Genomic DNA, 57671 nt, shown 5'->3' with positions numbered 1-57671 from the left:
CTCTGTGGGCACAGAACTGAGCGCAGGCCAGTGCTCTAGTTCGATTTTACTGCTTACTTGAATTGGCGTGAACACATGCGCGCGTAAGCCCTTGCATACTGCTTCCCATAGATCGGGGGTATATTTGGGGGTATACAAAAGGAAATATAAGTAAAAAAATTATAAAATACATATTGTTAGATGATTTATTTGAAGCCGCCCCCGGCACCACTTCCTCAGGTAAACCCTTGGTTTAAATCGAGCTTCAAACGGCAGGGTGGAGCCGTGGACCATGTCAGAGATCCTTTCATCCAAGTACAAATTCGTAAAAGATGGTGTGTTTTACTATAGTGCCGCGTTCCCAAAGAGTATTGCCGCTACTATTCGTCTTCTCGAATTGCATTTTCTTTGCGTACTCATTTGGCGAACATCGTGGCGGCGAAGGCAAGAAAGGCTGCTGATCAACTGGATGAGTATTGGTTTCATCTGAGGTCGCAGGACACGAAATTGCTCAGTAAGCATATATTGGCGCTTGGAGCGTAGGACGACGCCATCCTTCCACCGAATTGCCCGAACCGGTGAATCACGCTCAACCAGGTTTTGGGTATCGAGTGAGTAGAAACCGCTCCTACCTTGATAACCTACCAAAACAGACTGTCGTCCAGCTCCAAAACCCGGGTCTATCCTAACTGTTCTTGCGAGAATCTCTTCGGTGTATTGCGTTTCAACTTCGAATGCTCCGCGACCAATTCAGCCAACTCTGGCCGGCATGAACCGCAGTTTGTTCCAGCTTGAAGGGCATCTCCGATATTGTTCACATCAATCAAACGTTTGTCGCGAATGGCGTCGATGATGGTTTTTAGTCCGACCCCAAAACACGAACAGATAATTGGTCCACAATCTTCAGAAGCAGCAGATGACCGGCCAGACAGTATCTGGATGAGCGAAACCTCAGGCAAACTTGCCAAATAGTCTCGCATCAGAGTGATAGGTTGGCGGGAGACGAAAAGCGCTGCCAAGAGGCGCTGTCCGTCTGACAGCGCGATCCTATGCGAGCCGCGCTTGGGGTCTTCGATTGAAGTCACCATGGCATCAGGTAGTCCAAACCACTCGCGGGCTTTGTGTTCCCAATCGTCGATGTCCTGCTTACCTGCCAACTCCATCCTGTAGCCTTTGTCCGTTTTGCTCATTGCCCAGTATTCTGCCGTAGGCAAGGCCGCATCGACGGAAATGGCGAAGCCGTACCAGGAAGCATTCAGACGCCGCACAGAAACAGCCGTCGCCTTGCTTTCAGGCTGTCCAGATATCGGGTCAGTCACACTTGGAACAAGCACATCCACACGGGCTGAAGGTGCCGTTTCACCCGTCCAGTGAATTGGTGCGAACACTTGCCCGGGCGCGACAGCTTCCGAGATTCGAAGGCGAAAGACACCGCTTCCAACTGAGCTGTCGAGTTGTACCAAATCTGCGGCGCTAAGGCCCAACCGATCAACGTCCGTTGGATTCATGTCAACATAAGGTTCGGAAAGGTGGGCTGATAAACGAGGCGACAAACCTGACCGTGTCATGGTATGCCACTGATCCCGGTTTCGCCCTGTGTTTAAAAGAAACGGGAATTGTGCACAGGTTTTCACTTTGGGCGGCTTGTGAGAAACCGGAACAATACGCGCTTTGCCATCAGGATGAAAAAACTGTCCATCGCCAAAGAACCGCTTGTCGGTCGCACCAAGTGTCGTTGGCCATTGTGTGGGGCTCAGCGAATCATAGTCTTCATCCCCAATGTCGGACAACTCGGTAATATCGAAGTCCTTGCCAAAAGACGCCGCAAGTGAGGTCATGCTCGCGTATTCTCTGAAAATCTGCGCCGGAGAGTCGTAGTTAAATGCCTCTTCCCAACCCATCCTACGGCCGACCTCGGCCAAGATATCCCAGTCCGAGCGGGCTTGCCCCGGAGGCCTCAAAACGGCACGTTGTCTGCTTATCGTGCGATCTGAATTGGTTACAGTCCCCGATTTTTCTGCCCATCCCGCCGCTGGCAGCAGCACGTCTGCGATACGCGCGGTATCTGTCCGCGCGGTAAGGTCGCTGACAACTGTAAATGGGCAGTTTTCGATAGCTGCGCTCACTCTGTCCGCGTCCGGCATGGTAGCCGCAGGGTTGGTGTGGATGATCCAGAGCGCCTTGATCTGACCGTCTTCGATGGATCGGAACAGATCGACAGCTTTCAATCCTTGCCTCCGAGGGATGTTGGGCGAATTCCAAAAGTGTTTCACCGCCTGACGATGGTCCTCGTTTTCTATGTCCAGATGGCAAGCGAGCGTATTGGCCAGACCACCCACCTCTCGACCGCCCATGGCGTTAGGCTGACCTGTGACCGAGAACGGCCCCATCCCTTCGCGACCAATTCGACCGGTGGCCAGATGGCAATTCAAGATCGCATTGACCTTGTCGGTACCGCTGGAAGACTGGTTTACACCCTGACTAAAGACCGTAACGACCCGCTCAGTACCGATCCACAAATCGCAAAACGCCTCAATCTCAGATGGGCTGAGCCCCGTCTCGTCAGGATCGTCAAGCTGCGCCAGTTCGAGGGCTTCAGAGAACCCATTGCTTCGTTCCAGGAATTCGGCGGATACATGGCCGGTGTGGTGAATTCTGCAAAGCAATCGGTTGAAAAGCGCTACATCGCTGCCTGGCTGAAGCGCCAGATGAAGGTCCGCCTGATCACAACTCGCTGTGCGGCGTGGGTCAATGACCACGATCTTCGTGCCACGCGCCTGACGCGCCGCCATGACCCGCTGATAGAGAACGGGATGACACCAGGCAAGGTTTGAACCAACCAGCACAACCAAGTCAGCGTGATCCAGATCTTCATAAGTTCCGGGCACTGTATCGGTTCCGAAGGCGCGTTTATGCCCGGCTACAGTTGACGCCATACACAACCGCGAATTGGTGTCGATATTGGCTGAGCCGATGAAGCCTTTCATCAACTTGTTGGCAACATAGTAGTCTTCGGTCAGCAATTGGCCCGAGACGTAAAAAGCTACGCTGTCCGGTCCGAACTCTCTGATCGTGGTCGAAAAGCGATCGGCAACCAATTGCAGTGCTTTATCCCAACTGGTGTCCTGGCCGAACGCGCGTGGGGTCAACAACCGGTGGTCTAGACCCACGGTTTCGTCCAAAGCCAACCCTTTCGAGCATAGACGCCCGTAATTCGCCGGGTGGTCCGGGTCGCCTCGCACTGTCAGACCACCGGCACCATCGGGGCGCAAAAGAACACCGCAGCCGACGCCGCAATAGGCACATGTTGACCGGACCTCTGGCAGGCTAGTTCCGTCCATCAGGCCGCACTCCGCCGGGTGACGGCGCTGTCGTCAAGCAGGATGCGCCCATCTTCCAAACGTACGGGGTAGGTGGTGATGCGACCATCATCTGCGCCCTGAGCCTCGCCCGTATTCAAGTCGAAAACCCAGTTGTGCAGGGGGCAGGTGACCGACTGGCCGTGGACGATGCCTTCAGACAAAGGGCCACCCTTATGGGGGCAGCTATTGGTTGCGGCGTACACTTCAGCCTCAGCAGTACGGAATACGGCGATGCAGCCGATATGGGTTTTCACCAACCGCGCCCCGCGCAAGGGAACCTCGTCGATATGTCCGATGTCGATCCAGCTCATTCCGCTGCCTCCAGTGTGAAATCTGCAATCGGCGCGTAGGTCTGCGCTTTTTCTTTGACGTGTTCGGCCCACGGGTCTTTACGGTAAATGCTTTGCGACAACTCGAACCTGGCGACCAAGCCGGTGCGGTTTTCAAGGTCGTCCACGACCTGAGCTTTGACCCAGTCCATGCCGACCTTACCCAGCCATTTATACAATCGATCCAGATATTTGCCGCCTTCGCGATAGGCTTGCGTGACGGCCATCACCACCTCAATCGCTTCGCCCTCGGTCTGGACCTGACACAGCAATTCGGTCTCTTTCACGTCCATACCGGCGGCCCCTCCGATACTGATCTGATAGCCTGAGTCCACGCAGACAACGCCGATATCCTTGCAAGTCGCCTCAGCGCAGTTGCGAGGACAGCCCGACACGGCCAGCTTCAGCTTATGCGGAGTCCAAGACCCCCACAGGATTTTCTCAAGCTTGATGCCGAGGCCGGTGCTGTCCTGCGTGCCGAACCGGCAATGATCGGTTCCGACGCAGGTTTTGACCGTCCGCAGGCCCTTGGAATAGGCGTGACCCGAGACCAGACCGGCCCTGTTCAGATCCGACCAGATCGCAGGCAGGTCTTCACCCTTCACGCCCAGCAGATCGATGCGTTGGCCGCCGGTGACTTTTACGGTTGGCACGTCGTACTTGTCGGCGGCGTCGGCAATGGCACGCAGTTCTTCGGGTGTGGTGATCCCGCCCCACATGCGCGGCACGACGCTGAACGTACCGTCTTTCTGGATATTCGCGTGTTTGCGTTCGTTAACGAAGCGGCTTTGTGGATCATCCTGATATTCCAGTGGCCAATCCGCCAGAAGGTAATAGTTGATCGCCGGGCGGCAGACATGACAGCCGTTGGGCGTATTCCAGCCGAGTTCCTGCCAGACTGCGGCCTGGCTTTTCAGTTCCTGCCCTTTGATCAGACGGCGTACATCTTCATGCGTCAGGTCGGTGCAACCACAGATCGGTTGTGCCGCTGGCATCTGGAACGCATCGCCTAAAGTGACCTGCAGGACCTGTTCGACCAGACCCGAACATGTTCCGCAGGAAGCGCTGGCCTTGGTACTTGCCCGCACCGCGCCCAGATCGCCGGCCCCTGAATGGATCGCCTCGACAATGTCGCCTTTGCATATGCCGTTGCAGCCGCAAATCTCCGCCTCAGGCGGCAATGCTGCAACGGCTGAGAGAGGGTCCGCGGTGTCGCCCCCCTGGTAGGCCGGGCCGAAGATCAGCGTCTCACGCATGTCTTCGATGCTGGTGCCATCCTTGATCAGGCCGAAAAACCAGCCGCTGTCGGCTGTGTCACCGTACATGACAGCGCCGATCAGACGGTCCTGTTCGATCACAAGACGCTTGTAGACGCCCCGCGATGGGTCGCGGAACACGATATCCTCACGCCCCGGTCCATCTGCGAAATCGCCAGCGCTGAACAGATCGCAGCCGGTGACTTTCAACTTCGTTGAAAGAGTTTTTTGCTCAAACGCGGCCTCTTTATCCAATAAGGCATGCGCCGCCACTTTCGCTTGATCGTAGAGCGGCGCGACAAGACCAAAGACCTCTCCGTTATGCTCGACGCACTCACCCACAGCGTAAATATCCGGATCCGAGGTCAACATTTGGTCGTCCACATGAATGCCACGCCCGGTGGCCAGACCGGCCTCCTGCGCCAGCGCTGTATTGGGACGGATGCCAACGGCCATGACCAGCAGATCACAGGGCAGCTCGGTCCCGTCGTCCAGCAAAAGTGCGCGGACCTTGCCATCTTGCCCAAGGATTTCCTTGGAGTTCGCCTGTAGGCAGATTTTGATTCCTTTGTCTTCCAGCGACTTCTTCAGCAGGTAGCCTGCGGCTTCATCCAACTGACGCTCCATCAGGTGGCCCATGATGTGGACCACGGTGACGTCAACGCCGTGCGCGGCCATGCCCGCCGCAGCTTCAAGCCCCAGCAAGCCGCCGCCGATCACGACGACCTTGTTGTCGGGGCCCATGTCCATCATCTGCTGGGTGTCTTCCAGGTCGCGATAGGCGATGACACCGTCCAGATCATGACCGGGCAGGGGGATGATGAACGGGTTCGACCCAGTCGCGATCACCAGCTTGTCGTAGGGAAGGTGTCCGTGCTCGCCCTCGACAACTTTCATCTCGCGGTCGATCTTTGCAGCTTTCTCACCGAACCGGCAAGCAATCCCCCGCTCGGCGTACCAGGCGTCATCATGTGTGACGATCTCTTCATAAGTCTTCTCACCCGACAGAACCGGGCTCAGCATGATGCGGTTGTAGTTCCCGCGGGGCTCGGCGTTGAACAGGGTGATGTCGAACGCATCCGGCGCGGCGTCAGTCAGGTGTTCCAGCACCCGACCCGAGGCCATGCCTGCGCCGATGACAACAAGTCTTTGTTTCATGGTTTCACTCCGCTGCAATCGCCTTGGGGGCGGGTGTTTTTGGCTTGGCGCCGTGTTCGTATTCTTCGAGGAAATCGAGGACCTCCTGCCGGTAGGCGTAGTAGTCCGGATGCTCCAGCAGCGCTTTGCGGGTGCGCGGGCGCGGCAGGTCGACCTTGGTGATCTTGCCTATGGTCGCTTGTGGGCCATTGGTCATCATCACCACGCGATCGGCCAGCAGGATCGCCTCATCCACGTCATGGGTCACACAGATTGCGGTGACCTTGGTGCGGGACCAGACCTCCATCAGCACTTCCTGCAATTCCCAGCGGGTCAGACTGTCGAGCATCCCGAAGGGTTCATCCAACAACAGCAGTTTGGGCGATAGGGCAAAGGCGCGGGCGATGCCGACGCGTTGTTTCATGCCGTTCGACAGGTCGCTTGCGGATTTGTCCATCGCATCGGCCAGACCGACGCGTTCCAGATAATATTCAACGACATCCTGACGCTCGGCGATGCTGGCCTTGGGATAGACTTTGTCGACCCCGATCGCGACGTTTTCCTTGGCAGTCAGCCATGGGAACAGGTTGGGGGATTGGAACACCACGGCGCGTTCGGGATCAGCCCCCTCGACATGACGACCATCCAGCTTGATCGCGCCCTTCGATATATCGTTTAGCCCGGCGGCCATGGTCAGAACCGTAGATTTTCCGCAACCTGAATGGCCGATCAGCGAGATGAACTCGCCCTTATCGATCTTCAGATCGAAATCCTCAACAACAGTCAGAGGGCCCTTGGGCGTCGGGTAGACTTTATGAAGCTGTGAGAAGTCGAGGAAACGACTCTCGATCATCCCCATTTGTGCCTCGGCCACCGCCGTTGGCACTCCATGGATCGGTGTAACATCGGGCAGGATGCGCGAGCCTTCGACCTTGGCTTCGATCCCCACATCCATCAGGTACTTGGTGACGTCGGCGCGCAGGCGCTTGAACGTCTCGTCGTTGTTCATTGCACCGCGTTCGCGAGGGCGCGGGATCGATACGCGGAATTCCTGGCCCAACGTACCATCGGGGTTCAGGGCGATGATCCGGTCGGCCAGAATGATCGCCTCGTCCACGTCATTGGTGATCAGAACGCAGGTCTTTTTGTCGGCCTCCCAGATATGTTCGATCTCATCCGCCAGATTGGCACGGGTGAGCGCGTCGAGCGCCGACAGAGGCTCATCCAGCAACAAAACCTCGGGGTTCATCGACAAGGCACGCGCCACGTTGACCCGCTGACGCATCCCACCCGACAGTTCCGCCGGGCGGCGCGTGGCAGCGTGGCTGAGACCCACCATCTGCACATAATGCGCGACCTTCTCGGCCTTCTCAGTCTTGCCGAGGCCCGGAAAGACCGTATCGACCGCCAGCCCCACATTGCCGCTGACCGTCAGCCAAGGCATCAGTGAATAATTCTGAAATACTACGCCACGTTCCGGGCCCGGCCCCTTGATCGGAGTGCCTTTGAACGTGACCTCTCCGCCAGTTGGAGTATCCAGACCGGCCATGAGGTTAATCAAGGTCGTTTTTCCGGTGCCGGAAAAGCCGAGGATCACCAGAAACTCGCCCTTCTGCACGTCCAGATCGATGCCTTTCAGCACATCCGTCCGCGCGGCGCCTTCACCGAAGGATTTCGTGGCGTTTTTGAAGCTCAGTATGCTCATCGCGCTCACCGGTTGTTCGTGAATGTGAAGAGGGATTGCAGTGCGTACATCACCCGGTCCAATAAGAAACCGATGATGCCGATGGTGAAGACCGCAACCATGATCTTGGCAAGCGAGCTGGACGAACCGTTCTGGAACTCATCCCAGACAAATTTGCCCAAACCGGGGTTCTGCGCCAGCATTTCAGCCGCGATCAAAACCATCCAGCCGACACCCAGCGACAGGCGCAAACCTGTGAAAATCAGCGGCAACGCCGAAGGCAGCACCAGCTTAGTGACTTTGGTATAGGTGTTCATTTTCAGAACCTTGGAGACGTTCACCAAGTCCTTGTCGATGGTCGCCACACCCAGCGCGGTGTTGATCAGAGTCGGCCAAAGCGAACACAGGGTCACGGTGATGGCCGAGATCAGGAAGGACTTGGCGAACCAACCGTCGTTGGTGACGTAGACGGCCGAGACGATCATGGTCACGATCGGCAGCCATGCCAGAGGTGAGACCGGTTTGAAGATCTGGATCAGCGGGTTCAGCGCCGCATTGGCGGTCGGCGACAGTCCGGCAGCGATCCCAAGGGGAACGGCCACAACGGTCGCGATCAGAAACCCGAAGAACACGGTTTTGATAGAGGTCCAGATTTGCTGGTAGTAAGACGGCGCGCCGGTGTAGGCGACTTGTTTGACCTCGTCCGCGCGGCCCGTATCGATCAGCTTCTGGTTCCGTTTCTCAACCATTGCCTCGAACTTGGCGCGCTTGGCGGCCTTGGCCTGTGCGTCCTCGTTGAGGTTGACCATTTCTGCCCAGACCTGAGCTGGGCCTGGTACGGCGCCCAGGGAAGTTTGCACTTTCGGGGCGAGCGTCCCCCAAAGCAGCAGGAAGGCGCAGATCGACAGCAGGGGGACGACCAGAAGACGCCAGATTTCGGTCATCTGAGCGCGGGGGTTGTCTCCGGCGGCAGCTTTCAGGACCGGGGTAGCCCAACTTAGGCCAAGAACCTGGAACCATTTGTCGGCGGCGTTGATGCGAGTGAACAGGCGGGTGCGACGCGCCTCTTTGGCGGCGTCTGCGTTGAATTCGGGATCGACCGTTGTCATCTGATGTGTCCTTGCGATGGCGGGGCACTTTGGGGTGCGCGCCCGACTGATACCGGGCGCGACGCGTGGGATTAGCCTTGTACGTCCGAGCCGACGATCTTCTGATCGCCCTTCAGACCAATGGACAGGCTTTCGAGATAGGCGTTGGGGGTGCGGCCGTCATAGGTGATGCCGTCGATGATATCCTCGGCCGGGGTGGGCGCTTTATAACCATCACTGTCCCAGGGGAAGTCGGCCTCATTCGCCAGGCCTTCATTGACCAGAAGGCGCGCGGCTTCCAGATAGATCTCGGGTTTGTAGACAGATTTGGCAACCTCGTCATACCAGCTGTCGGGCTTGGAATCAGGGATCTGACCCCAGCGGCGCATCTGTGTCAGATACCAGATCGCGTCCGAATAGAACGGGTATGTCGCGTTGTAGCGGAAGAACACGTTGAAATCAGGAACTTCGCGCTTGTCACCTTTTTCGTATTCAAATGTGCCGGTCATCGAGTTGGCGATCACGTCATAATCTGCGCCCACATATTCCGCGCGGCTGAGGATTTCGACCGCCTCGGGGCGGTTGGCGTTGTCGTTCTCATCCAGCCACATCGCGGCGCGGATCAGGGCCTTGGTCACGGCCAGCGTGGTGTTGGGATACTCTTCTGCGAACTCGGCAGTGATGCCAAAGACCTTCTCAGGGTTGTTCTTCCACAGCTCATAGTCCGTGATGACCGGCACGCCGATACCCTTGAACACAGCCTGTTGGTTCCAAGGCTCGCCCACGCAGTAGCCGTATATCGTGCCGGCCTCCAACGTGGCAGGCATCTGCGGCGGTGGCGTTACTGACAGGAACACATCTGCGCCGATCTGGCCGGTTACGTTGTCAGGGCTGTAGTAGCCGGGGTGCAGTCCACCGGCAGCAAGCCAATAGCGCAGTTCGTAATTATGGGTCGAAACGGGGAAGACCATGCCCATGTTAAAGGGCTTGCCTTCGGATTTGTATTTCTCGACGACCGGAGCAAGCGCCTCAGCGCTGATCGGGTGCTGTGGCCGGCCATCCTCCATTTTGGGGATATTCGGCTTCATTTCTTCCCAAATCTCGTTCGAGACGGTGATGCCGTTGCCGTTCAAGTCCATCGAAAATGGTGTTATGATATGCGCCTCGGTCCCGTATCCGATAGTCGCGGCCAAAGGCTGCCCGGCCAGCATGTGCGCGCCATCCAGCTGCCCGTCGATCACGCCATCCAGCAGCACTTTCCAGTTGGCTTGTGCTTCCAGCGTCACGAACAGACCTTCGTCAAGAAAGTACCCATTCTCATAGGCGACAGCCAGCGGCGCCATGTCAGTCAGTTTGATAAATCCAAAAGTAAGCTCGTCTTTTTCCAGTTCCAGTTCGGCCAGTGCCGGTGACACAAGCGCCGTCGTCGCAGCAAGGCCTAAAAGAAGCTTTTTCATCTCGTTCCCTTTCGGTTCAGCCCAACCCGTTGGGCAAACAAAAAAGCCGCCGACACAGTCCGCCGGGAGGAGGTGGCGGATGGTCGAGCGGCTTTGCTCTTGTGAGGTGCCCTGGACTATGGGCGAATTCCGTCGGTGGGCGTCGTTGCCTTCCGATGTTCCGATTTAGCCAGTCACGCAGCGGCGCGTCATCAATTTTCCGCGTTTTCACCTCGAAAATTCTGCGTCGCAGCAATAGCAGATGCTGCACTGCAAAAATTTTGTGCAGACTTACCCCGCTGGCTCGAAAATGCGTCGGTCGAAAAAGACGTTCCGAGACAGAATCAGGCTGCCATTGGTCGAGGCAACCGCCGTCGACTCGGGTAACGCCCCTTCAAGTTTCTCGGACGCGCCGGGTGTTTCCACACCAAGCCCTTGCAATTCGCGACGATAGAGATCACTGCGAAAGACCTTTGCGGATTGTCGTTCCGCAGTTCCGGCGTCCAGCCCGTTTCGTTTCGCCAATTGATGCGCAACCCATTTCGCCTGACTGCGCCATGGGAAGGTGGCAGCGCCGTCAAAAAACTCGACAAACCCATCGACATGGCGCTGCTCGCCGCGGGCCGATATAGTGAATTCGCCCATCAGCGCTCGGTCAATCAGCTCGGGTGAGACGTTGAGATAGGTTTTACGCGATAGCATCTCGGATGCAGTTGTACGGCTGTCCGTGTTCGAAAGCCAGCGTCCTGCGCGCCAAACGGCCCGCATAAGGCTTCCCAGCAAATGTGGTTCGGTTTCGGCCCAGTCGTTTCTGACCGCCAGCACCTTTTCAGGTGCACAGGACCAGATCGCCTTGCCGGGCAACAGCAGTGCGCCGACATTGTCGTCTACAGCGAATGAGCCCCAGGGCTCACCCACACAGAAGGCATCGATCTCGCCACCTGCGAGCGCCTGCGCCATGAGTGGAGGCGGGACGGTTCGGATTTCGACCTGTTTCGAGGCCAGTTCGGTTCCAGCGACCCAATAACGCAACAATTCAACATGCATCGAAAACGGAAAAGGTACACCGAACACCAAAACGTCGCCGGCGGCCTGTGCCAGTGCAGCCCCAGCTGCAGCAGCATCGGAGAAATCGAAGCCGTAGCCTTGGTCGGTCAACCGCACAGCCAATTGAGTTCCAACACCTATGACATTGCCATTGAGCGACAGGACAGACACGGCGGATAACGGTGTCGCAATGCCTCCAAGACCCAAAGCCATCGCAACGGGGACGGGTGACAGCAGATGTGCCGCGTCCACGTGCCCAAAGGCCAGCATATCACGCAGAGACGACCAAGATGGAGCCGGTCGCAGGTCCAACGAGATGCCTTCGGCGTGGTCAAACCCCATCTCGCGTGCCACGATCAGTGGAGCGGCATCAACCAAAGGCATATAGGCGACAGGCAGGGTTACCGTTCTCATGACAACAAACCTGATGCTGTGACCAAGGCTTCGGACACCTCGGCAACCCGGCGATTCTGATTCATCGCGGTTTTACGGAGCAGGGCATAGGCTTCATCTTCCGAAACGCCCTTGGCCTTCATTAACAAGCCCTTAGCTCGGTCAATCACTTTGCGCTCTTCCAGCGCACGGCGGGTTTCGGCCAGTTCGGTCCGCATCTGACGTAACACCTGAAACCGGGCAATAGCGGTATCGATCACAGGTTTAATGCGCTCGGCTTGCAAACCGTCGACGACATAGGCCGACACCCCGGCCTCAACTGCGGCTTTCGCCAACCCGCCCGCAGCGCTCGAGACAAACATCGCCACGGGACGTTCCAATGGACCTGAAGCAACGGTGAGTTCTTCCAGCATATCCCGCGATGGATTGTCGATGTCGATCAGGACAATGTCTGGGCTATGCGTTGCAATTTTACGTGCCAGACCGGAGACATTGCCAATTACAGAAACGTCTACGTCGCCAGCCTCTTTTAGGGCATCTACGATCGCAAAAGCACGCTCTTGGTTCTGTTCGACTACAACGACAGTCAGATGTTGATTCATAGAGTCTCAACTGAGACCAAGGTTCATTGATCGCAATTCCAAGGCCAATAATATGTTCACCAGGCTGCCGGTTCGCCCATAATATCAGCATATTTTCGCATTTAGCGGAATGTCTGCACAGTTTTTCTACATGGCATCAAAGAAATCTGCGGTGAGCGCTGCAGTGGCGTCTCGCATCGAACCTTGTGTTTTTCACTTGCTCTAACGGTCGTAGGATTTTTCAACAACTCTGATCTGTCCGATCGCATCAAGACGGGGCATGCCTTGCCCCATCAGAAGTTCAAACTGCCGCAACTTCGAATCTACCTCTTCTGGCTTCGGTCGCTTGTTTGCTATTCGTGGTTCTCCGTTTCCTAAACATAACGGTGGACCAGTTCAGTTGGGGAGGCTCAAAGCTGCGCATCCTGCTTTGTTCTGCCAGGACCCCTACCAGTTCCGCTGAGAGATCTTCAGTCAGCAGGGCTCAGGTCTTGAGAGGCGTGGGCGTACACGATTTCTTTCTCCATTCGCTCATAGATCGTGAGAAGCTTGGCGGCTCGTTTCACGGCGTCGAGCGGGAGGTCGGTACGCAGGGAAAGGTACAGAGATGAGTTTGATTGTAAGTTTGATCGCGCCCTGGGAAGGCATTTGCGGAAATGGAATGCCCGACCCATTCGCATGAGGTAAGGGCCGGCGCAGTGTTTTGGCTTCTGATGGGACGAGCCGGAGCGCTTGCGCGCATAGTGCGCAACGGTTAGTGTTGCACCCTCTGTCACAGTTTCGGGCGACTGAGACGCATTGTCTAAGATGAGCTTGGGAAAGCTCTTATTTTCTCGACATTTCATGGAAAGTGGCTGGGGTGGTAGGATTCGAACCTACGATACACGGTACCAAAAACCGCTGCCTTACCACTTGGCTACACCCCAACAGTGAGCGGCTGTCTACGATTGTTGTTGGCAGGGATCAAGAGCGTTTTGTCAAAAAATCTCACGTTGAACAGTTTTTTTTCAGGGCGGTCATTTGGTGTCGATCAACACGGCTCCGGTCCGGTTTCCATCCTGCACCATTGCATGCGCAGACGCGCATTCCTCAAGTGCAAAGACCTTTTGAACAGGGCAGGTCAAAGCGCCATCCGTCAATGCTTTGTGAAGGATCTTCACGGCATTGGTACGAAGATCCGGCGGAAGAAGATAAATCAAAATGGTCTCAAGCGTCATGGCTTTGAACATCATCGGTCCGAACGGAAACACGGGGGTCATGTCTTGGGCAGAGCCATAGGCGTTGATGCGACCGTTCTCGGCGATGACCGTGGCGTTTGTTTGAATATTCCGGCCGAATTCGACGTCGATGATTCGGCCGATTGTCTTTCCTTTATTTGCATCGAGAATTTCGGTGGACAGATCCTCGCTGGCGTAATCAATCACGATATCTGCGCCGGCTTCCCGGACCCGGTCAAAGTTGCGAGGGCTGGCCGTCGCGATCACGCGCGCGCCTGCCCATTTGGTAAGCTGAACGGCCAGAAAGCCGACGGTGCCCGCGCCACCATGTATCAAGATCGTTTGCCCATCGGGACGGCCGCCTGAAAACACCGCGTGGCAGGCGGTAAGACCGGGAATGCCCAGAATCGCGCCGGTCTGCAACGATACTGCATCCGGCAAAGCCACGGCCTGCGCATCGGGAAGGGTGATGTGGCTGGCGGCGGTGCCGAAAGGGCGTTGCCATTGCCCGTTCCAGATCCACACGCGCTGACCGATCCGAGATGCGGAAACTCCGTCGCCAACGGCCGAGATCACGCCAGAGCCATCACTGTGCGGGATGATCAGGGGGAACGGGGGCTCCGTCACGCCCGGTCTGGTCCCGGCGCGGGCTTTGACGTCGGAAGGGTTCACCCCGGAAAAGGACAGCTCTACCGTGACCTCGCCCGGACCCGGCGGGACCGGAGGGAGGTCCTGTATCCGCAGGACATCGGCCGGGTCTCCGAAGGTGGAATATGTAACTGCGCGCATGATCGCCTCCGTTTCGGTCGAGTTTCACAGCATATCGGCGGGAAACTCAAACACCTTGTCGCGTGTCCGCAACGCGGGGGAAGGTCGGCCCTGTGGTTATTCGCGAATCTCGGACGGGTCGACCCCCCATAGATTCGACTTCAAGGTCCACCCCCGATACCCGCCAGCGGTGATCCGGCACCAGTCCAGCGAACAGGTTCCCAGTCGGGCCACGACCCCGGATTCGAAATGCGCATTCACGGGGGAGGTCGGATCGGGTCGGGCATAGACAGGCAGCATTTCAGATTCAATCAGTACTGTCCGAACACCCGACAATAGGGCGTAGTGAACCCAGCCTCCAGCGCCGTCGCGGTCCTGAACCCGTCGCCAGTTGCCGTATTCGGCAGTGACCTGAAGCGGCATTCCGCGCCGTTTGAACACCCAGTCGATTCGATGTGTCAAAGAAGGTCCGCGCCGCACGTTGCCTTCTGCTGCTTTCATCGAGACATAACGGGGCAGGGGGAGGTTGGTGACGGATCCTCGTTTCACGTCGGCATGAGCAGCCCATGCGCCGAACATGATCAGAAATACGGATAGTGCCGCCAGACAGCGGCGATTTACCGGTCGAATACCACTCACTGACTGCCTGCTCTTATGCCTGTTGATCCGGTTCCGAAAAAAGGTCGACTCAATGCCAAAGGGGTTCTTGTGCCCCGCCTTATCCTGCGCCACGATGCCATGGCGCGCGTCCGTTTGCAAAGCAGTGGGAGGGCCGAGGTGCCAAGAGAACGTTTGAGTGTTGTCGTTACGCGACGGTTGCCCGAAGCGGTCGAAACACGTTTGAGCGAGTTGTTTGATGTGCGCTTGCGCGACGATGACACTCCGATGACGCGCGAAGAACTGGTGGCCGCAGTGCAGGAAGCTGATGTCCTGGTGCCTACGGTAACCGATGCGATTGATGGCGGTCTGCTGGGCCAGGCGGGCGAAAGGCTGAAGCTCATCGCCAATTACGGTGCCGGTGTCGACAATATTGACGTGTCCACCGCGCGCCAGCGTGGGATTCTGGTGTCGAACACGCCGGGGGTTCTGACCGATGACACCGCCGATATGACCATGGCCCTGATTCTGGCGGTTACCCGACGCATTCCCGAAGGTTTGAGCGTGATGCAGCAGGGAGATTGGTCCGGCTGGGCGCCCACCGCGTTTCTGGGAGGCCGTATCGGAGGTCGTCGTCTGGGCATTCTGGGCATGGGCCGGATCGGGCAGGCGGTGGCGCGGCGTGCGAACGCGTTTGGAATGCAGGTTCATTATCACAACCGCCGCAGGCTGCGCCCCGAGACCGAGCAGGAGCTGGAGGCAACCTATTGGGAAAGCCTGGATCAGATGGTCGCGCGGATGGATGTGATCTCGGTCAATTGCCCCTCAACGCCGTCGACCTTCCATCTGATGAACGCACGTCGTCTGAAACTGATGAAACCCTCGGCGGTGATCGTCAACACGTCACGTGGTGAAGTCGTGGACGAAAACGCCCTGACCCGGATGATCCGCGCAGGTGAAATTGCGGGGGCGGGGCTGGATGTCTACGAACAGGGCACTGACGTGAACCCGCGCCTACGGCAGCTGCCCAATGTGGTTCTGTTGCCTCATATGGGATCGGCAACGCTCGAGGGCCGGGTGGAGATGGGCGAGAAGGTCATCATCAACATCAAGACCTTTGAAGACGGCCACCGCCCGCCGGATCAGGTTGTACCGGCAATGCTCTAGCGCTCTGGAAAGGAGCAGGAATGGACGTCTATGAAGGAGGGTGCCGTTGTGGAAATCTGCGCATCAGGGCTTCGGGTCGTCCATTGCGGGTCGGAATCTGTCACTGTCTGGACTGCCGCAAGCATCATGGCGCAGTGTTTTATGCGGCGGCCGTTTTCCCGGACGACAGAATAGAGGTATTCGGCGAAGCGCGCAGTTATGCTGACAGGTTCTTTTGCCCCGGCTGCGGCTCTCCGGTCTTTGCGCGCAGCGGAACCGAAGTGGAGGTGCATCTTGGATGCCTTGATGCGCCAGATCAGTTGACGCCAACATATGAAAGCTGGGTCACCCGGCGTGAAGCGTGGTTGCCCGAGTTCCGCGGTATGGCCCGCTATGATCAGGATCGATTGGTAGGCGACGCAAAGGCTTAACGCGTGCTGCGGACGTCGGCCATGTGTTGATGGCGTGCAGCTTGGACTTGTTCAGAGCGTGTTCGGCGCGCAGTTTTGATAGTCAGGGATGTATTGGAGGATTTGATCAGATGAGACGTGTTTCAGTTCTACTGTTTTCTGCATTTTGTTTTGCAGCTCCGGGGTTCGCTCAGGAAGCGGCCGATGCCGTTGCACCCGAAACGGCGACGGAAGGGCAGGTACAGGCCATGACCGACGAGGTCATCGCGGCGCTCGAGGCCAAACTGGATGGCGTTCCGGTCACGTCCCAGAACTGGATGGTTGCCGCGGCCAACCCGCTGGCGGTGGAGGCCGGCGCCAGAGTATTGCGCGCAGGAGGGTCTGCCGCAGACGCCATGGTGGCGGTGCAGGTCGTGCTGGGCCTGGTCGAACCGCAATCCTCGGGCTTGGGCGGCGGTGCGTTTCTGGTCTGGTACGATGCAGCGACCGGTCAGATGACAACTCTGGACGGGCGAGAAACGGCGCCGCTGGCGGCCACACCGACCCTGTTTCAGGACGAAAACGGTGAGCCGCTGAAATTCTTCGATGCGGTTGTCGGTGGGCTGTCCGTGGGGACGCCGGGCACACCTGCCTTGCTGGAAGAGGCGCATCGCCGCTGGGGGCGTTCCTCGTGGCCCGGATTGTTTGCCGATGGTATCCGGTTGGCGGATGAAGGGTTCCTGGTGTCCCCGCGTCTGGCCAGCCTTGTTGAAAACGATGCCGAGCGCCTGTCGCGCTTCCCGGAAACCGCTGAATATTTCCTGCCGGGGGGCGCGCCGCTGCAACAGGGGCAGCGCCTGATGAACCCAGCTTATGCCGAAACGCTGCGTGTGTTGGCCAGTGACGGGGCGGCCGGTTTCTATGGCGGTGAGATTGCGGCAGACATCGTGCGCACGGTTCGCAATGCTCCGGGCAATCCCGGTGTTCTGTCCGGTGCGGATCTTGCGCTGTATCAGGTGATCGAGCGCGAACCGGTTTGCGCGGAATACCGCGCCTATGAAGTCTGCGGCATGGGCCCGCCGTCGTCGGGTGCGCTGACCGTGGGGCAAATTCTGGGGATGCTGAACGGCTATGATCTGGCGGCCATGGGGCCGGAAAGCGCCGAGGCCTGGCGGTTGATCGGGGACGCTTCGCGCCTCGCCTTTGCGGACCGCGGCCGGTACATGGCTGACAACGATTTCGTGCCCATGCCGACCAAAGGGCTGGTTGATCCGGCCTACCTGTCGCAACGAGCAGAATTGCTGAACACCGAAGGCGCGCTGGCAGATGTCGGGCCCGGTCAGCCGGAGTTCGACCACGCGCTGAACTGGGCGGATGATGTGTCGCTGGAGCTGCCTTCGACCTCGCATATCTCGATTGTAGACAGCTATGGCAACGTGTTGTCGATGACCACGACCATCGAAAACGGCTTTGGCTCACGTCTGATGACGAACGGGTTCCTTCTGAACAACGAACTGACGGATTTTTCGTTCAAGACCCACAGCGATGGTGTGCCGATCGCTAACCGGCTGGAACCCGGAAAACGCCCGCGTTCGTCCATGAGCCCGACCATCGTGATGCAGGATGGCGCGCCGGTTCTGGCGATTGGCTCGCCGGGTGGCAGTCGGATCATCGGCTATGTGGCCAAATCGATTATCGCATGGGCCGACTGGGGTATGGATGTGCAACAAGCCGTGTCGCTGCCGCATCTTGTCAATCGTTTCGGGACATATGATGTCGAGGCCGGGACCTCTGCCGAAGGCTTTTCCGACGGGCTGACCCAGTTTGGGTTTGAGGTAAACCCGCGTGACCTGACATCTGGCCTTCACGCCATCGAAATCGGCGACGGGCTGAGCGGTGGTGCCGACCCCCGTCGCGAAGGTATTGCGCTGGGCGAATAGGGCCTTGGTATTTGTGGGGATTGCCCGCACTTGACGAGCCCTTTAGTCATGGACTGAACGGCCCGCAACGTGCCGGGACAGGGGAGGATGACGATGGTGCAAGCGACCGCTTTGCCTCGGAATGAAACAGGTATCGAAACCGTCATAGGCGTTCTGAAACAACGTTTTGGCGACAGGTTGCAAACGGGTGCCGCGATTCGTGAACAGCACGGGCACACCACGACCTGGATCGAAAACCAGAGCCCGGATGCCGTGGTTTTCCCGCATACTACGCAGGATGTGTCGGAAATCGTCAAAACGTGTGCCGCGCACCGGGTGCCGGTGATTCCCTTTGGCACGGGAACGTCGCTGGAAGGGCATGTGAATGCGCCAGCGGGGGGGATCTCGGTCGATCTGATGCAGATGGACAAGGTGCTGGCTGTCCACGCCGAGGATTTGGATTGTGTGGTGCAGCCCGGCGTCACGCGCGAGGCGCTGAATACTCATTTGCGGGATCAGGGTTTGTTCTTTCCGATTGACCCGGGGGCGAATGCGTCGCTGGGCGGTATGGCCGCGACCCGCGCTTCGGGCACCAATGCGGTGCGATACGGAACGATGCGCGACAACGTTCTCAGCCTCGAGGCGGTCATGCCGGACGGCCAGATCATCCGTACCGGTCACCGGGCCAAGAAGTCATCGGCCGGGTATGATCTGGCACGCCTTCTGATTGGGGCGGAAGGCACGTTGGGTATCATCACCGAGCTGACTCTGCGCTTGCAGGGCATCCCCGAAGCGATCAGCTCGGCCAGGTGTTCCTTTCCTTCGGTCGATGCCGCCTGCCGCGCGGTGATGATGACCATTCAGTATGGCATTCCGGTCGCCCGAATAGAGTTGCTGGATGAAATGTCGGTTCAGGCGGCAAACGCCTATTCCGGGCTGAGTCTTCCGGAAACGCCGTTGCTGCTGCTTGAATTCCATGGCTCTGAAAGCGGTGCGGCGGAACAGGCTGAAACCTTTGGTCAGATCGCCGAGGAGTTCGGCGGTACGGATTTTGCTGCGACCTCGACCACCGAAGAACGGAACAAGCTTTGGCAGGCGCGCCATGATATGTATTGGGCGTGTCTGCAACTGCGCCCCGGCGCGCGTGGTATTTCAACGGATGTCTGCGTGCCGATCTCGCGCCTGGCGGAATGTGTGACAAGCACTCAGCAGAAGGCAGCTGATCTTGGCTTGCTCGCGCCAATTGTGGGGCATGTGGGGGATGGGAACTTTCACACGCTTATTTTGATCGATATGCAGAACACCGAAGAAGTTGCCAAAGCCGAAGAGTTTGTCGGATGGTTGAACGACCTGGCAATTTCAATGGAAGGCACCTGCACAGGTGAACACGGAATCGGTCAGGGCAAACGGCCATACCTTATCAAGGAACTGGGCGCCGCCACGCAGTATATGGCCGCAATCAAGGCTGCTTTGGACCCCGAGAACATCATGAATCCCGGCAAGGTATTAACCGGCCAATCCTAGCGGTTTTCGCGTTCTGGCCCGCATTGCGCCTTCAAATCGTCCACATGTTCTGGTCTCACCGACTCGGTTAGGAACAGGTGGTCGAGATGAGCGCAAAATATCTGGCAGGGTTTGCAGCGATCTGTGGGGTCGCCATTGTTGGGCTGGACTATTATCAGCAGGCCAAGGCATCCGAAAACGGGCTGGGCTTAAAAGGTTATGTTGCCTCGGTATCCGCGCGTGTCGGGATTTCGGAAAGTCGGCTTGAAGCGGATGCCCAACCTTCACAGCCCGAGGAACCCGCGGCGAAGGCACCGTCAGAGGAAGTTCGGAAACTTGTCTGCACCACGATCGGGACAAGCAAGCGCTGTCGCTCCAGCGGTTGAGATCACGGGTTTCATGTCCGATCTGCGACCCGCATTCGATGATCGGGTCGTTTTTTTCATATCACTGGTCGGATGAATGTCGCGCGATCCCTCTCAAGTGCGCCATATGGTGTCAACTGATTTCAAGGGGAGACGCCCGGTTATGAAAACCCAAGTCAAAGCACTGGTTGTTGGCGGCGGCGCCGTTGGGACCTCGATTGCCTATCATCTGGCCAAAGCGGGCTGGGACGATGTGATGTTGATCGAACGGGACGAGCTGACGTCCGGGTCCACCTGGCACGCGGCTGGTCTGCTGCCATTGTTCAACATGTCCTATGCGACAACGCACATCCACAAGTACTCGGTCGACTTCTACAAGACGCTGGAAGAAGAAACCGGGCTGAACGCGGGCTTTGCCGTCGTCGGCAACCTGCGCATGGCACAGACGCAGGAGCGCATGGACGAGTACATGCTCTACGCCTCCACCGCCGAAACCTGCGATGTTGCCTATGAGTGGCTGACCCCCGAGCAGATCAAGGAACGCTGGCCGCTGATCGAGACATCGGATCTGAAGGGTGCGATCTACCACACCGAAGACGGTTACATTAACCCCGCTGATGTGACGCAGGCGATGGCCAAGGGGGCCCGTCAGCGTGGCGTCGAGATCGTGCGCAAGATGCAGGCGGATGCCTTCCACTGGAACGGCACCCATTGGGAAGTCACCTGCACCAAGATGGTGGAAAAAGGCGGCAACCTTGTCGAAAGCGACGAAAAGGTCGTGATCACTGCCGAACATGTCGTCACTGCATCGGGCAACCACGCACAGCGCACCGCCAAGATGCTGGGCATCAAGATGCCTGCGATCCCGGTCGAACACACGTTTATCGTCATGGACAAGGACCCTGAACTGGTCAAATGGCGCGAAGCAGGCAACCCGGAACACCCCGTCGTGCGCGACGCCGACAACGAATCCTACGCCCGTGAAGAACGCGGCGGCTGGATTCTGGGTATCTATGAACATGGCGCCCCCGCCCGGTTTGAACACGGTGTGCCGGACAGCTTCCGCGCGGATCTGTTCCCGCTGGATCTGGATCGGATCGCGGATCAGTACATGGCCATGGCCGAGCGCGTGCCGTCCTGCGCTGAATCCGGTCTGAAAGACGACTTCAACGGCCCGATCTGTTATACGCCTGACGGCAACCCGCTGGTCGGCCCTGCGCCGGGCCTGCGCAACATGTGGCTGGCCGAAGGTTTCAGCTTTGGCATCACCGCGGCAGGCGGCACCGGCTACTATCTGGCGCAGATGATGGTCGATGGCGAAGCCGAGATCGACATGGCCTCGCTGGACCCCAAACGGTATTCCAGCAACTGGATGACCACCGAGTTCGCGGCCCGCAAGAACGAAGAGTGCTATGAGCACGTCTACATCCTACACCACCCGGACGAAGAGCGTGAAGCCTGCCGCCCGCTGCGGACCGTTCCGGCATATGATCGACAGAAAGCACGCGGTGCCCAGTTCGGCTGGGTCAACGGCTGGGAACGTCCGAACTATTTCGGCCCCGTCGATGCGCCCGAGAACTTCGACAAGGAAAGCCGCTCGTTCCGTCGTGGCGGCTGGTGGCAATATGCCGTCGAAGAAGCCAAGGCGATCCGCGAAGGCGTTGGCCTGATCGACGCGTCGGCCTTCGCCAAGCACGTCGTCAAAGGCCCCGGTGCCACCCAGTTCCTGGATTGGTTCACCTGCAACAAGCTGCCCAAGGTCGGCCGCATCAATCTGACCTATGCGCTGACCTCGCACGGCACCACCCGCACCGAATACACCATCGTCCGCAATGGCGAGAACAACTATTACCTCGTCTCTGCCGGAGCCTGGACCGAGTACGACGCCGACTATCTGCGCAAGGCGGCCGAGGACAAGATGGAGGAGTTCGGATATATCGAAATCCAGGACGTGACCACGCAATGGGGCGTCTTCGCCATCGCTGGACCCAAGTCGCGTGACGTTCTGAAAGAGGTCATCAAGGACGCCGATCCGGAAACCGCCCTGTCGAACAAGCGCTTCCCGTGGCTGTCGGCGCGCCAGATCGAACTGGGCATGTGCCCTGTCAATGCGATCCGCGTGGCCTATACCGGCGAGCTGGGCTGGGAACTGCACCACCCGATCGAGATGCAGAACTACCTGTTCGACCTGCTTGAAAAAGCCGGCGAGAAGCATGGCATGAAGCTGGTCGGTGCCCGCGCTCAGAACTGGCTGCGGCAGGAGAAATCCTATCGCGCCTTTGGCACCGAACTGGGCCGTGACGCGAGCCCGCTGGAGGCCGATCTGCCGCGCTTTGTCGATCTGTCGAAAGACTTCCACGGCAAGGCCAAGCTGGAAGAGACCGGTGTGCGCGTGAAATGCTGTACCCTGCTGATCGACGGGCCGGAGGATGCCGACCCATGGGGCCGCGAGGCATTGTACACACCGGAAGGTGAACGCGTGGGTCGATTGACCTCGGGCGGGTATTCCGTGGTGTTCGAGAAATCCATCGGCATGGGCTATGTGAAGCCCGAGCTGGCAGTCGAAGGTACAAAGCTGAAGGTCAAGATGCAGGACAAGCTGTGGGATGCGGTCGTGACCTGCGACAGCCCCTACGACCCGAAAAACGAAACCATCCGCAAGGACGGTTGATCGCAGAAAGGCCCCGGAAACCTTCGGGGCCTTTTCTTTTTGTCATCCAGACAGTTCGTCGAAACATTCCAACGCCTTGGCCGCGTACATCATGGCTGGGCCGCCGCCCATCTGGATCGCCATGGCCAACACGTCGGACACTTCTTCCCGTGTCGCACCGGCCTTGATCAAAGCTTCGGTGTGCAGGGTGATGCAGGGTTCGCATCGCAGGGTGACTGACATTCCCAACGCAATGAGTTCCTTGGTCTTGTAGTCGAGCGTCCCGCCCTCTTTGACGGCTTTGCCAAGCGCTCCGAATGCGCGTGTCGTATCGGGAATGGATCCGTTCAGGTTTCGCAAACTCTTTCGTGTTGCCGAGAGTTTTTCTTGCCATGCCATTGCTGAGTGCCCTTCTTCATATCTAGCAACCGGAATATGAAGTGGGTTGCGACTGTTTGACTTTGATCTCGATCAGACGTCAGGGCGTTCGGCAATGAATGCAAGATTGTTGGCAGGCATTTCGACCGGTGCCAGCGTGTGAAGCCCGACGTTTTTGAACAGGTCCAGAATGTCCGCGTCGTTTTTGTAGCCGATTTCCGGGTCTTGCTGGATCAAAGCCTTATGAAAGCGGACATCCCCGTCACTGGTGAGTTGGCCCGAGCGTTTGAACGGACCGTACAAGATGAACCGCCCCTTTGGTGACAGGGATTGGGCGACTTCTGAAACGATGGTTCTGGCTTCCCGCCAACTGATCAAGTGAATCAAGTTTATCAGAACGATCAGATCCTGGTCGCAAAACCGCCTGTGCCAGCCCGAAAGCGTTGCATCCAGTTCTGCGACCTGCGCGACATTGGGCAGGTCGCGGGTATAGGCATCGATACTCACGCGCCGCTCAGGGTCAACTTCCGAAGGCTGCCAGGCCAGCCCGGGCAGCTCTTCGGCGAAGGCCCTGACATGCTGACCAGTCCCGCTTGCGATTTCCAATGCCTGGCCCTGGGAGGGGCCCCATTCTTGCAACACTGCACACAGCGCGTCGGTGTTCCGGGATGCTGCCGGGGCCACCAGCTTGCCATCTTCAGACTCATTGGCGACGCTTGCAGACGAGGGGAGGCTGCGTTTGATCATCGCTTCAGCCTGTCAGGGGTCAGCATATCCACTATGTCAGGTTCCAGTTCAGGTGTGTTTCCGACAACAAGATCGCACAGCAGTTGCGAGGCCGCCGGTGAGGTTTGAAAACCATACCCGCCCTGACCGCCACACCAGACAAACGAAGGGTCCAGCGGGTCGCGCCCAAGCACCAAGGTTCCGTCCGGGGCAAAACTGCGCAAGCCCGCCCAATTCGTTTCAACTCTTGTGACAGGTTCGGTCATCAACTCCTCATACCGTGCCAGACCCTCTGCCAGCACCATATCATCGGCATAAGCATCCTGTGGCGCAACCGGATCGGCTTCGGATGGTGAGACCAGCAGCTTGCCCGCATCCGGTTTGGCGTACCATGTTTCGCCGGCGCCCAGCATCATCGGCCAGACAGATACGTCATGCCCTCCGGGTGCGGGTAGGCGGGCCATCGACCGGCGGCGAGGTGTGATACCGATACCGGGCAGCCCTGCAAGCTGTGCAACCTCATCCACCCAGGCCCCGGCTGCGTTGATCAGAGTGCGGGCTTCAAAGATCTCACCGGCCTCAACCGCCCAGTGTTTTTCTTTTCGAATGCCGGTGACTCTGCTTTTCGTCGAAACCGTTCCCCCGTTTTGCCGGATGGTCCGGGCGAAATCCTGCAACAGGCGATCCGTATCGATGTCAAACGCCGCTTCGCTGATGGCCGCAAACCCGACCTTGTCCGGGTTCAGGATCGGAACGCGCGACATGGCCTGATCCATCGGTATTTTCACCATGTTGAGATCGGCACAATCGGCTTCGAACATGTCGGGCTGGTCAATTGCTCCGACCAGCATCAATCCGCGCGGGGTCAGGTAACCGCCATTCTGCGTATGAAGAAAGGCAGCCCCCGCTTTGTTCAGGGCGACGACCGAAGGCGGTCCATAGCTTTCTTCGAACAAGGCCGCTGACCGGCCCGACGCGTGATAGCCCAGGGCGTCTTCCGCTTCCAGAACCATCACGGTTCCGTGCTGCGACAGGCGCGCACCGGCGCTCAGCCCGGCGATGCCGCCTCCGATTATCAGAAAATCAATCATGACTTGCGATCCATCCTGTACAGAGACGCAACAGGTTTCTTGAGTTTCATGCTGGCGCCAGAGCTCCTCATTCGCCACGCGTTTGGGTTCCCGGACTATAAGCAGCCTTGAAATTGTGCTTCAACCCGGTCAAAGAAGTATCAAATTATACAGGAGGGTAAGGTGACCGCAGCAGACCTTCATCCAATGGCCGCAGGGCATATTCCAGGGTATGTTGTCGCAGCTGACGGAAGCGATTACCTTTTCTCCGCCATGGTCGTTTTTTTCGTCGTTCTGGTGGTGCTGATCGGTGTCGGATACCTGACGCTGCATTCGGTTCCCGAAAAAATGGCCCACGAAAACAATCACCCGCAATTTCAGTTGGTGGGCATTCTGGCACTGCTGGCGCTGTTTACACATAATGGGCTTTTCTGGGTTGCTGCTATATTGGTCGCAGGGTTTCAGTTCCCGGATTTTGCCACCCCGCTTCGAAACATTGCCGATGCCATTCGTTCTCTCGGTCGGTCACCTGTTCCGGAACCAGTGCCTGAAACAACGGTGCCGGCTGCGCCAGATCCTGGACCCAGCGATGCGCAGGAGCAATCCACATGATCGAGACCATGCTCTGCGCCCTGATAACGGTGCTGCCCGACTATCTGTTCCGCCGTTTTGTACAGGGCAAGCGGATCGGTCACGAGATTACCTTGTTCACCATGTGGTACGAACTGCGCTGGGGTTTGACCACCTGTGCCATTCTGGCGCTGACCGTGATCACCACGCTGTTTTACTTTCATCCGGCCAGCAAAACCGCGGCATCCTATTTCCGGACGGTGACCATTCTGCCGCAATTGGGCGGTCGTGTTTCCGAGGTTTTCGTCAAGAACAACGAACTGGTAACCGCGGGTCAACCGATTTTCCGGATCGAGGATTTCAGCCAGACTGCCCAGGTCCAGGCGGCAAATGCGCAGATTGCACAGGTGCAGGCCTCGCTTAAGGTTGCGGAAACCGACTTGGCCGAGGCGGAAGCTGGAATTGCAGGTGCCAAGGCAGCCCTTGCGCAGTCTCTGGAGGATCTTGAGCGCAACACGACCTTGCGCGACGAAGGTTCAAGCGCCGTAAGGCTGGCCGAGATTGAGAGGCTGGAAAACCTTGTCGCCGAGCGAGAGGCCCAGGTTCTTGCAGCGGAATCCAAACGTGCCGCGGTTGAGCAGCAGATCGAAGAACTGATCCCCGCGCAGCTGGCCAGTGCCATTGCGCAACTGGATGCTGCACAGACCGAGTTGGACAAAACGGTGATCACCGCGGGCGTCACAGGGCGGGTCGAACAGTTCGGCCTTCAGGTCGGTGACTACGTAAGCCCGTTGTTGCGCCCCGCGGGCATTCTTGTGCCATTGCACACAGGGCATGATCGTTTTCAGGCTGCTTTCAGCCAGCTGTCTGCCCAGGTGATCAAGCCGGGCATGATTGGTGAATTGGGCTGCATGACAAAGCCATTCACCGTGATCCCCACCGTGGTGGTCGAGGTGCAGGATGTCATCCCGTCGGGCCAGATCCGCCCATCGGACGAATTGCGGGACGTGCAGAGCAACAACAATCCGGGCTCGATTCTGGTCTATATGGAGCCGCTGTACAAAGGTATGGCCGATGACATTCCGCCGGGCAGCAATTGTCTGGCCAATGTCTACACAGACAACCACGAGCGGTTGGAGCACGAGGATCTGGGCTTTTGGGAGGCGGCCTTTCTGCACGTGGTCGACACGATCGGCGTGGTGCATGCCGCGGGTCTGCGCCTGCGTTTGATCCTGATGCCGGTGAACACTCTGGTTTTGACCGGGCATTGATCTGATCTTGGCAATCCGAACGCAAAGGGCCCGGCAAGTTTCGCCGGGCCCTTTGGTTTCTTACAGCGCTGCTTTGAACAGCTGCGTCAGGTTGTCTTTCGTCAACTCAATCGGGTTGCCGCCGCATGACGGATCGATGATCGCCCCTTCGACAAGCTCTGGGATTGAAGCTTCGGTCACACCCAGGTCGGACAATCTGCGCGGGATGCCAAGGCTGTCGTTGAAATTCTGCACGAAGGCGCGGAAACCATCGAAGCCGCCGTCGATGCCCAGATATGCCGCAGCTTGCTGGAACCGGTCTGCAATGGCCGGGGCGTTGAAGTCCAGCACCGCGGGCATGCAGACCGCGTTCGTGGTGCCATGATGGGTGTTGAATACCGCGCCAATTGGGTGGCTCATCGCGTGGATCGCGCCAAGGCCCTTCTGGAAAGCCGTTGCGCCCATGGCAGCGGCGCTCATCATCTGGGCGCGGGCCTCGATATCGGTGCCGTCAGCATAGGCACGTGGCAAATACTCTTTCACCAGCCGCATACCCTCCAGCGCGATGCCCTGGCTCATCGGGTGATAATGCGGGCTTGAGAAGGCTTCGACGCAATGCGCGAAGGCGTCCAGGCCTGTTCCTGCCGTGATGAACTTGGGCATCCCGACGGTCAGCTCCGGGTCGCAAATCACCACGGCCGGCAGAACCTTGGGATGAAAGATGATCTTTTTGGCATGGGTCTCGGAATTGGTGATGACGCTCGCGCGGCCCACTTCCGATCCTGTCCCTGCGGTGGTCGGAACGGCAATGATTGGCGCGATCGCGTCGGCATCGGCTCGTGTCCACCAGTCGCCGATATCCTCGAAATCCCAAACGGGGCGCGTCTGACCGGCCATGAAAGCGACCATCTTGCCCAGATCCAGCCCAGAGCCGCCGCCAAAGGCGATCACCCCGTCATGGCCACCTGCGTTATAGGCCGCAACTCCGGCTTCAAGGTTCTTCTCATTCGGGTTGGGGTCCACATCGCTGAACAGGCCGCGGCCCAGTCCGGCGGCTTCCATGATATCCAGTGTCGCGGTGGTGATGGGCAGATCGGCCAGCCCCTTGTCCGTGACCAGCAATGGTTTCTTCATTCCGGCGGCGGCGCAGGCTTCGGGCAACTCCCTGATGCGCCCGGCTCCGAATTTGATGGCGGTCGGATAGGACCAGTTTCCAACAAGTGTCATGTCAGGTTTCCTTTGCAAAATAAGGCCTGCTTCGGCGAGGGGATGGGTCCGAAGCAGGCCGTCGTCCTTAGCCCGTTACCTTTTTGAGGTGGTAGGATTTGGGACGTGTCAGGTTGTGATATCCGATGACGGACAGACCGCCGCCGCGCCCGGTATTCTTGCAGCCCGTCCAGCACAGGCCGGGATCCAGATAATCGGCGCGGTTCATGAACACGGTCCCCGTTTCGATCCGGTCACCCACCCGCGCCGCACGATCGACATCGCGGGTCCACAGGCTGGCAGTCAGACCAAACTCACTGTCATTCATCAAGGCGATGGCCTCCTCGTCCGAGGACACTTTCATGATGCCCACCACGGGCCCAAAGCTTTCGTCCCGCATTACGCGCATGTCATGAGTGACATTGGTCAGGATTTGCGGTGTCAGGTACGCGCCACCGTCGTCTTCAGCAAAGGTGTCGATATGCGCAACCGCGCCGGCTGCAACCGCCTCGGCGATCTGGGCCCGCACCTCATCGGCAAAACGCACATTGGCCATCGGGCCAATCGTTGTCTCGGCATCCAGCGGGTTGCCCAGCTTGTAACCCTTCACGATGTCCACCGCCTTGGCGACAAAATCATCATAAAGGCTCTCGTGAACATAGATCCTCTCGATTCCGCAACAACACTGGCCCGAATTGAACATCGCACCGTCAATCAGCGTGTCGACCGCGGCATCCAGGTCGGCGTCGTCCATGACATAGCCGGGATCCTTGCCGCCCAGCTCGGTGCCGACGCCGGTAAACGTGCCCGCCGCAGCACGTTCCATCGCCTGACCGCCGCCGACTGATCCGGTGAAGTTCACGAAATCAAATGCATTGCCCGCGATCAGGTCGTTGGTCACGTCATGGCTCAGGAACACATTCTGGAATACGTCCTCGGGCACACCTGCCGAATGGAACGCCTTCGCCATGCGCTCGCCCACCAGCAACGTCTGTGTCGCGTGTTTCAGAACGACCGTATTGCCCGCGATAAGCGCCGGAGCGACCGTGTTGATCGCCGTCATATAGGGATAGTTCCATGGCGCCACCACAAAGACCACCCCATGAGGAATGCGCTTGATGTAGCGCTTGAACGTTTCGTCTTCACCGACGGCGATATCTGCCAGAGACGTCTCGGCAATCTCCGCCATATGGCTGGCACGTTCGTTGAATCCACCGAACTCGCCGCCATAACGCACCGGGCGACCCATCATATGGGCCAGTTCCGGCACGATCTCATCGTTCATGGCGCCAATGGCGGCCACACCCGCCATCACAAGATCGATCCGCTCCTGCACCGGACGAGCTGCCCATTCCGCCTGAGCAGCCCGAGCACGCGCCGCGGCCCTGAAAGCGGCCTCTCGCGACAACACTTCACGTTCGGCATAAACCGATCCGTCGATCGGCGAGACACATTTCAACATCTGCCCCATTTTCACTCCATTTCCGAAAGAAACAGGATCCCTGCTTCATCTGGCCCAAAATATCCCGGGGGTCTGGGGGCAGAGCCCCCAGCGCGACCCGACCTTACGCCCGCTCGAATCCGCGGGCGATTTCCCAATCCGTGACCACGCGTTCGAACTCCTCGATCTCGACCTCCGCGGAACGGGTATAGTGGTCGACGACGTCATCTCCCATGGCCGCGCGCAACATGACCGATCCGTGCAGCGCATCCCGCGCGGCGCGAAGGTTGCCCGGGATCATGGCAGTCTCACCCTGGTAAACGTCGCCCTTGGTCGGCGGTTGCAGATCCAGCCCTTCCTCGATGCCCGCGATCCCTGCCGCCAGCATGCCAGCCATCGCCAGATAGGGGTTCATATCTGAGCCCGGAATTCGGCACTCGACGCGTACGGCCTTGGTACCGTCACCGCACAGGCGGAACCCGGCGGTGCGGTTGTCCACGGACCAGATGATCCGCGTTGGCGCGAAGGTGCCTTTCATGAAGCGTTTATAACTGTTGATGTAAGGTGCCATGAAATAGGTGTAATCAGGGGCATATTTCAGCAGCCCAGCCATATAGCTTTTCATCAGCGCCGACATGCCCAGATCGTCCCCGGCGTCATAGAAGGCAGGCTGTCCATCCGCCCATAGTGACAGGTGCACATGGGACGAGCTACCAACTTTCTCGTGGTGCCATTTCGGCAGGAACGTCGCTGCGTGACCATGTTGCCACGCGATCTCTTTCACAGCGTTCTTGGCGATCGAATGATACTCGGCTGTTTCCATCGCGGGTGCGTATTTGATGTTCAGCTCTTCCTGCCCGGTCTCGGCCTCACCTTTGGAGTTCTCAACCGGAATGCCCGCATCCCACAGATGGTTGCGGATCGGACGCATCACATGCTCTTCCTTGGTGGTCTGAAGGATATGATAGTCTTCGTTATAGCCCGAGATCGGCTCCAAATCCCGGAAACCTTCCTTGCGGATCTGGTCAAAGCTTTTCTCAAACAGGAAAAACTCAAGCTCGGTCGCCGTCATGGCGTCATAGCCCATGGCTTTCAAACGGCTGACCTGTCTTTTCAGGATTGAGCGCGGCGCGTGCAGCACTTCCTCGTGCGTGTGATGATCCAGCACGTCACACATCACCATCACCGTGCCTTCAAGCCACGGCACCGGGCGCAGGGTGCTGAGGTCAGGTTTCATGACATAATCGCCATAACCCCGTTCCCAACTGGTCGAGGCATAGCCATCGGGTGTCGCCATCTCCAGATCGGTGGCCAGCAGGTAGTTGCAGCAATGGGTCTCTTCCCATGCGCCTGCCACGAAATGGCCCGCGTGAAAGCGTTTGCCCATCAACCGGCCCTGCATGTCCACCATGCAGACCAGAACCGTATCAACCGAACCTTCGGATACCTGCGTTTTAAGATGTTCGAACGTGAGCATGTGCCACCTTTGTCTTTGCCGAAATCCTTCATCGGCCATTCGTTCAGTCAGACCCGCCCCATGCAAGGGGCGGGTCGCTTGGCCAAGTCTTAGCCGTAGCGGTAGGGCCGTCCAGCCTTGAGCATGTCGGCGTTGTACTGTTTGAAGATTTCAACAACCTTCGCCTTGGTTTCAGATTCGGCTGCGATCTCGTCCCAGAAGGCAACGGCCGCAGCTTCGACGGTTGCCCATTCTTCGTCCGGAATCGACGTCAGCTGCATCTTGTCTCCGTTGACGCGCAGGCTGGCTTCACCGCCCCAGTACCACCATTGACGATAATAGTGGGACTGATCGGTGCAGACGCGGAACAGGGTCTGCAAATCTTCGGGCAGCTCGTTCCAGCGGTCCATGTTGGCAAAGAACGAACCGGCCCAGGCACCCGAGATGTTGTTGGTCAGGAAGTAGTTGGTCACATCCGCCCAGCCGACTGTGTAGTCTTCGGTGATACCGGACCACGCGATGCCGTCCAGCTCGCCGGTTTGAACCGCAACTTCGATGTCTTCCCAGGGCAGGGTGACCGGCACAACGCCGAACTGAGACAGGAAGCGGCCCGCGGTCGGGAAGGTAAACACACGTTTGCCCTGAAGGTCTGCCAGGCTGTTGATCGGGTCTTTCGTTGCAAAGTGGCACGGGTCCCAGGCACCGGCCGAAATGTGCTTGACGCCGACTTTCGAGTATTCCTCGTCCCAGATCTCGTTCAGCCCGTACTGGTTGAACAGAACCGGCACGTCCAGCGAGTAGCGCGAGGCAAAGGGGAAATAGCCGCCGAACACGGTGACCTCGGTGGGCGATGCCATCGAGTCATCATCCGACTGCACGGCATCAATCGTGCCGCGCTGCATGGCGCGGAACAGCTCGCCCGTCGGAACCAGCTGGTCGGCATAGAACAGCTCGATCTGCATCCGGTCACCGGCGATCGTGTTGAACATCTTGATGGCCGGGTCGATCACGTGTTCGGCCAGCGCCGGGCCGGCATAGGTCTGCATCCGCCATCTGATGGTCGATTGCGCCAGTGCAGGCGTCGCCAGAGCAGCGGCGGGAGCGGCCGCAGCACCTTTCAGAAATGTACGTCTGTTCGTCATTCTCTCTCTCCGTTGGTCAGTTTCGATTGTGCGGGGATTGCCCGCGAAGCCCCGGTTTGATCCGGGATCATTTGTTGTAGATGTATTCAGGAAGCCACAGCGCGATCTGCGGGAATGTCATGATGATCGCCAGCGCCAGTGTCATCACCATCACGAAGGGCAGGATCGAACCGTAAATGTCGCGCAGCGATATCTCTGGTGGCGCCATCGCGCGCATCAGGAACAGGTTGTAGCCGAAAGGCGGCGTCATATAGGCGATCTGGGTGGTGATCGTGTACAGAACCCCGTACCAGATCAGGTCGAACCCCATTGCACCCACGAGCGGCACGTACAAAGGCGCGACGATCACCAGCATGGCCGTATCGTCCAGAAACGTGCCCATCAGAATAAAGCTGAGCTGCATCAAGATCAGGATCACCCACGGGTTGAGGCCCAGCCGCTCGGTAAACAGGTTCTCGATTGCCCGAACGGCGCCCAAACCGTCGAAAACAGCGCCAAAGGCAAGCGCAGCCAGGATGATCCACATGAACATACAGGTAATGCCCAGCGTTGACCGTACAGACGTATCGAAAACCTTACGTGTCATACGGCCCTTGAGGATGGCCGCGGCGAACGCCGTCAACGCTCCGATGGCCGAGCTTTCGACCAGCGAGGTCCAGCCGTTGACGAAGGGCACCATCATCGCGGCAAAAATACCCAGGGGCAGCAGGCCCGCGCGCAACAGGCGCAGTTTCTCTGCCATGGGCACGTCGCGCTCCTCGGCGGACAAGGCGGGCCCCAAGGCCGGGTTTATGCGGCAGCGGATCACGATGTAAAGGATGAACATTGCGGCCATCATCAGCCCGGGAAGCAGCCCTGCAAGCCAGAGCTGCCCGACAGGCTGGCGGGCGATCATCGCGTAAAGAACCAGCACGACGGAGGGTGGTACAAGGATACCCAATGACGATCCGGCTTGTATTACCCCGGTCACCATTTTCTTGTCATAGCCGCGTTTCAGCAGTTCCGGCAGCGCAATGGTCGCGCCGATGGCCATGCCTGCGACACTCAGCCCGTTCATGGCCGAGATCAGCACCATAAGACCGATCGTGCCTATTGCGAGCCCGCCGTTCAGGCCCCCCATCCAGACGTGGAACATCTTGTACAGATCGTCTGCAATTTTTGACTCGGCCAGAACGTAGCCCATGAAGATGAACATCGGCAGGGTCAGCAGCGGATACCATTTCATCAGCTTCATGGCGGCCGAAAAGCCAATGTCATAGCCGCCGCGATCCCCCCACAGAAACAGGGCGGCCATCACGGCGACAAAACCAATCGCGCCAAAAACGCGCTGCCCGGTCAGCAGCATCAGCATCATGGTCGAAAACATCAGGATGGCGATCAATTCGTAAGACATCAGATCACCTCGCGCGGGATGTCATCGCCCCTGAGGCGCAGTATATCTTTGAACAGTTCCGAGATCGCCTGAAGCAACATCAGAAACAGCCCCACGACCATGATGACCTTGATTGGCCACAGATATGGTCGCCACGCGGTCGGGCTGCGTTCGCCATATTGCAGCGAATAGCTCAGCGAGTCGTATCCGCCGTAGATCATCACGCCCAGGTAGATGATCAGGAAAAGGACGGTGATCGCATCCGTCCACGCGCGACGACGGTCGGACCATTCGCCGTACAGAAGGTCCATGCGGACGTTGGACCCCATCTGGATCGAATAGGGTCCGCCCAGAATGTAATATGCGACCATTGCGAACTGGGCCATTTCCAGGGTCCACAGCGATGGCAGGAAAAAGGTTTTTGAAATCGAGGACCACAGGAGGATGCCCATCATGACGAAGATGCCGTACATGACGAAGCGTCCGATCCAGCGGTTCGTGCGGTCAATGACCGCCACATATCCCCGCATGAAATTCATCCCGATACCTCTGCTCTCATGGTTTCGCCTCTGCGTGCGATAAGTCTTGGATGACCGATTGCAGAATTGGCGTAAGCAATCCCGCAATGCGGTTTACGCCTTCTGCTGTGTCGATCAGATCGTTTCGGACTTCGATCATGACATTTGGAAGCCCGCGCCGGACCGCGTGTTCGCGCAACGTGTGCGTGACGCCATCCGTCGCCGAGTAAGGTTCGTTCAAAGCCACGCGCAATCCCGAGCTTTCCGCGTGGCTCAGCATCAGCTGCGCGGCGCGGTCGTCTTCGTCATGAAGAATCCCCAGCTCTACCGTTCGGGGGGTTCCCTTGTAGACGGGCGTGAAGCTGTGGATCGTGATGACAACCGGAGGTTCAGGCCGTTCGTCCAAAGTGGATGAAACCAGCGTTTTGAAAGGTTCATACACGTCGCGAACCCGCTGGGCGCGCTGAGCATCTGTCAGGTTCATGTTGCCGGGAATGGAAAACACTTCGCTGACTTGCGGCATGGCATCTTCGCGTTCGGGCGGGCGGTTGCAGTCATAAACAAGGCGACTGACGCGCGAGTGGACCAGCGGCGCATCCAAAGCGCCCATCAGCTCCACCGACAGGTCCAGCGCGCCGATGTCCCAGGCCGCGTGAGAGCTGGCCGCCGCCTCATCCAGCCCCAGTCCATCCAGCGCGGCCGGAATAAACCGGCTTGCATGTTCGCATATCAGCACGGCAGGCGCGCGACCGTGCGCATTGAGCACGCGGGCTGCCGGGGCTTCGGTCGGCAAAAGCAATGATGACTCGGTCTCGTGACGCATAGGTAGCATTTGTTACAGCAACTTCTCACCTGTCAAGAAAATTTCTGTAGACAAAATTTCAAACGAACATATTCTGTAACAAATTCAAGAAACGAGGGCGCCGATGGCCACCGTTGCCAAACTTGTCAAACAGAGGATTCAGGATGAGCTGGACGATCTGACACGGTCTGAACGTCAATTGGCCTCGGTCCTGTTGCAGGATTATCCGATGGCCGGTTTGCAATCGATCACCAAGCTGGCCGCTGCGGCGCAGGTTTCGACCCCGACCGTCATTCGCATGGCGCGCAAGCTTGGATTTGACGGGTTCCCCGACTTGCAGGATGCGCTGCGCGAAGAGGTTGCGGCGCAGATCAAGAAGCCGATCTCGAAACGGGACGCCTGGGTTGTGGATGACGAGGCGGAACACCCGACAACGCGTTTTGCCCAGGCGGTATGGACCAACATGCGCCACACGCTGGAACGTCTGGACAAAGAGATGTTCGATGCCGTCGCGCGTCTTTTAGCCGAGACAGAGCGTCATCTTTACGTCGTTGGTGGCCGCATCACGCGGTCAAATGCGGATTATCTGTTCAATCACATGCAGATCATCCGGCCCAACGTCACGATGCTGGGCAATTCGGCGAATGTCTGGCCGCAATACCTTCTAGATATGGATGAATCATCCGTTCTGGTGATCTTCGACATCCGCCGTTACGAGGCGCATCTGGAGAAGCTGGCACAGGTTGCCTCGGGCCGCGGCGTCACCGTTGTTCTGTTTACGGACCAATGGGGTTCGCCGATCGGAAAGACCGCCAATTATTCTTTCCACGCATTGGTCGAGGCGCCATCCAGTTGGGATTCGACCATTGCGTTGCAGTTGATCTCGGAAACGCTGATTGCCGAAGTGCAGGAGGCACGTTGGGAAGAAAGCAAGGAGCGGATCGAAGAACTGGAGCGGTTCTTTTCCTCGACCCGGATATTTCGCAATCAGGACTGACGGGCCGAGCAGTGTCGGAAGAATTGCGCCACTAAATTTGCCACTTCCGGCTTGACGATCCCGAAAGCATGACTTAACCAGCGCAAACCATTTGCGGGTATAGCTTAATGGTAAAGCCCCTGCCTTCCAAGCAGGCTATGTCGGTTCGATTCCGTCTACCCGCTCCACGCCTTCCCTGAAATTCTGCGTCAAATGGCCCTTTCGACCTGCCGATTGCGGTTGTGATGCTTGACCATACCTGCCGCTACCTCCAAGAAAGCGGTCACTCAGTACGGTTCAGGATACAAGGGCCAGACATGGCAAGACAAGCCGCCAGCAAGCCAACGCATACCGCCGCGCCCGGAGCCTCCGAGGAACGCGCCCGTTCAAAGAAGATTGGGGTTCTGGCCTCGCTTTGGCCGTTCATGAAACCCTACAAATTCCTGATGATCGGCGCGACGCTGGCGTTGATTCTGACGGCCAGCATGACCCTGACGCTGCCATTGGCGGTGCGGCGCGTGGTCGACAATTTCCGAATTCAGGATGGAGAGCTTCTGGATTGGTATTTTCTGGCCGCGCTGGTCATCGCTGCCGTTCTGGCCGTGGGCACCGGTATTCGGTATGCGCTTGTGACCCGTCTGGGCGAACGGGTAGTGGCCGATATCCGCAAGGCGGTGTTTGATCGGGTCATCGGCATGAGCCCGGAATTCTATGAGCGAATCATGACCGGTGAGGTGCTGAGCCGGATCACCACTGACACGACGCTGATCCAATCTGTTCTCGGCTCGTCCGTGTCCATTGCCCTGCGAAACATACTGATGTTCGTCGGTGGGCTGGTTCTGATGCTACTGACATCCGCCAAGCTGACCGGGCTGGTATTGTTGCTGATCCCGGTGGTCATCGTGCCGATCCTTGTACTTGGTCGCCGTCTGCGCGTGATCAGCCGCGAGAATCAGGACTGGATCGCGGCCTCGTCCGGCAACGCGGGTGAGGCATTGGGTGCGGTACAGACCGTTCAGGCATTTTCTCATGAACAGGCCAGCCGCCAGCAATTCAGTGAGATGACCGAGACATCTTACAGCGTCTCGCTGCGCCGCATACAGACCCGCGCGGTGCTGACGGTGATCGTGATCTTCCTGGTTTTCTCGGGCATCGTGGGCGTTCTGTGGATGGGTGCCAATGACGTACGAAATGGCGTGATGACCGAAGGCGTTCTGATCCAGTTCGTCATCTATTCGATCATCATGGCGGGCTCGGTCGCCGCCCTGTCCGAAATCTGGAGCGAACTTCAGCGTGCCGCGGGGGCCACCGAACGTCTGGTCGAGCTGCTGCATGCAGAAGATACCGTGACCGACCCTGCCAATCCCAAAGCGCTTCCCAAGAACATTCAGGGCGAAATCCGGTTTGAAGATGTCAGCTTCCGCTATCCCGCGCGGCCCGATACGGTTGCATTGGATCATCTGTCACTTCTGGTGAAGCCAGGCGAGACGGTCGCATTCGTCGGGCCATCCGGGGCAGGAAAAACAACCGTGATCCAACTGATCCAGCGGTTCTATGATCCGAACTCGGGCCGCGTGACGCTGGACGGTCTTGATCTGCGCGACATCAACCGGTCAGATTTCCGCCGCCACATGGCTCTGGTGCCTCAGGATCCTGTGATCTTTGCTGCATCCGCGCGGGAAAACATCCGCTTTGGCCGTCTGGATGCCTCGGATGCTGAAGTCGAGGCCGCCGCCCGGGCCGCTGCCGCGCATGATTTTATTGCGGCCTTGCCCCAAGGATATGACAGCTTTGTCGGCGAACGCGGTGTCATGCTGTCTGGCGGGCAGAAGCAGCGTATTGCCATTGCCCGCGCAATCCTGCGCGACGCGCCGGTTCTGCTGCTGGACGAGGCGACTTCAGCGCTGGATGCGGAAAGCGAACGCGCAGTGCAGGGCGCGGTGGACAAGATGCGTGCCGGGCGCACGACCCTGATCGTCGCGCACAGATTGGCGACCGTTAAGAAAGCGGACCGCATCATCGTGCTAGAGGAAGGCCGCATCGTTGCACAAGGCAGTCACGAGGATCTGGTGTCTCAGGACGGGCTGTATGCACGCCTTGCCCGGTTGCAGTTCACCGATGGTGTCGCCGCAGAATAAGAGTGACGCTCCGGCACTTGCGAATTCGCCGTAGCGTCATTCTACATTTTACTCCCCTTGAAGGCTAAGGCCTCGCTTGCGCGAGGTTCGTTTTGCTTCCATCTTGGTTGCGAACAACAAGCCCGCGCAAAACGCGGGAGAATAATACGGGAGGAACCACATGGCCTTTGTGGGTTTGGAAGACAAGAAGCGCATGGAACAGGAAATGCCGTGGGAGGATCGGGATTTGCCCGTCACCTTCCATCAGCTTTTGTCGCGCACAGCAGGGAAGTTCCCCAACCACAATGCCATGAGCTTCCAACTGTTCTCGGGCCCGAATGACAAGGCCGAGACTCTGACCTGGTCGCAACTTCTGGCTCAGGTCAACCAGGCGGCGAACCTGTTCCGCTCGCTGGGTGTGGGTGAAAAGGACGTGGTCGCCTATGTGCTGCCCAACTGCAACGAGACACTGGTGACGATGATGGGCGGCGCGGTTGCGGGGATCGTGAACCCGATCAACCCCTTGCTTGAACCGGAACAGATTGCCGCGATCCTGCGCGAGACCGGCGCCAAGGTCGTGGTGACGCTGAAATCTTTCCCGAAAACAGATGTCGCGCAGAAGGTCGAAGAGGCGGTGCGCCACGCACCCAAGGTCAATACCATTCTGGAAATCGATCTGAACCGGTATCTGACCCCGCCCAAATCATGGCTGGTGCCGTTTCTGCGCCCCAAGATGGGCGACAAGGAAAAGCTTGCCCATGCGGATTACAAGAACTTCCACACGGAACTGGCCAAGCAACCGACGACGCTGACGTTTGAAGACAGCAAGGAAGATCGTGTCGCCTGTTATTTCCATACCGGCGGCACCACGGGTATGCCGAAGGTGGCGCAGCACAAGTATTCTGGCCTGATCTACAACGGCTGGTTGGGAAACACGCTTCTGTTTGACGAAAACGACGTCATCATGTGCCCGCTGCCCATGTTCCACGTTTTTGCGGTGCATGTGATTGTGATGGCGGCCGTATCATCCGGTGCCCATGTGGTTTTCCCTACACCACAGGGATATCGCGGCGATGGAGTATTCGACAATTTCTGGAAGCTGATCGAGCGTTGGAAGGTGAGCTTCATCATCACCGTGCCAACCGCGATTTCAGCCAAGATGCAGCGCCCGGTCGATGCCGATATCTCAAGCGTAAAAACGGCCTTCTCGGGCTCGGCCCCGCTGCCGGTGGAACTGTTCCGCCGCTTTGAAGAAGCGACCGGCGTCACCATTGTCGAAGGGTACGGTCTGACAGAGGCCACGTGTCTGGTTTCGTGCAACCCGGTGGATGGTGAGAAAAAGATCGGATCGATCGGTATTCCGTTCCCCTATACAGACGTCAAGATCTTGCAGGATGGGCCAGACGGACCGACCGAGTGCGACACTGATCAAATCGGTGAGATCTGCATCTCGAACCCGGGTGTCTATGCGGGCAATACTTATACCGAGGCCGACAAGAACGTTAACCTTTATCACTTCGACAAGTACCTGCGCACGGGCGATCTGGGGCGCTTCGACGAAGATGGGTATCTATGGATCACCGGTCGCGCGAAGGACCTGATCATTCGTGGCGGTCACAACATCGACCCTGCCGAGATCGAAGAGGCTTTGCTGGGTCACGAGGCCGTCGCTTTTGCCGGTGCCATCGGCCAGCCGGATGCGCATTCCGGTGAAGTTCCCTGCGCCTTTGTCGAACTGGTCGAAGGCGCGTCTGTCACCGAAAAAGAGCTGATGGATTACTGCAAGGTTCACGTGCACGAACGCGCGGCGCAACCCAAGCACATGACCATTTTGGATGAGCTGCCCAAAACGGCCGTTGGCAAGGTGTTCAAGCCTGAACTTCGGAAACAGGCCATCACTCGTATCTACAACGGCGCCCTCGAGGATGCCGGTTTGGCGGCGCGGGTGGTTTCCGTCATTGATGACAAGAAACGCGGCCTCGTTGCGCAGCTTGACGCGAACGGATCTTCGGAAGACGATGTCGCAAAAGTGCTGGGCGTATACACCCGGCCATGGGAGTGGTCTGAATAAGCCGGAGGGACAATGGACTATGAACGCCTGATCGACGAAGAAACCTGGGCGTTCATACGTCGCACGGCCGAAAGCTATCCCGATGACGCGGTCGAGCTGTCGATCGAGGATCAGCGCCGTGTCTATGACACCATGTGTCAGGACTTTCGCCAACCACGCCCGGCTGGCGTGGAAACTCAGGACCGGGCGGCCGATGGTGTTCCGGTTCGAATTTACTCTGCCGGGCAACCAACCCGAACCGTCATCTATTTTCATGGTGGCGGTTTCGTTGTTGGTGGTCTGGAAAGTCACGACGATGTTTGCGCTGAATTATGCGCCCAAACCGGGTACCGGGTCGTTGCCTTCGATTACCGGCTGTGCCCTGAACATGTGCACCCGGCACAGTTTGACGACTGTTGGAGCGCTGCGAACTGGGCCGCAAACGAATTCGGAGACCCTTTGATTTTGGCCGGCGACAGCGCCGGTGGAAATCTGGCTGCTGCCGTATCCCACTACGCGCGCGGGCGTTTGGACGGGATCCTGGGGCAGGTGCTGATCTATCCGGGCCTCGGAGGGGACCGCAGTCAGGGGTCCTACCAGGAACATGCCCAGGCCCCCTTGCTGACGTTGGACGAAATCAGGTTCTATGAAACCGTCCGATGCGCGGGCGATCCGCCCCAGGGCGATCCGACCTATGCGCCATTGCAGGACAGTGACTTTTCAAACCTGCCGCCGACGGTGGTGGTAACGGCTGATTGCGATCCGCTGCGTGACGACGGGCAAGTTTATTGCAGTCGGATCAATACGGCGGGCGGGAAGGCCCACTGGATCAATGAATTCGGTCTTGTGCACGGCTATCTGCGCGCACGAACCGCGGTGAAACGTGCGGCCGACAGTTTCGAGCGTATCTCGGTTGCGATAGAAGCGCTGGGGCAGGGGATCTGGTCCTACGACTGATGCAGGGATTTGAAGGCTCGGGTCCTTTTGGGGCCTGTATGCCGAAAACCGGCTGGCTGTGGTAAGCTCACTCAAATTATCCGAGGAGATCTTACCTTATGGCCGACCCCTTTCAGAACGTCGATGCCGCAGGGCCAGAATTCATCAAGCTGTTTGCGGATTCGATGGACCAGCGGCAAGCGGACCCGACGATGGAGCGGATCGTGGCCGCGTATCTGGGTCATCTGAACGTCACGGATGCATCGACGGTTGTTGAGGTTGGCGCCGGTGCAGGCGCCGTCACACGTCGCATCGCAACACACTGCCACCGGGCGAAGGTCATAGGTTTCGAACCTTCGAAGGGATTTGTCTCGGAAGCCAACATGCGGGCCAAAGAGTATTCGAACCTGACTTTCAAGGTTGCCGACGGTGCCGCGCTTCCGCTGGAGGATGATGCCGTCGATGCGGTCATCATGCACACGGTGCTCACGCATGTTGAAGACCCCAAATCGTTGGTTGCCGAGGCCTTCAGAGTGTTGAAACCCGATGGGATCTTGATTGTATGTGACGCTGATTTCTCAAAAGCGACCTTCAGTGCCTTTCCGAATGATCCTCTGGATATGTGTGCAAAGGAATTTGTACGCGAGTTTGTGACCGATCCTTTTGTCGTCGCAAAACTCAGGTCAATGATTTCCGAGGCCGGGCTTTCCGTGACACATTTTGACGTGCAGAGCAGAGTTGTCTCGACAGCCGAGCAGATGTTGCCTTGGGTCGACCTGACCACCAAGCAAATGTACGAGCGGGGTGATATCGGAAAAGAACTGGCTGAGGGGCTTGCGGCCGAGCACGAAAGACGTGCTCGAAACGGGTCGCTTTACGGATACCAGGTATTTGCGACAGTGGTGGCGGCGAAGGCCGCATAAGCGGCCCCGAAGCCGCATGACCATTACCGCAGAAACGGTTCGGCCTTCATTGTCTCTGCAATGGGGGCACCCATTCGGCTCAGGATGGTCGGGGCCAATTGCAACTGGCTTATGACGGTCTCGGCGTCTGGCCCTTCTGCGTCACCGAAATAGTACAGCGCCGTTTCCTGTTGCAGCGGGCCGCGCCCACCGTGGTGGCCGCGCTCGTCCTGGCCATGATCCGCGGTGACGATCACTTCATATCCCAATTGGCGCCAGCGGGGGATGAAAGGGGCCAGCATCTCGTCGGCGACAAAGCAAGCGTGATCCATTTCTTCACAATCGTGGAAGAAACGGTGGCCCATACTGTCCAGCGTGCAGGTGTGCAGAATGCCATAGTCCAGCCCGAAACGAAGGCACAGATTGGTCAGAGTGGCATACAGGTCGACATCGGATGGCGTCATCTGATTGGCTTTGCCATAGCCCGTCATGCTGTGAAAACGGCCATGGTTGATCGTCGCGCTTTCGGGCTCGTCATATTCGATGTCGCGGACGTAATCGAAGGGATGACGGTTGAAGAACTGCGACCAATAGCTGTGTGTCACCGCCCCGGTCACACCACCGGCTTCACGCACCTGGCTGAACACGTCCTTGTGGCTTAGCCGGAAGACGTTTCCATTTCCGGTACAGCCATGCTCTTGCGGCGTCACGCCGGTGTGGATCGACGCATAGCAACTGGCCGATGTCGAGGGCAGCACCGCGCGGAGTTTCCAAAGCCGTGCTTCTCCGCTGTCGACCCAGCCTTCGAGATTGCCGAACAGGCGGCGAAAGTTGCGATAGGGGACACCGTCCAGAATGATGAGAAGTAGCTTGCGGTCCATGTCGAAGCCCTTTGAGAGACATTGCGTTCCGGCGACCCTAAGAGATTTGACGTCCTCGGGCTGCCACTTTGCGCCCCCAATAGCAAAATCCCGACACCTGTCTTCAAACAAGGCGCCGGGATTTCAAAGCTTCATCGAAATGTCACGAACCGATCAGTTGCCGGCGCTTTCCATCTTGCGATGGGCGACAACCTCTTCCAGCCAGCCCAGATGCATTTCAGGCACCGAACTGAGCAGCAGATCGGTATAATCGTCGAAGGGCGGGCTCAGCACCTGGCTCTTCGAGCCATAACGGGCCACACGACCCTGATACATCACCGCGATGCTGTCGCTGATCGCGCGGACCGTCGCCAGATCATGGGTGATGAACAGATAGGCCACATCTTCGATCTTTTGCAGGTCCAGCAGCAGCTTGAGGATCCCGTCTGCCACCAGCGGATCCAGTGCCGAAGTGACCTCGTCACAGATGATCATCTTGGGCTTGGCTGCCAGTGACCGGGCGATACAGACACGCTGTTTCTGACCTCCGGACAGTTCCGCAGGATAGCGGTCGATGAACTTTTCGCCCAACTCGATCTCATCCAACAGCTCGATGATCCGCTTGCGCTTTTCAGCACCACGCATGTTGAAATAGAACTCCAACGGGCGGCCGATGATGGTGCCGACGGTCTGGCGTGGGTTCATTGCCACGTCCGCCATCTGATAGATCATCTGCAACTCGCGCAGATCCTCCCGAGAACGCCCCGCAAGGTCCGGCGACAGCGTGCGACCGGCAAAACGGATCTCGCCATCGCGCGGCGGCAACAGGCCGGTGATCACCCGGGCCAGCGTGGATTTGCCCGAACCGGATTCGCCCACGACCGCCAGCGTCTGCCCCGGATGAAGCTCGACATTGACGTTGTGCAGCACGTCGAAGTTCAGCCCCTTGTAGCGCGCGGTGATCCCGTCAACGGTAAGCAGCGGTTCCGGTGTGGGCTGCTTTTCTTCGTGCTCGATCGAACGCACCGAGACCAAAGCCTGAGTATATTCTTCCTGCGGGTTGTTGATGATCTGATCGGTGCTGCCATATTCGACTGTGTCACCCATCCGCAAAACCATGATATCGTCGCTGACCTGCGCAACAACCGCCAGGTCATGCGTGATGTACAAAGCGGCAACGCCGGTGTCGCGTATGGCATCCTTGATCGCCATAAGAACATCGATCTGGGTGGTCACATCCAGCGCCGTCGTCGGTTCGTCGAACACCACCAGATCGGGTTCAGGACACAGCGCCAATGCGGTCATGCAACGCTGCAACTGACCGCCCGAAACCTGGTGCGGATAACGGTTGCCGATGTTGTCAGGGTCAGGCAGGCCCAGCTTTGCGAACAGCTCACGCGCGCGGGCCTCGGCCTCTTTGCGCGAAAACTTCTTGTGCTCGACAGCCGCTTCGACAACCTGATCCATGATCTTCTTGGCCGGGTTGAACGACGCAGCGGCAGATTGCGAGACATAGGCAACCTCACCCCCGCGCAGATTCCGAATATCGCCATGCGATGATTTCAGGATGTCGCGCCCGTTGACCCAGACCTCGCCGCCGGTGATTTTGACGCCACCCCGGCCATAGGCCATCGAGGCAAGACCGATGGTGGATTTCCCAGCGCCGGATTCACCGATCAGACCCAACACTTTGCCGCGCTCGAGGTCAAAGCTGACCCCGTGCACGATTTCGATGTCATGGGGTTTCTCTCCCGGTGGGTAAACGGTCGCACCGATCTTGAGGTCACGGACCTTGAGAAGGGTATCACTCATCCCCGACCTCCTTTCAGCGATGTGGTTCGGTTCAGGATCCAGTCAGCCACAAGGTTGACCGAGATCGCGAGCGTCGCGATGGCCACCGCGGGGTACAGGGCCGCGCCAATGCCATACACGATGCCGTCCTTGTTTTCCTTCACGATGCCACCCCAGTCGGCCAGCGGCGGTTGAACGCCGAGACCCAGGAAGGACAGGGTCGAGATGAACAGGACCATGAAAATGAACCGCAGGCCGAACTCGGCCACCAGCGGTGACAATGCGTTCGGCAGGATTTCCCGGAAGATGATCCATGTCCGCCCCTCACCACGCAGTTTCGCGGCTTCGACATAGTCCATCACGTTGATATCCACGGCGACGGAGCGCGAAAGGCGATAGGGACGTGTCGCATCCAGAAGGCCCATGACAAGAATCAGGATCGGAACGGTGACCGGAACGATGGCCAGAATGACCAGCGCAAGGATCAGGGTAGGGATCGACATGATCAGATCGACCGTCCGGCTAAGCGCCTGATCCGCCCAACCGCCCAGAACGGCGGCCAGAAGACCAAGCGATGTACCGGTCAAGAAGCTGAGCAACGTCGCTGCGGCGGCAATGAAGATCGTCGTGCGGCCGCCATAGATCATGCGGGTCAGCAGGTCGCGGCCGATATTGTCGGTACCCAGCAGGTGCTCGGCGCTGGCCGGCTCCCATACATCGCCGACCACTTCTGCCATCCCGTAAGGCGCGATCAACGGGGCAGCAATGGCCACGAAGAAATAGGCACCGGTGAACATGAGGCCAATCAGAGCCGAAATAGGGATGTTTTTCATTTCGGATGCCTCAGTCTTGGGTTGGCGAGGATCGAGACGATATCCGCGACCATGTTCAGGCCGATGTAAACAGCCGCGAACACCACGCCGCAGGCCAGAACAACCGGCACGTCACGCTTGGTCACTGCGTCCACAAGGTACTGCCCCATGCCGGGATAGACGAACACGACTTCGACCACGACGACGCCGACAACGAGGTAGGCGAGGTTCAGCATGACAACGTTCACGATGGGCGAAATTGCGTTGGGAAAGGCATGCCGCGCGATGACCTGAAATGTGCTCAGGCCCTTGAGTTCGGCGGTTTCGATGTAAGCTGATTGCATGAGGTTCAGAATTGCAGCGCGGGTCATCCGCATCATCTGCGCCAGGACCACCAGTGTCAGAACGAAGGCCGGCAGCGCAATCGCGTTCAGCTTTTGCCAGAACGACATCGAGTCATTGATCATCGCAAGCGAGGAAAACCATCCCAGCTTGACCGAGATGTAGTAGATCACGACGTAGCCGATCAGGAACTCGGGGATGGAAACCGTCGTCAGCGTGACGGCGGAAATCAGTTTGTCGGGCCAGCGATTGCGGAACCGGACAGCCAGCAGACCCAGAAAGATCGCAAGCGGGACGGATACGATTGCCGCGACACAAGCCAGGAACAACGTGTTCCCGAGGCGTTTTCCGATGCTCTCGGCAATATCAAGCTTGTTGGTCAGCGATTGGCCAAGGTCGCCCTGAACGATGCCGCCCAGCCATTCAAAATAACGGGTCAGGGCCGGGCGGTTCAGGCCCATTTCTTCGCGAAGGTTGGCCAAGGCCTCGGGGGTTGCGGACTGCCCCAGGACGGCTTGCGCGGCGTCTCCGGGAAGAGCTTCGGTAAGGCCAAAAATCAAGGCCGAAGCGCCGAACAGCAATAGAATTCCCAGCGCGAGGCGCTGGGAAACCAGTTTTATGATAGGATGCATTATCCGATGCCCGTATCAGACGAACCACATTTTGCGGGACATGTTGCCGTTCATCATTTCCTGTGTCGGGTCGCTTTCCCAACCATCCAGTTGGTTGCTGACACCTTCGACAAAATCGTTGAACATCGGGCAAATCAGACCGCCTTCATCACGGACCATGCGGCCCATCTGGCTATAGATGCCCTTGCGTTTCTCGACATCCAGTTCTGCACGAGCCGCGAACAGCAGGTCGTCAAATGCCTGAACTTTGAAACGTGTATCGTTCCAGTCAGCCGTCGACAGATACGCGGTCGAATACATCTGGTCCTGCACCGGACGACCGCCCCAGTAAGAGGCACAGAAGGGCTGTACGTTCCAAACCTCGGACCAGTAGCCGTCATTTGGCTCGCGCTTGATTTCCAGCGGAATTCCAGCCTGGGCCGCCGTCTGTTGGAAAAGGGCTGCGGCATCCACGGCACCCGGGAAGGCACCGTCTGCAACACGAAGAATAATCGGCGAACCGTCATGACCGGACTTCTTGTAGTGCTCGGCGGCTTTTTCCACGCTGAACTCGCGCTGTTCGATTGTCTCGTCAAACAGTGGATAGGCTGCGTTAATCGGCATGTCGTTACCGATCGAGCCATAGCCGCGCAGTACTTTGTCCACTAGATCCGCACGGTTGATGGCATACTTCAGGGCCGTGCGCAGTTCGTTGTTGTCGAACGGTGCGGTATCGCAGTGCATGATAAAGACATAGTGGCCGCGGCCAGCGGTCGAGTGCACGGTCAGATTGGGTGCGCGCCCCAGCAGGTCCGCGACCTTTGGTTCAACACGGTTGATGGCGTGGACCTGACCCGATTGCAATGCAGCGGTACGCGCTGTTGCGTCATTGATAACCACGACTTCAACACTGTCGAAGTTACCAAAATCAGAGTTCCAGTGGTTCTCGTATTTTGTGAACAAGTGGCGCACACCGGGTTCGTCTACTTCCACCTTGTACGGTCCGGTTCCGATACCTGCTCCGGGATTGTCCATGCCGCCATCGGGCTGAATGATCAGGTGGTAGTCGGCCATCAGATACGGAAGGTCAGCGTTTGGCTCGGACAGAGTGACCTGGAAATTGTCGCCATCGGCTTTCATTGACTCGATGCCCTTCATGATACCAAGGGCACCAGACTTGGAGTCTTCGTTCGAGTGGCGCTGCATTGTCTTCAGCACGTCCTCGCTGGTCATGGTTTTGCCGTTGTGGAATTCGACACCCTGACGCAGTTTGAACGTCCAAACCTTGGCATCCGCGCTGCCTTCGACGCTTTCCGCCAGACGCGGTTCGATGGACCCATCGGGTGCAACTTCCACAAGCTGGTCGCCAAACTGTTTGCCGTTCTGGAACGGAACCGAGCTGGCATAGGTCGCGGGATCAAGCGAGTTGGTGGATTCGCCACCCTGAAGGCCAAATTTCAGGTCACCGCCTTTTTTCGGGCCAGCTGCGCGTGCTGCGTCTGCGAACATCGTGCTGGCCACCGCCGCCGAAACACCCAGGGCCGCGGCTTTCCCCATGAATTCGCGGCGAGTCATCTTCCCGGCTGTGACCTGACCGGCCATATGCGTTATTTGTTCATTCATTGAGTGTCTCCCTATTGAGTGGTTCCAGCCCCTTGGGGGGCTTTTTGTTGACGCATGAGTCAACGTTGGCTTATTTCCGCGAACCGGGCAAGGTTATTTCTCCTAAATGCCGAAGGCCGAAGCCTTCGCTTTGTTGCCCGGTGTGCGGCAATTGCTGAGTGGGTGTTCAGATACATTCTGCATTTTCGGGTAGTTTCTGGTCGATTGCGGGCCAAAGCGGCATGATAAGCGTCAATTCATCCACGTATCGCGACAACCAGATCCATGACATTGGTGCCGGTTGGCCCGGTTGTCAGCAGGCCTTGGACTTTTTCCAGGAAAGACCCGCTATCGGCGTTTTGAAGGGCGCGTTCGGCGCCCTCACCCCAGGTTGTCCCTGTTATGATTCCACCCGCCGCATTGGTCGGGCCATCCGTGCCGTCGGTGCCGCCCACAATCACCGCAAGATCCGTTTGTCCCGCGATCTCTTTTGCCAAAGCAAGCGCAAGGGCCTGATTTCTGCCGCCACGTCCCGGGTGATCAGGCAAGACCACGGTCGGTTCTCCGCCAAAGATCATCACGCCCTTTTCCATTCCACGCAGCATGGGCCCAAGACGCGCCGCGACCTGCAAATAGTCGTCGTGCAGGGCCTCATCATTGGTCAAAACTCTCAGCCCCATTGTTTCCGCTGCTTTGACAGCGGCATTGCGGGCATGCGCGTTCGAAGCGACGATCCGGGTGCTGGCGTCAAAGGAATGCTTGTCGGGCAATGCTCCGATCCCGGAACCGATGACGTTCAGATCGTCTCCGGGCACATCCGAAATCGCCAGAACCGTGGCGCGGTCTCCGGCGAAATGGGATAGGAGGCCGCCGCCCTTGATACGCGACAGCTTGCGCCGCTCGGCATTCATTGCGCGGATATCCAGCCCTTTGGACAACAGTTCGCGGTTCAACGCCTCGAGATCCGCCAGCGATGTTCCGGGAAGCAGGTCCTCGGCCAGGGATGACGCGCCGCCCGAGACCAGCAGCAGAACATGTGATCCGGGCCCCATCTGTTCCATGGCCAGGCGCAGTGCCCGTCCGCCCGCCAGGCTGCGGTCGTCCGGAACGGGGTGTGACGCTTCGATCACCTCGACCCCGGCCGGCAGGTCGTGGCCATGCCCGTCTTTGGTGACCACAAGCGTGGGGATGGCGCCGAAATGCTCCAGCGCAGCCCGCGCCATGGCTGCGGCGGGTTTGCCCACGGCCAGAATACGGTCTGGTTTCGGGACATCAGGCAAGGCGGCCAGGGTGGCCTTATACCCGCCGACGGCATCAACACCGGCCTGCCACAACCTGACAGCTTGCTTTTCAATATCCATCAATTCTCCACCCAGATCGTGACCGGCCCGTCATTTACAAGCTCAACCGCCATGTCCGCGCCGAACTGTCCGGTTTCCACCGCGATACCCTGCGCGGCAAGGTGCTCTGCGAAGACCTTGTACAACTGCTCTCCCAACTCGGGCGGGGCTGCGTTTGAAAATCCGGGGCGATTGCCGCTGGAGGTGTTCGCCGCCAGTGTGAACTGGCTGACCACCAAAGCAGATCCTTCAACATCCAGAAGCGAGCGGTTCATCTTGCCGGCGTCATCCTTGAAAATCCGCAGTTTCGCGGTTTTTTCGGCCAGTTTTTCTGCCTGTGCCTTGCTGTCGCCCTGCATGGCGCAGACAAGAATCATGAGCCCGGGGCCAGTTTTGCCGATGACGGTGCCTTCGACCGACACTTTGGCCTGTGTCACCCTTTGCAGCAATGCGCGCACTTGGTTCCTCCCCCCGAAACGTTGAGCCTGCCTGAGCGACGGTTTAGCCGCGCCAGTCCACAAAGTCACCCAATGCCGCGCGTTCCGTACGGAAGCTGTTTGCAGGATGATCCATATCCGAATAGCCAAAGGAAATTGCGCACAGGATCAGCCGGTCATCGGGGATCTGAAAATACTGATGCAAAAAAGGGCTGTACGCCGCCAATGCCGCTTGCGGGATGGTTGCCACGCCCAATGCCTGAGCGGCGAGCGCAAAAGCCGTGACAAAGCCGCCGCAATCCATTGCACCATAAGGTCCCAGCTCTGCCGGGCTTGAGATGATGGCACAATGTGGTGCGCCAAAGAGGGCGAAGTTCTGCATCATTTGCTGCGCCGAACCTTCGCGGTCCCCCCGTTCTATGCCAACCGCGTTGTAAAGCGCCCAGCCGCACGTCCGGCGCCGGTCTTGATACACGCCGGAGTAGGAAACGGGAAAAGGAAGATCGGGGGCCGGCGTGCCGTTCCTGGCTTCGTTTGACATCGCGTCGCGGAACCTGTCGGTTTCGTCTTTGCTGGTGATGACCAGTTGCCAAGGTTGCGCATTGCACCAGCTTGGCACCCGGGACGCGCTGGCCACGATCTGTTCGATGTCACCACGCGGCACCGGGTCGGGCCGAAAGGCGCGGCAGGAATGGCGCGCGGTCAGAAGCGTGTTCAGGTCGGCCAGGGTCACGTCGTCTTCTCCTCCGGGGCAGCCGGCGGCAGGATGGGTGAGAAGCCGGGGATGTTCAAGGGGTTCCGCCGCGGAGTTTTCGGCGGAGGAACCCCCGAAGGTCATTGCTGTCCGGTCGCCATCAGGTATCCGATGCCCGCGGCAACCAGCAGGCCAAGCACAACGGCGATCGTGATCTTGATTGCCGACCAAGGGCGCTCTCCCTGAACCCGGCCTGTCCGGCCGTTCACCACGAAACGATACGTCTGACCGCGATACTTGTACGCCGCCAACCACACCGGCAGCAGGATATGCTTGAACGTGACATCGCGCACATCGGTGTCCACTGCATGGATGCGTTGCCTGTCGCCCCCAATATCAAAACGCACGTCCCGCTCGATCACGCGGGCCATATATGCGCGTGCTTCGGCATATCCATTTTTCAGCTCGACCGTATAGGCCTCGGCCCGAAAACCGGCGAGGTACTCTGGCTGGTAAGGTTCCAGAGCCGGGAGATCCCAAGGCTCCAGAGCATCCGTGTAAGCCTTGGGCAGGGACCTTGAGGCCAATACCAATACGTCGTCAAAAAATCGCGCCACCCGGCCTGACTTGGGCGTCCAGCGGACCTTGGGAACCTGTTGTTGCACCCGTTTGCCATCCCGCATGACGGTGCGGGTTTCATAGTAGACTATGCCGCGCTCTCCGCGATAGGCCGACTTCGTATCGGCGTCGAAGGTCCAGTAGGGCACATAGATGCCCTGCATCCTGCGACCCTTGCGGGCATAATCTTTCAACCCGTTCGGCGCGAACCACAACCTTCCCAGCCAGTCGCTCATGGCCTTGTGGGCGGCGCGTTCGTCCAGCGCAAAGGGCAGAACGCCTTTCGGTTTGATATGCCGGTTCACCCCGGTGTCCGTCACGACCGGGGTGGCGCAGAACGGGCATTCCGCAGCATGGGTGTCGGGATCAAATTCAACCTGCGCTGCACAGTTCGGGCAGGACAGAACCCGCGTCTCTTCGATTTCGCTGTCGGGCAGGCGGTCGGCGATGGCAGCGTCGAAATCCAGCTCGCGCAGGCTGGCGCCGCCCCAGGGGCCGGCACCGATCGGTTCGGAATGGCCGCAATGGTCACAGGTCAGAGTGCCGGATTGCGGGTCGAATCGATAATCCGCGCCGCAATTGTCACATGGAAAACGATGTTCCGCAGAACCGGATGGCGGGGCAGGAGGCTGGGTCATAGGTGGTCACTTGTCGAGGGGATAGTGAAGATAGGCCCCGCGCTCGGCTAGGGTGACATAGTCGCAGCAAGGGCAGATGAATTGCGGCTGCGGCGCTTTGCGCCCGCCTGTCTTCGAGCGTTTCCGCGATGCGGTCATGCCGATGCCTCACGCCCCGGGCGGCGGAGGCGGCAGGATCGTGAACAGCTGCGCCAGTTCCTGCACCTCACCCGCCTTCTTCCAGCCGTCCTGACCGGGCGTCCACACGTAGGTGTCGCGCGTGATCTCGCCCTCACTGGCCATGCGACCCATCTTGGCCTTCGAGAACGGGCCGCTGGTCTGTCCGTCCACCGCGATATGCCACACATGCTCCACCGGCGGGGGAGGCGGCGGGGCCACATGCGTGGATGGTTGCGGGGCAGCGGGCGCGGGCGCGCCCCACGGGCCTGACGGCCGACCCGCTGCCATGTTTGACATCTGGTTCGCCATCGCCATGCCCATTCCCATACCAAGGCCAGCGCCCATGCCGCCGCCTCCGCTCGGGGAACTGGCGGCCGCCGTCATCGCCTCGGCCGCGGAATACTGGGTGAACTTGCCCAAATCCCCCGCCAGCCCCATCGAGGTGCGTTTGTCCAGCGCCGCCTCGACCGCCGGCGGCAGTGAGATGTTTTCGATGTAGAATTCCGGCATTTCCAGCCCATAACCGTCGAGCACGGGCGAGACCTCGGCCGCGATCAGCTTGCCCAGATCGGCGGTGTTTGCAGCCATGTCCAGAACCGGGATGCCCGAGCCCGCGATCACCCGGCTGAATTCCTGCACGATGATGTTGCGGATTTGAAAGCTGATCTCGTCCATCGTGAATTCACCGTCGGTGCCCACGATCTCGACCAGAAATTTGGCCGGGTCCTTCACCCGGATCGTGTAGGTGCCATAGGCGCGGATCCGGGTGGGGCCGAATTCGGGATCGCGCAGCATGATCGGGTTCTTGGTGCCCCATTTCAGATCGTTGAACCGGGTCGTGTTGACGAAATAGATCTCGGATTTGAACGGCGACTGGAACCCGTGATCCCAATGTTGCAGCGTCGTCATGATCGGCATGTTGTTGGTTTCAAGCATGTAGAGGCCCGGTGTGAACACGTCGGCCAGTTGGCCTTCGTGCACGAATACGGCCGCCTGGCCCTCGCGCACGGTCAGCTTGGCGCCATACTTGATCTCGTGGCCTTCACGCTCGAACCGCCAGACCATCGTGTCGCGGGTGTCGTCCACCCAATGAATGACATCAATGAATTCTCCGGTCAGAAAATCGAATATTCCCATTTGGGTTCTCCTGTCCTTGGGGTCAGAGCGACTGCCCCATCAATTCATGTGCGATTATTCGTACGATGGGCCGCGCTTCATCAACGCCTACGCCGGGCTGCAACCTTGGGTCATACAACATCGTCAGCAGCTTTTCGTCGTGACTGGTCAGCAAGGCAAATTCGTCATCATCGTTGAAAATCGAAGGTCGCGCTGCCGGGCTGTCATTGGACAAACCAAGACCCTGAGCAATTTCTTCGTGAATGCAGCTTTGGCGACCCAGATCCGTCAATTCCGCCCGAATGAGGGATACGGCACGTACGTATCTGTGTGGTGATGAAGTCGTTGCCGATGCAAACACCAGACAGTCGAAATTAGCACGTGGATTGGCCACCAGATTCAGCGAGTCCTGACTGATATTCGGGATCAGCTGCTTCAGGCGGGACACGACATAGGCGCTGTCATCCTTGCCTGCAAAAAAGACATGGAAATTGGCGTTGCGAGAGACGACGGAAACCGGATGATCGGTCAATCTGGCCAGTCGGGTGGCAAAGGACCGCACCTGATCTGCATCTTTCTGCCGTGCAGAGGGTAGCACGGAGGGCCCGAACTCGGTCTGTATGCGGACAGAGCCGGACCATCGGCTGAGTTGCCCGTCCGTCTGACGCGAGCCTGCCGCGACGCTTTGCGTCGGATATTCGCTGTAGAACGCAATCGCTTCGAAATTCCGTGCCAGATCGTCGGCATCATAGGGGGTGTCCGGGCCACCCCCATCGGTGCGCAAAAGCCCCCGCACCAGCAAATCCCGTTCAACCCGCTGATAAAAACGCGCCAGATCCTGGCTTGCGGCCGACGGCGGCACATAGGCATTGGCTGCCACGGGTGCGGGTGTCGGGCGAGGTTGCGGAACAACGGATGACGTCAGGGTCTCGTCGCAATTGGCCAGAGCCAAAAGCGATACCATCCCCAAGGTCCCTTTCAAGTAACCGAAGGCCCGCACGCCGATCCCGCCCTCAGCCGGGAACCGCCGTACCGGCAGTGTCGCCGGTTCCGTCGCGGCGCGCTTTGGCGGCCGCCAAAGTGTCGCGCAGTTCCTTTTCCATCTTCTGCAACTCAGCTTCGGCTGCGGCGCGTTTGGCCTTGCCTTCGTCCGCAATGGCAAGGCTTTCGTTGATGGTGCCAATCAGGTCGGCATTGGCCTGCTTGACCGCTTCGATGTCGAACACGCCACGCTCCATCTCTTGGCGGATCATCTTGTTCGATTCGCGCAGGTTGGCCGCATTCGAAGTCAAAAGCTCGTTCGTCAGGTCGTTGGCATCCCGCACCGCGGCGGCGGCTTCGGCGCTGCGTTGTATCGTAACCGCCTGGGCCAGCTGCGTTTCCCACAGCGGGACCGTGTTCACCAGTGTCGAGTTGATCTTGGTGACCAGCGATTTGTCGTTTTCCTGAACCAAGCGGATCGACGGCAGGGACTGCATCGTGACCTGTCGTGTCAGTTTCAGGTCATGAACCCGGCGTTCTAGGTCGTCACGCGCCGCACGGATGTCACGCAGTTCCTGTGCCTTCATCACTTGCTGGTCTTCCGGAGCGGCCTGAACTTCGGCTTCCTTTTCAGGGATGTCGTGGCTGTCCAGCTCGGTCAGCTTCTCTTCGCCCGCAGCGATGTACAGCGCCAGTTCGTCATAAAAGCCCAAGGTCTTCTCATAAAGCAGATCCAGAGATTTGATATCCTTGAGCAGCGTATGCTCATGCCCCAGAAGATCGTCGGTAATGCGATCGATCTGGCCCTGAACCTCTTCGTATTGCGCTGTGAATTTTGCAAACGGTGCAGCCCTGCCCAACAGTTTCTCCCACCAGCTGCGCTCGCGCCGCACGTCAAGTTCACTGACCGAGAAACCGCGGATTGTGGTCACGATATTGCGCAGGCTGTCTCCGGCCGGGCCGACATCCTTGTTGCGCACATCCGCAAGCATGGCCTGGCTGATTTCCTGCAGCTCGGCCTGAGCGGACGAGCCAAACGCGACAATCGAATTGGTGTTGTCCATGTCGATTTCATTCATCCGCTTGCGAATTTCGGCGCTGACGGGTTCGTCGGCTTCCTCCAACGACACGACTTCGGCTTGCGGTTCGGGTAGGGAAACTGCGGTGACTTCCTGTACCAGAGTCTCGGCCTGAACTGCCTTGTTCTTGATCTCATCGGACATGGGTATGTTCCTCGCTCAAATATGGCCGGTCAGTCCAGCCGGACGCCTTCGCGCTGCAATCTTTCACGCAACACGTCGATTTCGACCGTCAGATCACTGCGGTCATCCAATAGCATTTTCCGCGTACGCGCGGCAAAATTCTGTTCCAGATCGTCCAGAAGGGCGGAATAGTCGGCCAGTGCCTGCGCGTCGCGGGTGCGCGCATAGACATCAGCAAATTTGACAGTCGCATCACGCGCGCCCTGTAGATACACAGTCAGATATTTTCTTGCGCCGGCCAGATCGCGGGGGTCTTCCTCGACCGTGCGGAACAGGTCACGTGCGGTGTCCTGAAATCGCTCGACTCGGGCTTCGACACGTCGATCGCCCGCGCGTTTTATGGCATCCGTCATTTCCGACAAGTGTTTCTCGGCATCATCGACCACGCGCGCCACTCGGTCTTGCTGAAAGGTGTCGACCCCCTCCATGCCCTTGTTCTTCATCGGATCAAGCCCGAATGAGACAGAATGCAGAGCGGTCGCTGCGACACCAAACAGCACGGGGGCTAACAGGCTGACCTGCGCTGCCGCTTCAGCGTCCAGAAACTCGGACCTGTAAGACGCAAGGCCAGCACCAAGACCGGTGAGAACACTGGCAAATATCTTCCGCGGAAAAGCAGGGCGTCGGGCGGTTTTGCGGGCATTGTACGCGGCCTCAGCTCTCAGACCTTCTCGCAGCAAGAATGCGGCCGCCGTCAGAAAACCAGCGGCGACCAGCCCCAGCGTCATACCAATCGCGCCGTCGTTCAGGGACAGAAACACCAAAGGAATGGCGGGTAGAAACAGAATATTCGCACGTGCGCCAGCGGGCTCGACCCGTGCGCCGTCAAACTGACCCCTCGGCAGTGGGGCGTTTTCCGATTCATCTCCCTGTGGGCTGTATTTGCCGCCGAACCGCTTTGCCATGGCTTAAAGACCTCCGAGCAAACCAGTGCAGACGCCAAACAACAGCACCAACAGCACAGCATAGGCCAGTTTTTGCACTCCGCTTCCGGACATCACGCCCCTCAAATAGCAGCTTTCACTGAAAATTTAGGGTATGCGCGGGCTTAGCGCTAGGGGGAAGGTTGCCGAACCCACATCACTTACGGGGATTCTTGCCGATCTGAGGTCGTTTTCTTTTGGGCCGCGACGGGCGTTTGGGCGGGTTGCCGGGTTTGTCTTCGGCGTCCAGCCCCAGCTGGTCCCGCATGACTCGGCGACGGACTTCTTCGACCTCGCCCTGTTTCAACGTCCCAAGCTGGAAGGGGCCGTAGGACACACGCAACAGACGGTTCACTGTAAAACCGATATCTTCCATCGCGCGGCGGATTTCGCGGTTCTTGCCTTCGCGCAAACCGATCGTCAGCCAGGCATTTGCGCCCTGCTGGCGATCCAATGAGACGGTCATTGGCTGGAACCGTTCTCCCTCGATCACCAGCCCCTTGCGCAGCGGTTCAAAATCTTCGTCCTTCGGGCGACCGTTCACCCGCACGCGGTACTTCCGCAACCAGCCGGTCGAGGGCAGTTCCAGCTTGCGCTTGATGCCGCCATCGTTGGTCAACAGCAGCAATCCTTCGGAATTCAGATCCAACCGACCGACGCTCATTACCCGTGGCATGTCGTCGGGCAGCTTGTCGAATATTGTCTCTCGTCCTTTTTCGTCGCGGGTCGTCGTCACCAACCCGGCGGGCTTGTGATACAGCCACAGACGCGACGGTTCCGGTTCCGAGACCGGCCTGCCGTCGACTGCGATCTTGTCTTTCGCGGTCACGTTCAGGGCGGGGCTGTCGATGGTCTTGCCATTCACTGCTACTCGGCCCGCTTCTATCATGCGTTCAGCCTCGCGCCGGGACGCTACGCCAGCGCGGGCCAGGACTTTGGCGATCCGATCGCCGGGGGGTGGGGTCTTGTTCATGTCAGGGCCATACCGCATCCCGGGCGCTTGCGAAAGGCGGGTTTCTGCGGCAGTCAGGGGGCATGGTATTCAAATCGCATATGCAACAGGCCCTGGCCGAGGCGCGCGCAGCCGCTGACCGCGGCGAGGTGCCCGTGGGGGCCGTTGTCGTCGGACCGGACGGAACGGTCGTGGCCGTGGCCGGAAACCGGACGCGCGAGTTGAATGACCCCACGGCCCATGCGGAAATCATGGCCTTGCGTGCAGCCTGTGCGCAGGCGGGCTCTGAACGGCTGCCGGATCACGATCTCTACGTCACGTTGGAGCCTTGCGCGATGTGCGCCGCAGCCTTGGCCGCCGCGCGTATCCGGCGGATCTATTACGGTGCGGCAGACCCCAAATCCGGGGGCGTGGCGCATGGCGCGCGCGTGTTTTCACATGCACAGGCGCATCACGTGCCCGAGGTCTATGACGGGATTGCAGGCGAAGAGGCTGCCGCGCTTTTGAAGGCCTTCTTCGAAGCGCGCCGCCAGGACAAGCCGTGCTGACGCGCTGCGCTGTCGTCAGACGGCGATGGCTTTCATAACCTCAGGTTCGATCACGTCGACCCCGGGCAACCCGTCGATCAATGCCTGTGCGGATTGTTCCAGAATGGGGAACGTCTTGTAGTGACATGGGATGACCGTCTTGAAGTCAAAGTACCGTTTCGCGGCATAGGCGGCGGCTTTCATATCCATGGTGAAATGCCCGCCGGCCGAAAGGATGCCGATATCGG

General features: G+C 58.6%; 49 protein-coding genes, 2 tRNA genes and 1 pseudogene (1 of these 52 cut by a window edge). 16 read left to right on the top strand and 36 right to left on the bottom strand.

Features of this window, described 5'->3' with window-relative positions; all coding sequences use genetic code 11:
* Positions 1 to 342 precede the first annotated feature (342 nt).
* Positions 343 to 522, top strand: a pseudogene (locus ACR0E2_RS07310) (integrase); the annotation flags it as partial.
* Positions 523 to 659: 137 nt separating this feature from the next.
* Here ACR0E2_RS07310 and ACR0E2_RS07305 read toward each other — a convergent pair.
* The 11 genes from ACR0E2_RS07305 to ACR0E2_RS07255 all read right to left on the bottom strand — a co-directional run bounded on the left by ACR0E2_RS07305 (position 660) and on the right by ACR0E2_RS07255 (position 14856).
* Complete coding sequence (locus ACR0E2_RS07305) at positions 660 to 3320, bottom strand: molybdopterin-dependent oxidoreductase (protein WP_480445885.1); 2661 nt, start codon at positions 3318 to 3320, stop codon at positions 660 to 662.
* Positions 3320 to 3652 carry a nitrite reductase small subunit NirD gene (gene nirD, locus ACR0E2_RS07300; RefSeq protein ID WP_170713628.1) on the bottom strand — a complete coding sequence of 111 codons (333 nt, stop codon included), beginning with the start codon at positions 3650 to 3652 and terminating at the stop codon, positions 3320 to 3322. Before nirD ends, ACR0E2_RS07305 begins: the two co-directional genes overlap by 1 nt.
* Positions 3649 to 6084 (bottom strand): nitrite reductase large subunit NirB, encoded by a 2436-nt coding sequence (gene nirB, locus ACR0E2_RS07295; protein ID WP_480445883.1) that lies wholly within the window; start codon positions 6082 to 6084, stop codon positions 3649 to 3651. The genes nirD and nirB overlap by 4 nt, the downstream gene beginning before the upstream one ends.
* 4 nt (positions 6085 to 6088) lie before the next feature.
* The gene (locus tag ACR0E2_RS07290; protein WP_480445882.1) at positions 6089 to 7768 is read right to left on the bottom strand and encodes an ABC transporter ATP-binding protein; all 1680 of its coding nucleotides are present in this window, start codon (positions 7766 to 7768) and stop codon (positions 6089 to 6091) included.
* A gap of 5 nt (positions 7769 to 7773) precedes the next feature.
* Positions 7774 to 8856, bottom strand: a complete 1083-nt coding sequence (locus tag ACR0E2_RS07285) for an ABC transporter permease (RefSeq protein WP_171172770.1) — start codon at positions 8854 to 8856, stop codon at positions 7774 to 7776.
* Between the two features lie 71 nt (positions 8857 to 8927).
* Entirely contained in the window at positions 8928 to 10292 is a 1365-nt protein-coding gene (locus ACR0E2_RS07280) for a CmpA/NrtA family ABC transporter substrate-binding protein (protein ID WP_480445880.1), read from the bottom strand.
* 270 nt (positions 10293 to 10562) lie between these two features.
* Positions 10563 to 11732 (bottom strand): ABC transporter substrate-binding protein, encoded by a 1170-nt coding sequence (locus tag ACR0E2_RS07275; protein ID WP_480445879.1) that lies wholly within the window; start codon positions 11730 to 11732, stop codon positions 10563 to 10565.
* Entirely contained in the window at positions 11729 to 12313 is a 585-nt protein-coding gene (locus ACR0E2_RS07270; protein ID WP_171227792.1) for an ANTAR domain-containing response regulator, read from the bottom strand. Before ACR0E2_RS07270 ends, ACR0E2_RS07275 begins: the two co-directional genes overlap by 4 nt.
* Before the next feature lie 830 nt (positions 12314 to 13143).
* A tRNA-Gln gene (locus ACR0E2_RS07265) sits at positions 13144 to 13218 on the bottom strand.
* 90 nt (positions 13219 to 13308) lie between these two features.
* Entirely contained in the window at positions 13309 to 14298 is a 990-nt protein-coding gene (locus tag ACR0E2_RS07260) for an NADPH:quinone reductase (protein ID WP_480445878.1), read from the bottom strand.
* 96 nt (positions 14299 to 14394) lie between these two features.
* Positions 14395 to 14856 (bottom strand): SH3 domain-containing protein, encoded by a 462-nt coding sequence (locus ACR0E2_RS07255; protein ID WP_171205541.1) that lies wholly within the window; start codon positions 14854 to 14856, stop codon positions 14395 to 14397.
* A 198-nt stretch (positions 14857 to 15054) separates the two neighbouring features.
* Here ACR0E2_RS07255 and ACR0E2_RS07250 point away from each other — a divergent pair, with 198 nt between their 5' ends.
* From ACR0E2_RS07250 to ACR0E2_RS07225, 6 genes are all read left to right on the top strand, one after another.
* Positions 15055 to 16041 (top strand): 2-hydroxyacid dehydrogenase, encoded by a 987-nt coding sequence (locus ACR0E2_RS07250; protein WP_171232003.1) that lies wholly within the window; start codon positions 15055 to 15057, stop codon positions 16039 to 16041.
* A gap of 20 nt (positions 16042 to 16061) precedes the next feature.
* Complete coding sequence (locus tag ACR0E2_RS07245; protein ID WP_480445876.1) at positions 16062 to 16451, top strand: GFA family protein; 390 nt, start codon at positions 16062 to 16064, stop codon at positions 16449 to 16451.
* 110 nt (positions 16452 to 16561) lie between these two features.
* Positions 16562 to 18349: a gamma-glutamyltransferase gene (ggt, locus tag ACR0E2_RS07240; protein WP_480445874.1), complete on the top strand. Its 1788-nt coding sequence runs from the start codon at positions 16562 to 16564 to the stop codon at positions 18347 to 18349.
* A gap of 93 nt (positions 18350 to 18442) precedes the next feature.
* Positions 18443 to 19852 carry an FAD-binding oxidoreductase gene (locus tag ACR0E2_RS07235; RefSeq protein ID WP_480445873.1) on the top strand — a complete coding sequence of 470 codons (1410 nt, stop codon included), beginning with the start codon at positions 18443 to 18445 and terminating at the stop codon, positions 19850 to 19852.
* 86 nt (positions 19853 to 19938) lie between these two features.
* Positions 19939 to 20217, top strand: a complete 279-nt coding sequence (locus tag ACR0E2_RS07230) for a hypothetical protein (protein WP_480445871.1) — start codon at positions 19939 to 19941, stop codon at positions 20215 to 20217.
* Positions 20218 to 20359: 142 nt separating this feature from the next.
* Complete coding sequence (locus ACR0E2_RS07225; protein ID WP_480445869.1) at positions 20360 to 22867, top strand: GcvT family protein; 2508 nt, start codon at positions 20360 to 20362, stop codon at positions 22865 to 22867.
* 42 nt (positions 22868 to 22909) lie between these two features.
* Here ACR0E2_RS07225 and ACR0E2_RS07220 read toward each other — a convergent pair whose 3' ends face one another.
* The 3 genes from ACR0E2_RS07220 to ACR0E2_RS07210 form a co-directional block, all read right to left on the bottom strand.
* Positions 22910 to 23245 (bottom strand): carboxymuconolactone decarboxylase family protein, encoded by a 336-nt coding sequence (locus tag ACR0E2_RS07220; RefSeq protein WP_171329503.1) that lies wholly within the window; start codon positions 23243 to 23245, stop codon positions 22910 to 22912.
* A 72-nt stretch (positions 23246 to 23317) separates the two neighbouring features.
* On the bottom strand, positions 23318 to 23971 hold the full coding sequence (locus ACR0E2_RS07215) for a DUF938 domain-containing protein (RefSeq protein WP_480445867.1): 654 nt from the start codon (positions 23969 to 23971) through the stop codon (positions 23318 to 23320).
* Complete coding sequence (locus tag ACR0E2_RS07210; RefSeq protein ID WP_480445866.1) at positions 23968 to 25041, bottom strand: NAD(P)/FAD-dependent oxidoreductase; 1074 nt, start codon at positions 25039 to 25041, stop codon at positions 23968 to 23970. Before ACR0E2_RS07210 ends, ACR0E2_RS07215 begins: the two co-directional genes overlap by 4 nt.
* A 162-nt stretch (positions 25042 to 25203) precedes the next feature.
* Here ACR0E2_RS07210 and ACR0E2_RS07205 point away from each other — a divergent pair, with 162 nt between their 5' ends.
* Together ACR0E2_RS07205 and ACR0E2_RS07200 are read left to right on the top strand one after the other, a co-directional pair.
* Positions 25204 to 25632, top strand: a complete 429-nt coding sequence (locus ACR0E2_RS07205) for a hypothetical protein (protein WP_480445865.1) — start codon at positions 25204 to 25206, stop codon at positions 25630 to 25632.
* Positions 25629 to 26861: an HlyD family secretion protein gene (locus tag ACR0E2_RS07200; protein WP_480445863.1), complete on the top strand. Its 1233-nt coding sequence runs from the start codon at positions 25629 to 25631 to the stop codon at positions 26859 to 26861. The genes ACR0E2_RS07205 and ACR0E2_RS07200 overlap by 4 nt, the downstream gene beginning before the upstream one ends.
* A 60-nt stretch (positions 26862 to 26921) precedes the next feature.
* Here ACR0E2_RS07200 and ACR0E2_RS07195 read toward each other — a convergent pair whose 3' ends face one another.
* From ACR0E2_RS07195 to ACR0E2_RS07165, 7 genes are all read right to left on the bottom strand, one after another.
* Complete coding sequence (locus ACR0E2_RS07195) at positions 26922 to 28067, bottom strand: iron-containing alcohol dehydrogenase (protein WP_480445861.1); 1146 nt, start codon at positions 28065 to 28067, stop codon at positions 26922 to 26924.
* 67 nt (positions 28068 to 28134) lie between these two features.
* Positions 28135 to 29517 carry an aldehyde dehydrogenase family protein gene (locus tag ACR0E2_RS07190; RefSeq protein ID WP_480445860.1) on the bottom strand — a complete coding sequence of 461 codons (1383 nt, stop codon included), beginning with the start codon at positions 29515 to 29517 and terminating at the stop codon, positions 28135 to 28137.
* A 94-nt stretch (positions 29518 to 29611) separates the two neighbouring features.
* Positions 29612 to 30964 (bottom strand): glutamine synthetase family protein, encoded by a 1353-nt coding sequence (locus ACR0E2_RS07185; protein ID WP_480445858.1) that lies wholly within the window; start codon positions 30962 to 30964, stop codon positions 29612 to 29614.
* A gap of 89 nt (positions 30965 to 31053) precedes the next feature.
* Complete coding sequence (locus ACR0E2_RS07180; RefSeq protein WP_170343589.1) at positions 31054 to 32085, bottom strand: TRAP transporter substrate-binding protein; 1032 nt, start codon at positions 32083 to 32085, stop codon at positions 31054 to 31056.
* Positions 32086 to 32152: 67 nt separating this feature from the next.
* Entirely contained in the window at positions 32153 to 33478 is a 1326-nt protein-coding gene (locus ACR0E2_RS07175) for a TRAP transporter large permease (RefSeq protein ID WP_480445857.1), read from the bottom strand.
* On the bottom strand, positions 33478 to 33996 hold the full coding sequence (locus tag ACR0E2_RS07170) for a TRAP transporter small permease subunit (protein ID WP_152458809.1): 519 nt from the start codon (positions 33994 to 33996) through the stop codon (positions 33478 to 33480). Before ACR0E2_RS07170 ends, ACR0E2_RS07175 begins: the two co-directional genes overlap by 1 nt.
* A gap of 16 nt (positions 33997 to 34012) precedes the next feature.
* On the bottom strand, positions 34013 to 34798 hold the full coding sequence (locus ACR0E2_RS07165; RefSeq protein ID WP_480445855.1) for an N-formylglutamate amidohydrolase: 786 nt from the start codon (positions 34796 to 34798) through the stop codon (positions 34013 to 34015).
* A 103-nt stretch (positions 34799 to 34901) separates the two neighbouring features.
* On the opposite strand from ACR0E2_RS07165, the gene ACR0E2_RS07160 reads away from it, so the two are divergent.
* From ACR0E2_RS07160 to ACR0E2_RS07135, 6 genes are all read left to right on the top strand, one after another.
* Positions 34902 to 35774: a MurR/RpiR family transcriptional regulator gene (locus ACR0E2_RS07160; RefSeq protein ID WP_171114706.1), complete on the top strand. Its 873-nt coding sequence runs from the start codon at positions 34902 to 34904 to the stop codon at positions 35772 to 35774.
* A 93-nt stretch (positions 35775 to 35867) separates the two neighbouring features.
* Positions 35868 to 35941 (top strand) — tRNA-Gly (locus ACR0E2_RS07155).
* A gap of 129 nt (positions 35942 to 36070) precedes the next feature.
* Positions 36071 to 37891: an ABC transporter transmembrane domain-containing protein gene (locus tag ACR0E2_RS07150; protein ID WP_171329516.1), complete on the top strand. Its 1821-nt coding sequence runs from the start codon at positions 36071 to 36073 to the stop codon at positions 37889 to 37891.
* Positions 37892 to 38051: 160 nt separating this feature from the next.
* Positions 38052 to 39941 (top strand): acyl-CoA synthetase, encoded by a 1890-nt coding sequence (locus ACR0E2_RS07145; RefSeq protein WP_171362432.1) that lies wholly within the window; start codon positions 38052 to 38054, stop codon positions 39939 to 39941.
* Positions 39942 to 39953: 12 nt separating this feature from the next.
* Positions 39954 to 40877, top strand: coding sequence for an alpha/beta hydrolase (locus ACR0E2_RS07140; protein ID WP_480445854.1), 924 nt, complete (start codon positions 39954 to 39956; stop codon positions 40875 to 40877).
* A 98-nt stretch (positions 40878 to 40975) separates the two neighbouring features.
* Complete coding sequence (locus tag ACR0E2_RS07135) at positions 40976 to 41779, top strand: class I SAM-dependent methyltransferase (RefSeq protein WP_480445852.1); 804 nt, start codon at positions 40976 to 40978, stop codon at positions 41777 to 41779.
* Positions 41780 to 41802: 23 nt separating this feature from the next.
* On the opposite strand, the gene ACR0E2_RS07130 is transcribed toward ACR0E2_RS07135, so the two are convergent.
* The 14 genes from ACR0E2_RS07130 to ACR0E2_RS07065 all read right to left on the bottom strand — a co-directional run bounded on the left by ACR0E2_RS07130 (position 41803) and on the right by ACR0E2_RS07065 (position 56917).
* Positions 41803 to 42639: an alkaline phosphatase family protein gene (locus ACR0E2_RS07130; RefSeq protein WP_257599156.1), complete on the bottom strand. Its 837-nt coding sequence runs from the start codon at positions 42637 to 42639 to the stop codon at positions 41803 to 41805.
* 153 nt (positions 42640 to 42792) lie between these two features.
* A complete protein-coding gene (locus tag ACR0E2_RS07125) occupies positions 42793 to 44430 on the bottom strand; it encodes an ABC transporter ATP-binding protein (RefSeq protein WP_224853664.1) in 1638 nt (545 codons plus the stop codon).
* Entirely contained in the window at positions 44427 to 45242 is an 816-nt protein-coding gene (locus ACR0E2_RS07120) for an ABC transporter permease (protein WP_171329524.1), read from the bottom strand. The genes ACR0E2_RS07125 and ACR0E2_RS07120 overlap by 4 nt, the downstream gene beginning before the upstream one ends.
* The gene (locus ACR0E2_RS07115) at positions 45239 to 46195 is read right to left on the bottom strand and encodes an ABC transporter permease (protein WP_152458791.1); all 957 of its coding nucleotides are present in this window, start codon (positions 46193 to 46195) and stop codon (positions 45239 to 45241) included. The genes ACR0E2_RS07120 and ACR0E2_RS07115 overlap by 4 nt, the downstream gene beginning before the upstream one ends.
* A 15-nt stretch (positions 46196 to 46210) precedes the next feature.
* Positions 46211 to 47797: an ABC transporter substrate-binding protein gene (locus ACR0E2_RS07110; RefSeq protein WP_152458789.1), complete on the bottom strand. Its 1587-nt coding sequence runs from the start codon at positions 47795 to 47797 to the stop codon at positions 46211 to 46213.
* 236 nt (positions 47798 to 48033) lie between these two features.
* On the bottom strand, positions 48034 to 49137 hold the full coding sequence (locus ACR0E2_RS07105; RefSeq protein WP_480445850.1) for a glycerate kinase type-2 family protein: 1104 nt from the start codon (positions 49135 to 49137) through the stop codon (positions 48034 to 48036).
* A complete protein-coding gene (gene dtd, locus ACR0E2_RS07100) occupies positions 49137 to 49574 on the bottom strand; it encodes a D-aminoacyl-tRNA deacylase (protein ID WP_480445848.1) in 438 nt (145 codons plus the stop codon). The genes ACR0E2_RS07105 and dtd overlap by 1 nt, the downstream gene beginning before the upstream one ends.
* A gap of 43 nt (positions 49575 to 49617) precedes the next feature.
* Entirely contained in the window at positions 49618 to 50286 is a 669-nt protein-coding gene (locus ACR0E2_RS07095; RefSeq protein WP_480445846.1) for a nitroreductase, read from the bottom strand.
* 101 nt (positions 50287 to 50387) lie between these two features.
* Positions 50388 to 51503 (bottom strand): TFIIB-type zinc ribbon-containing protein, encoded by a 1116-nt coding sequence (locus ACR0E2_RS07090; protein ID WP_480445845.1) that lies wholly within the window; start codon positions 51501 to 51503, stop codon positions 50388 to 50390.
* A gap of 147 nt (positions 51504 to 51650) precedes the next feature.
* Positions 51651 to 52799 carry an SPFH domain-containing protein gene (locus tag ACR0E2_RS07085; protein ID WP_480445843.1) on the bottom strand — a complete coding sequence of 383 codons (1149 nt, stop codon included), beginning with the start codon at positions 52797 to 52799 and terminating at the stop codon, positions 51651 to 51653.
* Between the two features lie 22 nt (positions 52800 to 52821).
* Positions 52822 to 53742: a DUF2927 domain-containing protein gene (locus ACR0E2_RS07080; RefSeq protein ID WP_480445841.1), complete on the bottom strand. Its 921-nt coding sequence runs from the start codon at positions 53740 to 53742 to the stop codon at positions 52822 to 52824.
* A 49-nt stretch (positions 53743 to 53791) separates the two neighbouring features.
* Positions 53792 to 54982, bottom strand: a complete 1191-nt coding sequence (locus ACR0E2_RS07075; protein ID WP_171167078.1) for a toxic anion resistance protein — start codon at positions 54980 to 54982, stop codon at positions 53792 to 53794.
* A 29-nt stretch (positions 54983 to 55011) separates the two neighbouring features.
* Positions 55012 to 55926 (bottom strand): 5-bromo-4-chloroindolyl phosphate hydrolysis family protein, encoded by a 915-nt coding sequence (locus ACR0E2_RS07070; RefSeq protein WP_480445839.1) that lies wholly within the window; start codon positions 55924 to 55926, stop codon positions 55012 to 55014.
* 175 nt (positions 55927 to 56101) lie between these two features.
* Positions 56102 to 56917: a pseudouridine synthase gene (locus tag ACR0E2_RS07065; protein WP_171167082.1), complete on the bottom strand. Its 816-nt coding sequence runs from the start codon at positions 56915 to 56917 to the stop codon at positions 56102 to 56104.
* Positions 56918 to 56979: 62 nt separating this feature from the next.
* Here ACR0E2_RS07065 and ACR0E2_RS07060 point away from each other — a divergent pair, with 62 nt between their 5' ends.
* Positions 56980 to 57444 carry a nucleoside deaminase gene (locus tag ACR0E2_RS07060; RefSeq protein ID WP_480445837.1) on the top strand — a complete coding sequence of 155 codons (465 nt, stop codon included), beginning with the start codon at positions 56980 to 56982 and terminating at the stop codon, positions 57442 to 57444.
* A 15-nt stretch (positions 57445 to 57459) separates the two neighbouring features.
* Here the strand turns inward: ACR0E2_RS07060 and ACR0E2_RS07055 are convergent, their stop codons facing one another.
* Positions 57460 to 57671, bottom strand: the 3' end of a protein-coding gene (locus tag ACR0E2_RS07055) for a metal-dependent hydrolase (protein WP_480445836.1). 481 nt of this gene lie beyond the right edge of the window; only the last 212 of its 693 coding nucleotides appear in the window; its start codon lies beyond the right edge, outside the window — the gene reads right to left on this strand; the stop codon is at positions 57460 to 57462.

It is taken from the genome of Ruegeria sp. A4 (assembly GCF_056543025.1).
This window is presented reverse-complemented; position numbering and strand designations above follow the sequence as displayed.

Coding starts and splice junctions, on each gene's coding strand:
- ACR0E2_RS07305 (WP_480445885.1), bottom strand. CDS start 3,320: ATGGACGGAACTAGCCTGCCAGAGGTCCGGTCAACATGTGCCTATTGC.
- nirD (WP_170713628.1), bottom strand. CDS start 3,652: ATGAGCTGGATCGACATCGGACATATCGACGAGGTTCCCTTGCGCGGG.
- nirB (WP_480445883.1), bottom strand. CDS start 6,084: ATGAAACAAAGACTTGTTGTCATCGGCGCAGGCATGGCCTCGGGTCGG.
- ACR0E2_RS07290 (WP_480445882.1), bottom strand. CDS start 7,768: ATGAGCATACTGAGCTTCAAAAACGCCACGAAATCCTTCGGTGAAGGC.
- ACR0E2_RS07285 (WP_171172770.1), bottom strand. CDS start 8,856: ATGACAACGGTCGATCCCGAATTCAACGCAGACGCCGCCAAAGAGGCG.
- ACR0E2_RS07280 (WP_480445880.1), bottom strand. CDS start 10,292: ATGAAAAAGCTTCTTTTAGGCCTTGCTGCGACGACGGCGCTTGTGTCA.
- ACR0E2_RS07275 (WP_480445879.1), bottom strand. CDS start 11,732: ATGAGAACGGTAACCCTGCCTGTCGCCTATATGCCTTTGGTTGATGCC.
- ACR0E2_RS07270 (WP_171227792.1), bottom strand. CDS start 12,313: ATGAATCAACATCTGACTGTCGTTGTAGTCGAACAGAACCAAGAGCGT.
- ACR0E2_RS07260 (WP_480445878.1), bottom strand. CDS start 14,298: ATGCGCGCAGTTACATATTCCACCTTCGGAGACCCGGCCGATGTCCTG.
- ACR0E2_RS07255 (WP_171205541.1), bottom strand. CDS start 14,856: ATGTTCGGCGCATGGGCTGCTCATGCCGACGTGAAACGAGGATCCGTC.
- ACR0E2_RS07245 (WP_480445876.1), top strand. CDS start 16,062: ATGGACGTCTATGAAGGAGGGTGCCGTTGTGGAAATCTGCGCATCAGG.
- ggt (WP_480445874.1), top strand. CDS start 16,562: ATGAGACGTGTTTCAGTTCTACTGTTTTCTGCATTTTGTTTTGCAGCT.
- ACR0E2_RS07235 (WP_480445873.1), top strand. CDS start 18,443: ATGGTGCAAGCGACCGCTTTGCCTCGGAATGAAACAGGTATCGAAACC.
- ACR0E2_RS07230 (WP_480445871.1), top strand. CDS start 19,939: ATGAGCGCAAAATATCTGGCAGGGTTTGCAGCGATCTGTGGGGTCGCC.
- ACR0E2_RS07225 (WP_480445869.1), top strand. CDS start 20,360: ATGAAAACCCAAGTCAAAGCACTGGTTGTTGGCGGCGGCGCCGTTGGG.
- ACR0E2_RS07220 (WP_171329503.1), bottom strand. CDS start 23,245: ATGGCATGGCAAGAAAAACTCTCGGCAACACGAAAGAGTTTGCGAAAC.
- ACR0E2_RS07215 (WP_480445867.1), bottom strand. CDS start 23,971: ATGATCAAACGCAGCCTCCCCTCGTCTGCAAGCGTCGCCAATGAGTCT.
- ACR0E2_RS07210 (WP_480445866.1), bottom strand. CDS start 25,041: ATGATTGATTTTCTGATAATCGGAGGCGGCATCGCCGGGCTGAGCGCC.
- ACR0E2_RS07200 (WP_480445863.1), top strand. CDS start 25,629: ATGATCGAGACCATGCTCTGCGCCCTGATAACGGTGCTGCCCGACTAT.
- ACR0E2_RS07195 (WP_480445861.1), bottom strand. CDS start 28,067: ATGACACTTGTTGGAAACTGGTCCTATCCGACCGCCATCAAATTCGGA.
- ACR0E2_RS07190 (WP_480445860.1), bottom strand. CDS start 29,517: ATGGGGCAGATGTTGAAATGTGTCTCGCCGATCGACGGATCGGTTTAT.
- ACR0E2_RS07185 (WP_480445858.1), bottom strand. CDS start 30,964: ATGCTCACGTTCGAACATCTTAAAACGCAGGTATCCGAAGGTTCGGTT.
- ACR0E2_RS07180 (WP_170343589.1), bottom strand. CDS start 32,085: ATGACGAACAGACGTACATTTCTGAAAGGTGCTGCGGCCGCTCCCGCC.
- ACR0E2_RS07175 (WP_480445857.1), bottom strand. CDS start 33,478: ATGTCTTACGAATTGATCGCCATCCTGATGTTTTCGACCATGATGCTG.
- ACR0E2_RS07170 (WP_152458809.1), bottom strand. CDS start 33,996: ATGAATTTCATGCGGGGATATGTGGCGGTCATTGACCGCACGAACCGC.
- ACR0E2_RS07165 (WP_480445855.1), bottom strand. CDS start 34,798: ATGCGTCACGAGACCGAGTCATCATTGCTTTTGCCGACCGAAGCCCCG.
- ACR0E2_RS07160 (WP_171114706.1), top strand. CDS start 34,902: ATGGCCACCGTTGCCAAACTTGTCAAACAGAGGATTCAGGATGAGCTG.
- ACR0E2_RS07150 (WP_171329516.1), top strand. CDS start 36,071: ATGGCAAGACAAGCCGCCAGCAAGCCAACGCATACCGCCGCGCCCGGA.
- ACR0E2_RS07145 (WP_171362432.1), top strand. CDS start 38,052: ATGGCCTTTGTGGGTTTGGAAGACAAGAAGCGCATGGAACAGGAAATG.
- ACR0E2_RS07140 (WP_480445854.1), top strand. CDS start 39,954: ATGGACTATGAACGCCTGATCGACGAAGAAACCTGGGCGTTCATACGT.
- ACR0E2_RS07135 (WP_480445852.1), top strand. CDS start 40,976: ATGGCCGACCCCTTTCAGAACGTCGATGCCGCAGGGCCAGAATTCATC.
- ACR0E2_RS07130 (WP_257599156.1), bottom strand. CDS start 42,639: ATGGACCGCAAGCTACTTCTCATCATTCTGGACGGTGTCCCCTATCGC.
- ACR0E2_RS07125 (WP_224853664.1), bottom strand. CDS start 44,430: ATGAGTGATACCCTTCTCAAGGTCCGTGACCTCAAGATCGGTGCGACC.
- ACR0E2_RS07120 (WP_171329524.1), bottom strand. CDS start 45,242: ATGAAAAACATCCCTATTTCGGCTCTGATTGGCCTCATGTTCACCGGT.
- ACR0E2_RS07115 (WP_152458791.1), bottom strand. CDS start 46,195: ATGCATCCTATCATAAAACTGGTTTCCCAGCGCCTCGCGCTGGGAATT.
- ACR0E2_RS07110 (WP_152458789.1), bottom strand. CDS start 47,797: ATGAATGAACAAATAACGCATATGGCCGGTCAGGTCACAGCCGGGAAG.
- ACR0E2_RS07105 (WP_480445850.1), bottom strand. CDS start 49,137: ATGGATATTGAAAAGCAAGCTGTCAGGTTGTGGCAGGCCGGTGTTGAT.
- ACR0E2_RS07090 (WP_480445845.1), bottom strand. CDS start 51,503: ATGACCCAGCCTCCTGCCCCGCCATCCGGTTCTGCGGAACATCGTTTT.
- ACR0E2_RS07085 (WP_480445843.1), bottom strand. CDS start 52,799: ATGGGAATATTCGATTTTCTGACCGGAGAATTCATTGATGTCATTCAT.
- ACR0E2_RS07080 (WP_480445841.1), bottom strand. CDS start 53,742: ATGGTATCGCTTTTGGCTCTGGCCAATTGCGACGAGACCCTGACGTCA.
- ACR0E2_RS07075 (WP_171167078.1), bottom strand. CDS start 54,982: ATGTCCGATGAGATCAAGAACAAGGCAGTTCAGGCCGAGACTCTGGTA.
- ACR0E2_RS07070 (WP_480445839.1), bottom strand. CDS start 55,926: ATGGCAAAGCGGTTCGGCGGCAAATACAGCCCACAGGGAGATGAATCG.
- ACR0E2_RS07065 (WP_171167082.1), bottom strand. CDS start 56,917: ATGAACAAGACCCCACCCCCCGGCGATCGGATCGCCAAAGTCCTGGCC.
- ACR0E2_RS07060 (WP_480445837.1), top strand. CDS start 56,980: ATGGTATTCAAATCGCATATGCAACAGGCCCTGGCCGAGGCGCGCGCA.